Raw genomic sequence first — 57,322 nt, 5'->3', positions numbered from 1 at the left:
GGTCCGTACACCGAAGTTCTTGTGCCGGGACAGCTCGTGCAGGATGTCCGAGGCCGGGGTGATCGGGTACGAGCCCAGGTAGAGCGGCAGCTCCGCCTGGTGCGCGGCGGCGATCAGGCCGTAGGACAGGGCAAGGTTCCCGGAGATGTTGCGGTACGTGCCGGTCGGGAACGCGGTCGAGGCCGGGGCGACCTCGTAGCTGACCGCGAAGTCCTCGGTGGTCTCGCCGAAGTTCCAGCCCGCCCGGAAGGCGGCCACGTTCGCCTCGGCGATCTGCGGCTTCTTCGCGAACTTGGCCCGCAGGAATCTCTCGGTGCCCTCGGTCGGCCGGTGGTACATCCACGACAGCAGCCCGAGCGCGAACATGTTCTTCGAGCGCTCGGCCTCCTTGCGGGAGAGCCCGAAGTCCTTGAGCGCCTCGATCGTGAGGGTGGTCAGCGGCACCGGGTGGACCTGGTACCCGTCCAGGGACCCGTCCTCCAGCGGGGAGACCGCGTAGCCGACCTTGGCCATCGGGCGCTTGGTGAACTCGTCGGTGTTCACGATGACTTCGGCGCCGCGCGGGACGTCGCCGATGTTCGCCTTGAGGGCGGCCGGGTTCATCGCGACCAGCACGTTCGGGGCGTCGCCCGGGGTCAGGATGTCGTGGTCGGCGAAGTGCAGCTGGAAGGAGGAGACACCCGGGAGGGTCCCGGCGGGTGCCCGGATCTCGGCGGGGAAGTTCGGCAGCGTCGACAGGTCGTTCCCGAACGACGCCGTCTCCGACGTGAAGCGGTCACCCGTCAGCTGCATGCCGTCGCCCGAGTCACCCGCGAAGCGGATGATCACCCGGTCCAGGCGGCGGACTTCCTTCGTGCCGTCACCCTCGGGCGCGGGGAGCGCGGCTCCCTGTTCCCCCACGGTGCCTTCACTGACGTCGTCGGCCTCATCGGCACGCTCGGCTGGGCTACTGACCTGGCTGGTCACTGAACTGGACCTCCCTCGAGGCGGCGGCTCGCGACCACCGGCTGCCCGGCAGTCCCGGAGACCACCCTACGTCGGTAAGGGTCACCTACCCTGGACCGATCGTAGGACAGACGTGGTTTTCGGACCCGGCGATGTCAGCGTATGGACTATTTTGTCCGTACGATCACGGCGCGCGCGCCGTGTGCCGCTCTGGTCCTTTGGTTCTAGGTCCAATGTCCCAGGGGCAGTTGCCCCCGTGTCCCGCGGTCAGTTCCTGAGGTACGTGAGGACGGCCAGGACCCGCCGGTGATCCCCGTCACTCGGGGAGAGCCCGAGCTTCTGGAAGATGTTGCTCACGTGCTTCTCCACCGCGCCGTCGCTGACGACCAGCTGCTTGGCGACCGCGGAGTTCGTCCGCCCCTCGGCCATCAGACCGAGGACCTCGCGCTCCCGGGGGGTCAGCCCGGCCAGCACGTCCTGTTTCCGGCTGCGGCCGAGCAGCTGGGCCACCACCTCCGGGTCCAGGGCCGTACCGCCCCTGGCGACCCGTACCACCGCGTCCACGAACTCCCTGACCTCGGCGACCCGGTCCTTGAGCAGGTACCCCACGCCGCGTGAGCTGCCGGCCAGCAGTTCGGTGGCGTACTGCTCCTCCACGTACTGCGAGAGAACCAGCACCCCGATGCCGGGGTGGTCCTTGCGGAGCCGTACGGCCGCCCGTACGCCCTCGTCGGTGTGGGTCGGCGGCATCCGTACGTCCGCGACCACCACGTCGGGCAGGGCCCCCTGGGCCGCCAGGTCGCCCACGGTCTTGATCAGCGCCTCGCCGTCGCCGACCCCGGCGACCACGTCGTGCCCGCGGTCGGTGAGCAGCCGGGTCAGGCCCTCCCTGAGCAGTACCGAGTCCTCGGCGATGACGACCCGCACCCTGTCCTCCACCACGACGCTGTTGCTCCCCCTGTTGATGCCGATGTCTGCCCCCGCGACTCCAGCATCCCAGTATTCGAACGGCTCCGCGCGCACCCGGGCGAATCCGTCACGCACCCTGGGGGTCGGCCCCCATGTGCCCGTGGGGTCAGCCCCGCCAGGGCAGCTCCGCCGTCACCGTCGTCGGGCCGCCCGCCGGCGACTCCACGGCGAGGATCCCGTCCACCGCGTCCAGCCGCTCCGCCAGCCCCGCGAGACCGCTGCCGGCGGAGGCGTCCGCGCCGCCCCTGCCGTCGTCCGCGACCTGGAGCATCAGCCGGTCCCGCGAGCGCCACACGTCCACCGAGGCCGTACGGGCGGCGCTGTGCTTGCTGACGTTCTGGAGCAGCTCGGAGACCGTGAAGTACGCGATCCCCTCGATCGCCGCCGCGGGCCTGGCCGGCAGCTCCACCTCCACCCGTACGGGTACGGTGCAGCGCGACGCGACGGCCGAGAGCGCCGCGTCCAGACCGCGGTCCGTCAGCACCGCCGGGTGGATGCCGCGCGCCAGGTCACGCAGCTCCTGGAGGGCGGTCTTCACCTCGCCGTGCGCCTCGTCCACCATCCGCGCCGCCGCCTCCGGGTCCTCCGCCAGCTTCTCCTTCGCCAGCCCCAGGTCCATGGCCAGCGCCACCAGCCGGGCCTGCGCGCCGTCGTGGAGGTCCCGCTCGATACGGCGCAGGTCGGCCGCCGCCGTATCCACGACGACCCCCCGGTCCGACTCCAGCTCCGTCACGCGGGCGGCCATCCTGGACGGCCCCAGCAGGCCGGCGACCAGCAGCCGGTCCACGCTCGTCAGGCCCCGGATCAGCCAGGGGGTGGCCAGCACGAGCACCAGGCCCACCGCGCAGGTGGCGCCGATCTCGAAGGGGGTGTCGAGGTAGAAGTCCCGGCCGTCGATCTCACCCGTGAAGGAGATCCCGGGCTGGTCCAGGTAGCGGGGGAACACCCACTGCCACAGCGGGTACAGGAACAGCGACCACGCCGTCGACCAGAACGCCAGCGCCACCGTGAACGCGAACGCCGCCCACGGGAAGTGCACCAGCGCGTAGGCCAGGTGCCGCCAGGACACCCCGCTCTTGAGGACCGCGCCGACCCAGCCCATGAGCCCCGGCCTCGTACCCCGTACGGGCTCCGGGTCCCGGAGGTCCATGCCCAGCAGCGCCCGGGCCCGCGCCCGCTCCACGGCGCCGAGGGCGCGGCAGCCGGCCAGCCCGGCCGCCAGCACGGGCACGCCGAGGAAGGTGACGAGCAGGCCCACACCGGCGGCGAACATCGTCAGCGCGTAGGAGAAGAACACCACGCTGATCGGCAGGCTGAGCATCAGGTACCCGAACTCGCGCCAGGTCCGGGCCCCGACCGGGGCGCGCAGCACCTGGGGGACGAGGGGGCGCCGGGTGGGCGATCCGTAGTCGAGAGCCATGGCCGGATTCCGATCTGCGAGCGGGGCGGGGGCGGGGGCCGGTGCGGGCGGGGGTGCGGGTGCGGTCTGTACGGGCATGTCTCCATGCTCCGGGCCCGCCGCGCTCGTCACCATGAGGCCGGTAGCCCTCTTCACCCTGGGGTTTTCCCTACCTCGGGGCCCCGGGCCCCTTACACACGGACGGGCGGAGCGCCCCGCACGCCCCGCCCGTCGCCCGCGCGTTGCCCACGCGCCCGTGCCGTCCTCAGGCCGTCCCGCGCCGCCGCCACGGCAGCTCCGCCGTGACCGTCGTCGGGCCGCCCACCGGCGAGTCCAGGACGAAGAGGCCGTCGACCGCGCCCAGCCGCTCGGCGAGGCCGGACATGCCCGTACCTCCGTCGAGGCTCGCGCCGCCCCTGCCGTCGTCCGTGACCTGGATCAGCAGCCGCTCCTCCGACCGCCACACGTCCACCGAGGCCGTACGGGCCGCGCTGTGCTTGCTGACGTTCTGGAGCAGCTCGGAGGCCGTGAAGTACGCGATCCCCTCGATCGCCGCCGCCGGCCGCTCCGTCAGGTCCACGGTCACCTTCACCGGGACCGTGCACCGGGAGGCGATCGACGAGAGGGCCGCGTCCAGACCGCGGTCCGTGAGGATCGCCGGGTGGATGCCGCGCGCCAGGTCGCGCAGCTCCTGGAGCGCCAGCTTCACCTCGCCGTGCGCCTCGTCCACCATGACCGCCGCCGCGTCCGGGTCCTCCAGCAGCTTCTCCTTCGCCAGGCCGAGCCCCATCGCCAGGGCCACCAGCCGGGCCTGCGCGCCGTCGTGGAGGTCGCGCTCGATACGGCGCAGGTCCGCCGCCGCCGTGTCGACCACCACACCCCGGTCGGACTCCAGCTCGGCGATCCGCCGCTCCAGCTCGTCGGAGGGCGAGAGGAGCCCCCGTACCATCGCGCGGTCCACGTTGGTGAGCCCCCGCGCCACGTACGGCAGGACGGGCCAGAGCACGAACAGGCCCACCAGCGTGACGGAGAACGTCAGCACGCTCCAGGGCAGCCGGATGAACTCGTACAGCACCGTCCGCCAGGCCACCGGGTCGCTGATCCCCGTCCACAGCCGGGCGAAGAACCCTCCTCCGGACTGCCCCCGCCCCCGGCCGCGCGCGACCAGCCGGCTCGGCTCGTCGATCCGTACCCCCAGCAGCTTCCGCGCCCGCGCCCGCTCGCCCCGGCCCAGCAGCCGGGCCCCCGCCAGCCCGAGGGCCAGCCACGGCAGACCGATCACCGTCACCGACAGCCCGGCGCCGGTGGACACGGTGACCACCACATAGACGAACCCGACCAGCGACGACGGCAGATTCGCCAGGAGATGCGCGATCTCCTTCCAGGTCTGGCGGTCGAAGGCGGGGCGCACGGGGGGCGGCCGGTCGTTCTTGGCCTCGGGATCATCGAAACTCACGGTCATAAGGAACCAGACTGCCGGGCCGCGGACACCCGCGCCATGGGGTGGCTGGGTGCGCGGGAAGTAGGGATAACCCCACCTTCGTACGAAAGGTTCGTACGAGTTCCGGAAGGTTACGGTGGACGGGCTGCTTACCCTTTCTTTAGCAGGGCCTAGACTCCCGTCCGTACAGATCGTCGAAGAGGCCGCTACGGCTGCTACGGAGTCAGGGAGCGAGGGGCGGACGTGTCGGAACCGACCGTTCTCGCGGCGGACTACTTCCGGAGCTATTCGGTCGTCGGGCTGCTCGCGGTTGTCGGCGTGCTGTTCGTCGCCGTGGCCTTCGGGGCGGGCCGGCTGCTGCGGCCCGTGGTGCCGACGCCGGAGAAGCTGCTCACGTACGAATGCGGCGTGGACCCCGTCGGCGAGGGCTGGGCCCACACCCAGGTCCGCTACTACGTCTACGCGTTCCTCTACGTGATCTTCGCCGTCGACTCGATCTTCCTGTTCCCGTGGGCGACCGTGTTCGCCGCCCCCGGCTACGGCGCGACGACGCTCGTCGAGATGTTCATCTTCCTCGGCTTCCTGGCCGTAGGACTGCTCTACGCATGGAAGAAGGGCGTCCTCGAATGGACGTGACCCCCCAAGCGCCGCCGGCCCCGGTGCCGGTGGCGGCTCCCCAGCGCCTCGGTGTGCTCTCCCGGCTGGCGCCCGAGCCCATGAAGGTCGTCCTCAACTGGGGGCGCCGCTACAGCCTCTGGGTCTTCAACTTCGGACTCGCCTGCTGCGCCATCGAGTTCATCGCCGCGTCCATGGCCCGCCACGACTTCATCCGGCTCGGTGTGATCCCCTTCGCGCCGGGGCCGCGCCAGGCCGACCTGATGGTCGTCTCCGGCACGGTCACCGACAAGATGGCGCCGGCCGTGAAGCGGCTGTACGAGCAGATGCCCGAGCCCAAGTACGTGATCTCCTTCGGCGCCTGCTCCAACTGCGGCGGCCCGTACTGGGATTCGTACTCCGTGACGAAGGGCGTCGACCAGATCATCCCCGTCGACGTCTACGTACCGGGCTGCCCGCCGCGCCCAGAGGCGCTGCTCCAGGGCATCCTCAAGCTCCAGGAGAAGATCTCCCGCGAGTCGCTCGGCGACCGCTACGCCTCGGCGGGCCGGCCCTCGCCGGCCGCGCTGCGCAGCGGACTGGTGCCTCCGCCGCCGCCCCCGGGGGAGGGCGTTTCGTGAGCGCGTACGACCGGCTGCCGGACGCCGCCGCCGAGATCTTCGGCGAGGGGGCCACGGCGGAGCGGGCGTACGGCCTCCTGACGGTCGACGTGCCCGCCGCCTCCTGGCTGACCGCGCTCGAAACCGCCCGGACCACCCTCGGCTGCACCTACTTCGACTGGCTGAGCGCCGTCGACGAACCGGGCACCGGCTTCCGCGTCTGCGCCCACGTCGCCGCCCTCGGCGCCGGTACGGTCCGCGCGCTCCTCGTCCGTACGACCGTCCCGCATGAGGCACCCGCCCTGCCCACCGCCCTCGGGGTCTACGCGGGCGCGGGCTGGCACGAACGCGAGACCCACGAGATGTTCGGCATCTCCTTCACCGACCACCCGAACCTCGTCCCCCTCCTGCTCCCCGAGACGTTCGAGGGCCACCCGCTGCGCAAGGACTTCGTCCTCGCGGCCCGGGTCGCGAAGGCGTGGCCGGGGGCGAAGGAGCCGGGCGAGTCCGAGCACGGCGGCCCCAAGCGCCGCCAGATGCTGCCGCCGGGCGTGCCCGACCCGAACGAGTGGGGCCCGCTCAAGGGCCAACTGCCCGCCGCCCCGGCCCGCCCGGCCCGGGGGGCCCGCGCGGGAGGCGCCCCGGCCGACCGCCCGCCGCGCCGCACCCGCAGCGTCACGGAGGGCTCGACCACCCAGGCCCCCACACCCGCCGCACCCCCTACGCCTGACGCCCCTTGGCGCGCCCCGGAGCCGGAGCGTCCCGCGCCGGAACCCGAGCGCCCCGACAGGGAGCCGGACCGTCCCGCACCCGACAGCGAGCGACCCGCCCCGGACAGCGACCGACCCGCCCCGGACAGCGACCGACCCGCCCCGGGCAGCGACCGACCCGCCCCCGACACCGACCGGCCCGGAGGAGACGCGTGAACGACGTGCTCGACATCGCCCTCCGGCTGATCGTCGTCTTCGCTGTGTTCCTCGTCCTCCCGCTCGTCGTGGGGCAGGCCGAGCACAAGGTGATGGCCCACATGCAGGGCCGCCTCGGCCCCATGTACGCGGGCGGTTTCCACGGCTGGGCCCAACTCGTCGCGGACGGCGTGAAGTTCGCCCAGAAGGAAGACATCGTCCCGGCCGCCGCCGACCGCCGTGTCTTCCAACTGGCCCCCGCCGTCGCCCTCCTCCCGTACCTCCTCGTCCTGGTCGTGATCCCGGTCGGCCCGAGCGAGGGCGCCGTCGGCCAGGTCGTCGACGCGGGCATCTTCTTCGTGCTCGCCGTGATGGGGATCGGCGTGCTCGGCTCGCTCATGGCGGGCTGGGCGTCCGCCAACAAGTTCTCCCTCCTGGGCGGCCTGCGCACCGCCGCCCAACTGCTCGCGTACGAACTGCCGATGCTCCTCGCCGCCGCCTCCGTGGCCATGGCGGCCGGCACGGTCTCGCTGCCCGGCATCCTCCACGCGTTCGCGTGGTGGTGGGTGCCGTGGCAGATCGTCGGCGCCCTGGTCTTCTTCGTCGCGGGCCTCGCCGAACTCCAGCGCCCGCCCTTCGACATGCCCGTCGCCGACTCCGAGATCATCTTCGGCGCGTACACCGAGTACACCGGGCTGCGCTTCGCGCTCTTCCTGCTCGCGGAGTACGCGGGCATCGTCGTCCTGTGCGGTCTGACCACCGTCCTGTTCCTCGGCGGCTGGCACGGCCCCCTCGGGGGCGACGGGTTCGGCTGGGTCTGGACCCTCCTCAAGACCGCCGTGCTCGCCTTCGTCGTCATCTGGCTGCGGGTGAGCTATCCCCGCCTGCGCGAGGACCAGTTGCAGAAGCTCGCCTGGACCGTGCTCATCCCCCTCGCCCTCGCGCAGATCGCGCTCACCGGCATCGTGAAGGTGGCGATCAACTGATGTCCCCGATCCCCGGCTCCGGCCTGGCCAAGGGGCTGGCCGTCACCCTGCGGACGATGACGCGCAAGACCGTCACCGCCCAGTACCCGGACGCCCAGCCCGAACTGCCGCCCCGCTCCCGGGGGGTGATCGGCCTGTTCGAGGAGAACTGCACGGTCTGCATGCTGTGCGCCCGTGAGTGCCCCGACTGGTGCATCTACATCGACTCCCACAAGGAGACCGTCCCGGCCGCCGCCCCCGGGGGCCGGGAGCGCAGCCGCAACGTCCTCGACCGGTTCGCCATCGACTTCTCGCTCTGCATGTACTGCGGTATCTGCATCGAGGTCTGTCCTTTCGACGCGCTGTTCTGGTCACCGGAGTTCGAGTACGCGGAGACGGACATCCGCGACCTCACCCACGAGCGGGACAAGCTCCGCGACTGGATGTGGACGGTGCCGGCGCCGCCCGCCCTCGACCCCGGCGCCGAGGAGCCCAAGGAGCTCACCGCGGCCCACAAGACGGCCGACAAACTCGCGGCGGCATCGGCAGCGGCGTCAGCAGCACCGGCACCGGCGGCGGACGAGCCGGGGCAGCCCGGTCAGGAGGCCGGCGAGTGACCCTCGCAGCAACCGCCGCCGCCACGGCCGGCCACGGCTTCCTGTCCCCGAGCGGCGTGGAGATCGCGTTCGTCCTCGTCGGCCTGGTCACCTTCGGCGCGGCCCTCGTCACCGTCACGACCCGGCAGCTGGTGCACGCCGCCCTCTGGCTCGTCGTGACCCTCGGCGGCCTCGCCGTCGAATACCTGCTGCTGACGGCGGAGTTCATCGCCTGGGTGCAGGTCCTCATCTATGTCGGTTCCGTCGTGGTCCTCCTCCTCTTCGGACTGATGCTGACCAAGGCGCCCATCGGGCACTCGCCCGACGCCGACTCGGAGAACCGCAAGGTCGCTCTCGCCGTCGCCGTCGCGGCGGCCGCCGCGCTGGTCTGGGTGGTCGTGGACGCGTTCCGTACGACCTGGGTCGACCTGGAAGGACCGGCGCAGGGCTCCACGAAGGTGTCGGGACAGTTCCTCTTCCGCCACTGGGTACTGCCCTTCGAGGCCCTGTCCGTCCTGCTGCTGGCGGCACTGGTCGGCGCGATCGTCCTCTCCCGCAAGAGGACCGACACCCCGGCCGGCCCCGGCAGCACCGGCCCGGCCACCGATTCCCGCCCCGGCCCCGGCAAGGAGAAGCGCTGATGCACCTCGCCTATCCCGCCGTCCTCGCGGCCCTCCTGTTCTGCACCGGGATCTACGGCGTCCTCGCCCGCCGCAACGCGATCCTCGTCCTGATGTCCGTCGAGCTGATGCTCAACGCCGTCAACCTCAACCTGGTCGCCTTCGACGTATGGCTCCGGGACACCCTGCACTCCGGCCAGGCCCTGACCCTGTTCGTCATCGCCGTCGCCGCCGCCGAGATCGGCATCGGCCTGGCGATCGTCCTGATGGTGTACCGCAACCGCGGCACCTCGGACGTCGACCGGCTCCGCGACACCGCCGAGGCCCCCGACGGCACCAAGACTGAGGCCACCGCGTGACCACCACCACCCTCGCCGTTCTCGTCCCCCTCCTGCCGTTCCTCGGCGCCGCCGCCGGACTCCTGCTGGGCCGCACCGCCCCGGGATTCGTCCGCCCCCTGGCCGTCCTGCCCACCCTGACGGCCACCGCGCTCGCGATCACGGTCGCCGTACGCCAGGGCGGCGGCGCGGGCAACGGCACGACGCCGCTGGACGCGGCGACCCGCCTCACCCCCACCGGCTCGGTCCCCATCGACCTCGCCCTGCACATCGACGGCTTCGCCGCCCTGGTCGCGGTCCTCGTCGGCACCGTCGCCACCTGCGTTCAGATCTACTCGACGGCCTATCTGCGCGACGACGCCCGCTACCCGTCGTACGCCGCCCTCGTCTCCCTCTTCACCTCCGCGATGCTGCTCGTCGTCTACTCCGGCGACCTGATGGTGCTCCTGGTCGGCTGGGAGATCATGGGCATCTGCTCGTACTTCCTCGTCGGCCACTACTGGGAGACCCCCGAGGCGCGCGCCGCCTCCCTCAAGGCCTTCCTGATCACCAAGCTCGGCGATGTCCCCTTCCTGATCGGCCTGTTCGCCCTCGCCGCCGACACCGGCACGTTCCGGATCACCGGCATCCTGGACAAGGTCGCGGAGGGCGGCCTCGACCACCCCACCCTGATCGCCCTGCTGCTGCTCGCGGGCGTCGCGGGCAAGTCCGCGCAGTTCCCCCTCCACACGTGGCTCCCCGACGCGATGGCGGGCCCCACTCCCGTCTCCGCGCTGATCCACGCCGCGACGATGGTCGCCGCCGGCATCTACTTCGTGGCCCGCCTCCTTCCCGTGTTCACCGCCTCGAAGGCCGCGCTGGTCGTCCTCGCCGTGATGGCCGCGGTCACCATGGTCGGCTCGGCCCTCGCCGCCCTCGCCCAGGACGACATCAAACGGGTCCTCGCCTACTCGACCATCGGCCAACTCGGCTACATGTCGGGCGCCCTGGCCCTCGGCGACCGCAGCGCGGCCGTCTTCCACCTGATCTCCCACGGTGCGTTCAAGGCCCTCCTCTTCCTCGGCGCCGGCGTGATCATCCACGCCGCCGGCACCAACTCGCTCGCCGCCATGTCCCGCATGGGCGGCCTCGCCAAGCGCATCCCCGACGCCTTCTGGACGATGACGGTCGCCCTGCTCGCGCTCGCCGCGATCCCTCCCTTCGCCGGCTTCTTCTCCAAGGAGTCCGTCCTCGTCGTCGCCGAGCACACCGCCCTCGGCACCGCCCACACCGCGCCCGGCGCCGCCGGCTGGGTCGTGCTCGTCGCCGGCCTGGTGACCGCGCTCCTCACCGCCGCCTACGCCACCCGCCTGTGGCTCCTCGCCTTCCGGGGCCGCGGCGCCGAGGCCCCCGACCACGGCAAACAGCCCGTCGCCATGAACGCCGTCCTCTGGGTCCTCGCCGTCCCCTCCCTCGCACTCGGCCTGACCGTCGGCTACATCGCCGACTGGTTCGACGGCGACAGCCTGGCGCCGAACCTCACCACCTCCGTCCTGGGCACCGGCGTCGCGCTCGTCGGCGGCCTGACCCTCTACGGCGTCTGGCGCCACACCTCGGCCCTGACCAGCCGCACCCCCCTCGGCGCCGTCGCCGCGCACCCCGACGCGGAACCCGCCCAATCGGAGATCGAAGCCATCGAGACGCACCTCGCCGCCTACGGGGACATCGGCGCGGCCCACGACCCGGCCGACCCGGGCCGTCTGCTCCTGGGCCGCCTCCACCCCCACGCGGCGGCCGGATTCCACCTGGACACGCTCTACGACCGCCTGTTCGTCCGCCCCGTCCTCGCCGCCGCCCAGCTCGTCCGCTTCCTCGACCGCGAGGTCGTCGACACGTACGTACGCGGCGCGGGCACCGGCACCCGCTGGCTCGGCGCCGCCGTCCGCCGCGCCCAGACGGGCAACGTGCAGACCTACCTGAGCGCCCTGCTGGCCGGCTCCGTCGTCCTGGCGATCGCCGCCGTACTCGTCGCCGCCGGAGCGTGAGCCGTGATCGATATCAGTGAATCCGTGATGCAGGCCCTTCTGGCGTTGATCGTCGCCGGACCGCTCGTCGGCGCCGCCGCCGTCTTCCTCCCCGCACCGCCCGGACTCAAGGGCCGCGGCCCCGACCAGGCCGTGCTCCGCCACGGCGTCACCGTCACCGGCGCGATCCTCGCCGCCGCGATCGTCCTGGCCCTCGGCTTCGACCGCGACCACGCGTCGAGGATGCAGGCCACCACGGACATCAGCTGGATCGCGGCGCTGGACGTCCGCATCCACCTCGGCATCGACGGCATTTCGCTCCCCCTTCTGGTCCTGACCGCGCTGCTGACCTTCCTCTGCGCGCTCTACAGCTACTTCAAGATGCCCTCGGGCCCCTCGCCCAAGGCGTTCGTCGCCCTGCTGCTCCTCCTCGAATCCGGCACCCTCGCCACCTTCGCCGTCCTCGACCTGCTGCTCTTCTTCCTGGCCTTCGAGATGGTGCTCATCCCGATGTACTTCCTCATCGCCCGCTGGGGCGGCTCGGAAGGCGTCCCGGGCGGCCGGCAGGCGGCGGCCTGGAAATTCATCCTCTACACCCTGCTCGGGTCCGTGGTCATGCTGCTCGGCCTGCTCCTCATCGGGCTGAGGGCGGGCACATTCGACATGGTGGCACTCGCCACTGACAACGGCCGTGGGCTCAGCACCTCCACGCAGGTCATCGCCGTTCTGGCGATCGGCGTCGGCCTCGCCGTGAAGACCCCGATGTGGCCGCTGCACAGCTGGCTGCCGGACGCCCACACCGCCGCCCCGACCGTCGGGTCCGTCCTGCTCGCCGGGGTCCTGCTCAAGATGGGTACGTACGGGTTCGTCCGGATCGTCCTGCCCATCGCCCCCGACGGGATGCGGACCTTCGCGCCCTACCTCGCGGCCCTCGCCGTCGTCGGCATCATCTACGGATCCCTCGCCTGCCTCGCCCTCGCCCGGCAGGGCGCGGGCGGCGACCTCAAGCGGCTGATCGCGTACTCGTCCGTCGGCCACATGGGCTTCGTGCTGCTCGGCATCGCCACGATGACCCCCACCGGCGTGAACGGCGCGCTCTTCGCCAACATCGCCCACGGCCTCATCACCGGCCTGCTGTTCTTCCTGGTCGGCGCGCTCAAGGACCGCTACGGCACCGCCGACCTGGACACCCTCGCCGGTGCCACGGGCGCCGCGCTCTACGGCCGCGCGCCCCGCCTCGGCGGCCTGCTCGCCTTCGCGGCCGTCGCCTCCCTCGGACTGCCCGGCCTCGCCGGGTTCTGGGGCGAGATGCTCACGATGTTCGGCGCCTTCGACCCCGCCGACGGCCTGAGCCGGCCCGCCTTCCTCACCTTCATGGCCGTCGCGGGCCTCGGCACGCTTCTCACCGCCGCATATCTTCTGATCGTCGTACGCAGGGTGTGCATGGGCGTGCAGGCCCCGCACGAGACCGGCGCGGCAGGCGCCCCGGGCATCCCGGCGACCCGGGCCATCACGGACACCCCCGCCGCCCCGGACACCGGCGCCCGGGGAACCCCGGCCGCCCCGGGCTTCGCCGACGTACGGACGTACGAACTCGTCGCCTGGACCCCGCTCGTCGCCCTCACCGTCCTCGCCGGCCTCTGGCCCGCGGTCCTCCTCGGCCTCACCGACCCGGCCGTGCAGAAGCTCCTCGCAGGAGGCATGTCGTGACCGTGGCCGCCGACGGCGCCGCCAGCCTCGTCCAGTCCGTCGACTGGCTCGCGATCGCGCCCCCCACCCTCACCGCCGTGGTCGCCCTCGTCATCCTGGTGGCCGACCTCTTCGTCCCCGAGCAGCGCAAGCAGCTCCTCGGCGGCCTCGCGATCGCCGGCCTCGCCGCCGCGATGGCCTTTCTGCTGCCGCTGTGGAACGACGACCGTTCGACGTTCTGCCTCTCCGGCGAGAACGGCGGGACCGGCGCGTGCAGCTACACCGCCGACCACTTCACGCTCGTCATCCAGCTGCTCGTCCTCGGCGGGGCCCTGCTCACCGCCCTGCTCTCCCTGACCGGGACCAAGGACCTCCCGGCGGGGGAGTTCTGGTTCCTGCTGCTCTCCTCGGCGGCCGGCGCCGCCCTGCTGCCCGCCTCCCGCGACCTCGCCACCCTCGTCGTCGCCCTCGAAGTGGCCTCGCTGCCCGCCTTCGCCCTGGTCGGGCTCAAGCGCGGCGACCGGCGCTCCTCCGAGGCCGCGCTGAAGTTCTTCCTCTCGTCGGTCACCGCGACGGCCGTGATGCTGCTGGGCGTCAGCTTCGTGTACGCCACCACCGGCACCCTGCACCTCACGGAGATCGCCGGCGCGCTGGACGACGTCCCGGGACAGCTGGCCACCCTCGCCCGGGCCGGGGTCGCCCTCACCCTCGTCGGCTTCGCCTTCAAGACCGCCGCCGCGCCCTTCCACTTCTGGGTCCCCGACACCTACGTGGGCGCCCCGCTGCCCATCGCCGCCTACCTCTCCGTCGTCGGCAAGGCCGTCGGCTTCACCGGGCTGATCCTGGTCACGGTCGTCGCGTTCCCGTCGTACGCGGACGTGTGGGGCCCCGTCCTCGCCTTCCTCGCCGCGCTGACGATGACCGTCGGGAACGCCGCCGCCCTCCGGCAGTCCGCCACGCGCGCGTGGAGCGCCGTACGCCTCCTGGCCTGGTCCTCGGTGGCCCAGGCCGGCTACCTGCTGGTGCCGATCGCGTCCTCCGCGTACGCCGACGGGGACCGGATCGGTTCCACTGTCGCGTACGCCCTCATGTACGCCGTCGTGAACCTCGGCGCCTTCGCCGTCGTCGCCCTGGTCGCTCGTACGGAACCGGAGAACCGGATCGCCGACTACCGCGGCCTGTACGCGCGCCGCCCGGCCGCCGCCGTCGCCCTGGCGTTCTTCCTGCTCTGCCTGGCGGGGCTGCCGCCCGGCATCATCGGCCTGTTCGCCAAGGTCACGGTCTTCTCCGCGGCCGTCGACGCGGGCCTCGGCTGGCTGGCCGTCTTCATGGCCGTGAACGTCGTGATCGCCCTCTACTACTACCTTCGGTGGACGGCGCTCCTCTTCCGCGCCCCGGAGGGCGAGGAGGCACCGTCCGGCGCGGCCGTGCGGACCGCCGGGAACGGGGAACTGTCCGCGCCCGCCACCCCCGTCCCCCTCACCGTGGCGATCGCCCTGACCGCCGCCCTCGGCGTCGCCCTGTCGGGAGCCCCCCAGCTCGTCCTGCGCTTCGCCGACGTCAACCTGTTCTGACCTGTACGGCGTCCCCCAAGGCACCCGGCTGACCGGAGGGTGCCCCCTCAGAGGTCCTGGCGCCCCCTGGGGCCCGTAGGCCCGCCTCCGCCGGGCGGGGCCCGCCACCCGGACGGCGTACGCCCCGGGCCGGGGCGTCAGGGAACCCGAACCCTCCGCCTGGCGTTGACCAGTACGGAAGCGTCCACTGAAGAGTGGAGCAGCACTCCGCAGAGGGTTCCCCTGCCGCACGATCTGGAGGGCGTACCGTGCACCGCCGGCACAACGGGTTGAGAACCGCCGTACTCCTCGGGGGCCTCTCCGCGCTCATCATCGTCATCGGCAGCTTCTTCGGCCGTACGGGGTTGATCGTCGCGCTGGTCGTGGCCGTCGGGACGAACGCGTACGCGTACTGGAACAGCGACAAGCTGGCCCTGCGCGCGATGCGGGCCCGGCCCGTCAGCGAATTCGAGGCCCCCCAGCTCTACCGCATCGTCCGCGAGCTCTCGACCGCCTCCCGCCAGCCCATGCCCCGGCTGTACATCTCCCCGACCCAGGCGCCCAACGCCTTCGCCACCGGCCGCAATCCCCGCAACGCCGCCGTCTGCTGCACGGAGGGGATCCTCCAGATCCTCGACGAACGCGAGCTGCGCGGAGTCCTGGGCCACGAGCTGAGCCACGTCTACAACCGCGACATCCTGATCTCGTCGGTCGCCGGCGCGCTCGCCTCGGTCGTGATGTTCCTGGTGAACTTCGCCTGGCTGATCCCCGTCGGCCGCTCGGACGACGACGACGGCCCCGGCATCGTCGGCTTCCTGCTGGTCCTGGTCCTGGGACCGCTCGCCGCCTCGGTGATCCAGCTGGCCGTCAGCCGTTCCCGCGAGTACGAGGCGGACGCCTCGGGCGCCCAGATCACCGGCGACCCGCTGGCCCTCGCCAGCGCGCTGCGTAAGCTGGATGCGGGGACGAAACAGTTGCCCCTGCCGTCCGAGCCGCGGATCGAGACCGCGAGCCACATGATGATCGCGAACCCCTTCCGCCCTGGCCAGGGGGTGTCCAAGCTGTTCTCCACGCATCCGCCGATGGCGGAACGTATCGCCCGACTAGAGCGAATGGCAGGTCGACGATCATGAGAACTCTCCTGAATGTGGTCTGGCTCGTGTTGTGCGGCTTCTGGATGTTCCTGGCCTATGTCGTGGCTGGGCTGGTGCTCTGCGTCACGATCATCGGGATTCCCTTCGGCCTCGCGGCCTTCCGCATCGGCCTCTACGCCCTGTGGCCGTTCGGCTACACGGCGATCGACCGCCCCGACGCGGGCGCGCCCTCGTTCGTCGCCAACATCCTGTGGTTGGTCCTGGCCGGCTGGTGGCTGGCCCTCGGCCATATCTTCACGGGCATCGCGCTGTGCGTGACGATCATCGGCATCCCGCTGGGCCTCGCGAACTTCAAGCTGATCCCGATCTCGTTGATGCCGCTGGGCAAGGAGGTCGTCCCGACCGACCAGCCCTTCGTGGTGCGCTGAGGCGGGTTCCGCCCGCACGGGCCACAGGACCGGCACGCGGCGGGCCAACAAGCCGATCTGCGGAGAGAAACCGCAGGTCGGAGCGGTTCCAGGGTCCATTGTCAGTGGCATGGTCCACCATGAGCACATGACCGAAACCGAGCAGTCGCCGGAGACCGCGGCCCCGGCCGAGTCCGCCCTGTTCCCCGCCCTCGCCGCGTGGCAGCGTGCCTGGGTCGACGGCACGTCCTGGTCGGAGGACGAGGAGAGCGACGCGGAGGCCCGGCCGTGGCCGGACTTCCGCACCTACATACCCGCGGCCTGAGTCCCCCGCCCCGGCCGGGACCGCCGCGCGGCGTGGATGAGCGCCCCGAGCGCCAGCACCCCCGCACCGGAGACCACCGAGGCGAGCGGCAGGGCACAGGCCAGCGCCACACACCCCACCAGCCCACCCGCCGCCACCACCCGGGTGCCGACCGCCCGGTCACCGGGCGCCCCGCCCGTGCCCAGCGTCCAGGCCGACGCGTTGGCGATCGCGTAGTAGGCCAGCACACCGAACGACGAGAAGCCGATCGCCCCGCGCAGGTCCGTGGTGGCCGCCACGACCGCCACCACGGCGCCCACCGCCAGCTCCGCCCGGTGCGGCACGTGAAAACGCGTGTGAACGGCGGAGAGCCCGCCCGGCAGATGCCCGTCCCGCGCCATCGCCAGTGTCGTCCGGGACACCCCCAGGATCAGCGCCAGCAGGGAGCCGAGCGCCGCCACCGCCGCCCCGGCCCGCACCACCGGTACGAGCCACGACGCGCCCGCGGCCCGTACGGCCTCGGTGAGCGGCGCCGACGCCCGCCCCAACTCCCCGGCCCCCAGCACGGAAAGGACCGCCACGGCCACCGCCGCGTAGACCACGAGCGCGATCCCCAGCGCGAGGGGCACGGCACGCGGGATCGTACGGACCGGATCACGCACCTCCTCGCCCAGCGTGGCGATCCGCGCGTACCCCGCGAACGCGAAGAACAGCAGGCCCGCCGCCTGGAGCACCCCGCCGGCGGAGGCGTCGGCGACCGGCGCGGGCCGCCCCGCCCCGGCCGCGTCCGAGCCGAGGCACACCACCACGACCACGGAGAGGATCACGAGCACGACCGCCACCACGACCCGTGACAGCCACGCCGACTTCTGAACGCCCCGGTAGTTCACGGCGGTCAGCGCCACGACCGCCGCCACCGCCACGGCGTGCTCCCGCCCCGGCCACACGTACGCGCCGACCGTCAGGGCCATGGCCGCGCACGACGCCGTCTTCCCCACGACAAAGGCCCAGCCCGCCAGGTACCCCCAGAACGCGCCGAGCCGTTCCCGCCCATAGATGTATGTCCCACCGGATGCGGGGTAGAGGACGGCCAGCCGGGCCGACGACATGGCGTTGCAGTACGCGACCGCCGCCGCCAGCCCCAGGCCCAGCGGCAGACCCGACCCCGCGGCCCTCGCCGCGGGCCCCAGAGCGACGAAGATCCCCGCCCCGACCATCGCCCCCAGTCCGACCACCACCGCGTCGAACACGCCCAGCGTGCGCCGCAACTCCTGTGTCATAAGGCGCAGGCTACGGATCTCCGCAACCGCGCCCGGTCCGCTGGGCGTCTTCCGGGACAACACCGCACGAAAGGCAGGTTCAGGACATGGGCATCCTCGGCTGGATCATTCTCGGACTCCTCGCCGGAGCCGTCGCCAAGATTCTGCTCCCGGGACGCGACCCGGGCGGGTTGATCGGCACGACACTCATCGGCATCGCGGGGGCCTTCGTCGGCGGCTGGATATCGGCGCGCTGGCTCGACCATCCCATCAACAAGGACTTCTACGACGGGCCGACCTGGCTCGCGGCCATCGGCGGCGCGTTCGTCCTGCTGGTCATCTACCGGCTCCTCTTCGGCAACTCCCGCTCCAGGACCCGCTGACGGGGCTCTGCCGACAGGACCCGCCGGCCGGCGCTCACCCACCGAGCCCGGTCTCCCGCAGGGTGATGTTCAGCCGCCCGCCGGCCATCCCCGTCGCCGGATCGCCCGTCCCCGGGCGGACCTTGGGCACCCCGTGGTACGCCAGGCGCGACGTCCCTCCGAAGACGAAGAGGTCCCCGGAGGCCAGCTCCACGTCCCGGTAGGGCCGCCCCCGGTTCTCCGTGTTGCCCAGGCGGAAGACGCAGCTGTCCCCGATGCTCAGGGACACCACCGGAGCCAGGGACCTCTCGTCCTTGTCCTGGTGCATGCCCATCGTCGCGTCGCCGTCGTAGAAGTTGATCAGCGCGGTGTCGGGGGTGTACGCGGCCGCGCCCGCCGGATCGCCGTACGCCTCGGCCACCGCCGCCCTGCCCCACTCCACCAGCCACGGCGGAAACGCCGCCACCCGGACGCCGTTCACATCCCCGGCCGTGCGCGTGTAGCGGTAGGGCTGCCAGTGCCAGCCGAGACAGACGGTCCGCACGGACATCACGCCCCCGTTCGGCAGCACCGTGTGCCGGATCGGCACGGGACCCCGGGCCCACTCCCGGCAGGCCCGTACCAGTTCACGCTGCCGCTCCCCGGACAGCCACGCCGGTACGTGCACCGCCCCGGGCGCGACCTCCTCCCGCGGCCTCGGGAACAGCTCGCCGCTCATGAGACGCGGAGGCCCGGCGCGGAGAGGCCCGGCGTGCGGAGGAAGGGGGCGGAGGCGAGAGCGGATCGTCCGCCCCGCCCCCGTACCACCGTCGTCACCGGTAGTTCACGAACTGGAGGGCGAAGTCGAAGTCACGCCCCTTGAGCAGGGAGATCACGGTCTGGAGGTCGTCCCGGCTCTTCGAGCTGACCCGCAGCTCATCGCCCTGGACCTGCGCCTTGATGCCCTTGGGGCCCTCGTCCCGGATGATCTTCGCGACCTTCTTGGCGTTGTCCTGGGAGATGCCCTCCTCGATCGTGGCGAAGATCTTGTACTCCTTGCCGGAGAGCTGCGGCTCACCCGCGTCCAGCGACTTCAGCGAGATCCCGCGCTTGATCAGCTTGGACTGGAAGACGTCGAGGATCGCCTTGACCCGCTCCTCCGAGTTCGCCTGCATCAGGATCTTCTCGCCGGACCAGTCGATCGACGCTCCGACGTTCTTGAAGTCGTACCGCTGCGCGATTTCCTTCGAGGTCTGGTTGAGGGCGTTGTCGACCTCCTGCCGCTCGACCTTCGAGACGATGTCGAAACTGGAGTCGGCCATGTTCTGTGGCTCCTTCGATCGGGTGCGATGAGGTACGGGCCGGGTGCGCGTCCGCCGCGAACCGGGCGCCGGTCAGGCGCCCGACGCACGACCGGCGGCGCCCGACCGCTGCCGTAAAGCCTAGTCACCCGCACCCGCCCCCAGCGCTGATCAATCGGGTGGCGGAGCACCCCCGGGCATCGGGTATCGTTTACGTCGTCGCCAAGGGACACCGGCACCAACGGTCCTCCCGAGGCGACAGCACCATCCCATGGCGGTGTGCCCGAGTGGCCAATGGGAGCGGACTGTAAATCCGCCGGCTTAGCCTTCCCAGGTTCGAATCCTGGCGCCGCCACATCGAACGGCCCCTGTTCCGCGGAGACGCGGGGCGGGGGCCGTTGTCGTACCCGGCCGAACAGCGGCCGATCGACGGCTGATCGACGGCCGGCCGGCGGTCGGCGGGCACGGCGCGCGTGAAATCTCACCGTCATCGTTTCGGGCTACGATCCGCTCACACATGATCGGACATGGTCGGGCGGCCTTGCTTCACAGGGCCTCCGGCGGGCTTCGCCTGCGCGGTTTCGCCGCCGCCCCGGGCGGGTGCGCCCTGATGACGAAGGAGCTTCGCGATAGCGCTACGGATATGGCTCAGCAGCGCAGGGGTGGCCACGACCCAGGTGATGCGGATGCTGCGCGACAACCCGGACGCCGTTGACGTCCGTATCTACGGGACCAATGTCGACCGGGACGCGCCCGCGCTCTCGGCCTGCGACGTGGGCGAGGTCGAGCCCCGCCACGTCAGCGACGACACCTACGCCGACTTCGCCCTCGACTTCTGCCGGCGGCACGGGATAGACGTCCTCGTCCCGCCCCGGCGCCTGGCCGCGCTCGCCGGGCTGACCGACGTCTTCGCCCAGGGCGGCACGCGCCTCATGTGCTCGCCGCCCGCCGCGATCGACGCGCTGACCAGCAAGAGCCGGGCGTACGAGGAGGCCGGGGCGGCCGGCATCCCCGTACCGCCCTGGCGGGTCGCCTCCGACGCCGCGAGCTTCCGGGAAGCGGTGGGGGAACTCTCGGCCACCGGGGAGAGGGTCTGCGTCAAACCCGCCGGTGAGTACTCGGCGTTCGGGTTCCGCATCCTGGACGACCGGCCCCTGCGCCTCAAGGACCTGCTGGCCGCGCCCGCGCCGCTGGCCTCCGTGGACGCGGTGGCCGAGGCCCTGCGACGGGCGGCGGACGAGGGGGAGACCGTTCCCGAACTCCTCGTCATGCCCTTCCTCGACGGGCCCGAGGTGAGCGTCGACTGCCTGTCCACCCCCGGCGGCACCCTGCTCGCCGGCGTCGCGAGGTCCAAGCAGGGCCGCTACCGGTACCTGCTCGACGACCCCGCGCCGACCGCGATCGCCCGCCGCCTCGTCGGCCACTTCAAGCTCGCGTACCTCTCCAACGTGCAACTGCGCCGGCGGAACGGGGAACCGGTGCTGCTGGAGGCCAACCCCCGGGCGTCGGCGGGAATCTTCCAGACGGCGTTCGCCGGGGTGAACCTGCCCTGGGCGGCGGTACGACTCCTGCTCCACGGCGACGCGGGCCCGCTCCCCGCCCCGCGGCTGGGCGGCCGGCTCGCGATCACCGAGACCGCCACGGAGGTCCACGGTGCCCCGTCCCACGGCCTTGCCGCGAAGGGCCTTCCCGCGCGCGGGATTCCCGGACTTCCCGCGCACGGCGTTCCGGCGCCGCGCACCAGCCCGGAAGCCGAGCTGCCGCTCGGCGAGGCGACAGCCGCAGCGACAGCCACAGCCCCAACCGCAGTCGCGGTCGGCGTCGCGGTCACAGCCGCAGTGGCAGGCGCAGCCGCAGCGAAGGTCACGACCTCAGCCGTCGTGGCGGCCGGCTGAGCACGGCCCCACGGATGTACAGGACGGCCCCCGTCCGGCGGAGACCGCCGACCGGGGGCCGCTTGTAGGCGGGCCCGCCGGGCCGAGACCTACCCCTTCGCCGCCGCCACCGCCGCGACCGCTTCCTTCACCGGGGTCGTACCACCGATCAGTTCCAGGGTCAGGCCCGCCGTCCCCGGCGTCTCCAGCAGCTCCGCCAGGACCGCCGCCACGTCGTCGCGCTGGACCGGGCCGCGCCCCGTCCTCTCCGCCAGGCTGACCAGACCTGTCCCGCCCTCGTTCTTCATCGCGCCCGAGCGCACGATCGTCCAGTCGAGCCCGGTCCTGGACCGCACGTAGTCGTCGGCCTGTCCCTTGGCGCGCAGGTAGTGGTCGAAGACCTCGTCGCCCTCGTGGGTGGCGTCCGCGCCCAGGTACGAGACGACGACGTAGCGCCGCACACCGGCCCGTTCGGCCGCGTCCGCGAAGAGGATCGCGCCGCCCTTGTCGACGGTCTCCTTGCGCTGCCGGTTGCCGTCGCCGCCGCCGCCCGCCGCGAAGACGACCGCGTCGGCGCCCTTCAGCACCTCGGTGACCTCCTCGACCGTGGTCGACTCCAGGTCCAGGATCACGGGTTCGGCGCCCGCCGCCCGCAGATCACCGGCCTGCTCCGGTGTGCGGATGACGCCCGCGACGTCATGTGATCGCGCGGTGAGCAGCCGCTCCAGCCGGAGGGCGATCTGGCCGTGTCCTCCGGCGATGACGATTCGCATGCTCCCGACCGTACGTCGGCCGTGCCCGTCCCGCTCAGGGACGCAGCCGGCCGGAGCACCGCCGGCGGGGAGCCGCTGGGTCGCGGACGCGCTCACGAACGCGCTCACGGGCGCGCGTCCGGCCCTCCCTGGCGCGGCAGTTCGAGCGCGACGGCCGCCTCGGAGTCGCAGTACTCCCGTACCGCACTCGTACGGGCCACCATCCGCCCCCGGTGCACGACGATCCTGCTGTACGCGAGGGACAGCACGCCCGCGATCCCCTCGCCCCGTACGGCCAGCAGCTCCGCCGGGAACCCGGCCTCCACCCGCACCTCGGGCAGCCCCATCGCCGCCCGCGCCACCGTGCTCACCGCGTCGTACGCGTCCTCCGCCGCCAGCCCGCCCCGGGAGGCGAGCAGGTACGCCGCCTCCAGCGGATCGCCGCGCCCGACCGGATTGGACACGTCACGCAGGGCGCCGCTGCCGGCCGCCACCCGCACCCCGGCGGCCCGCAGCAGCCGGACGGGCGCGACACCACGCGGATCCGTCCCGCCACACCCGCCACTCCCGTACGGCGTACCACCGGATCCGCCACTCCCGTACGGCGTCCCGCCCGACCCGCCACTCCCGTACGGCGCACCGCCCCCGCCGCCCCCGAACGGCGTCCCCGCCCGTGTACCCGTCCTCCCCCCGCACTCCATCTCCCCCTGCCCCACGCCCCCGCACGCCCCCTGCGGCAGGCAGACCACCGTCACCCCGGCCGCCGCCAGCTGGTCGGCCGCCCGTCCCGCCACCTCCACCGGCAGCAGGCCCAGCCCCGCGCACGGCCCGAGCGTCACCCCCGGCCGCAGCCCGCCCGCCATCGCCGCGAGCCGGGCCAGCCGCGCCGGATCGGCGCCGTCCGTGTGCAGGTCCACCGGGCAGCCGTGCTCGGCGGCGACCTCCAGCACCGCCTCCACGTACCCCGCCGGGTCCGGATCGAGGTCGGGGCAGCCGCCCACCACCCCGGCGCCCATCTTCACCGCGTCCCGCAGCATCGCCAGCCCGTCGGCGCCCGCCACCCCCGTGAGCAGCCGGGGTACGGCGACGGCGGTCACCTCGACCAGGCCGCGCAGCGAACGCCGCGCCTGGAGCAGCGCCTCCAGACGGCCGAGACCCTGCGCGTCCCCGATCCGTACATGCGAACGGAGGGCCGTCGCGCCGTGCCCGAGCTGGAGGAGAGCGGCCTCGGTGGCCCGCCGCCGCACGTCCTCGGGGGAGTACGAGGGAGCAGAAGCACCGGCAAGGGAGGTCGCGGCGGGGGAGTCCACGGCGCTCGCCCCGTCCGCCGTCAGCGCCGTGTCGCTGTGCGCGTGCGGCTCCGCAGGGGCGGGCAGCAGCAGGTGGCCCGTCAGGTCCAGGCGCGCGCCGTGCGTGGCGAGGCTGCCCGCCGTACCCACGGCCTCGATCAGGCCGCCGCCCAGCCGCACGTCGACGATCCGGCCGTCGGGGAGCCGGGCGCCGGAAAGGAGGAGCCCGCCCCCGGCCCGGTCGGACGGCTGCGACGGGGGCTGCGGCTGCGGGTGACTGTCGGGCATCGCGCTCCTGGAGGGATCACCACGGGCGGCGGAAGGGGCAGAGCGAAAGGGGGGCGGAGAGGGGTCGGGATCTGTGATTGATGTCTCCGCCGAGGTCAGGATCACGCAGAGTGGACCGAGCCTAGGTGCGCCCCGGCCAGGCTTCGCGGAGGAGCGCAATAGTCGTACCGGCGAGGCCACCAGTGGCCTACGGGGCACAGGGGACCAGGGCCTCGGAAGGGGCCGCGAAACGGATTTGGGCGATCGGCGAGGGACCGTGTAATGTCTTCATCGCTCGCCCCAATAGCTCAGTCGGTAGAGCGTCTCCATGGTAAGGAGAAGGTCTACGGTTCGATTCCGTATTGGGGCTCAGGTGTTCGGTGATCCTCGCCCTCGGGCGAGGGGATCCGGCATCGAAGCGGTGTAGCTCAGACGGTAGAGCAAGCGGCTCATAATCGCTGTGTCACCGGTTCAAGTCCGGTCACCGCTACACAAAGTAGCCGATTGTGGGGTCGGTCCTTCGATCGGCTACTCTTTTCTGCGTTCATCTTTTCATCCGTAAACCGTCCGTCCAAGGAGCACTCACGTGGCTGCCACCGACGTCCGCCCGAAGATCACGCTGGCCTGCGTGGAGTGCAAGGAGCGGAACTACATCACCAAGAAGAACCGGCGTAACAACCCGGACCGTCTTGAGATGAAGAAGCATTGCCCGCGCTGCAACTCGCACACCGCGCACCGCGAAACGCGCTGAAACAGGCTCGTATGCGAGGCCGTCCCCTCTGGGGGCGGCCTCGTGTCGTTTGTAGTGGTCACATTCATCAGGAGGGAGCGAGTCCATGGCGCTCGATCAGTCCTTCGTGGGGCGGAGCTATCCGCCCACCGAGCCTTACGAGGTCGGCCGCGAGAAGATCCGTGAGTTCGCCGAGGCGGTGGGGGACACCAACCCGGCGTACACCGATCCCGAGGCGGCCAAGGAGCTCGGGCACACCGACGTGATCGCCCCGCCGACCTTTGTGTTCGCCATCACGTTCAAGGCGGCCGGCGAGGTCATCGCCGATCCGCAGCTGGGGCTGGACTACAGCCGCGTCGTGCACGGGGACCAGAAGTTCGCGTACTCCCGGCCCGTCCGGGCGGGTGACCGGCTGTCCGTCACGTCGACCATCGAGGCCATCAAGTCCCTCGCGGGCAACGACATCATTGATGTCCGCGGTGAGGTGCGCGACGAGGCCGGCGAACACGTCGTGACCGCGTGGACCAAGCTGGTGGCGCGCGCCGCCGAAGGGGCGTGAGGCGGATGGCCGCGAAGATCGGTTACGACGACGTCGAGGTCGGTACGGAGCTGCCGGCCGGGAGCTTCCCCCTCACGCGGGCGACGCTGGTGCGGTACGCGGGTGCCTCCGGGGACTTCAACCCGATCCACTGGAACGAGAAGTTCGCCAAGGAGGTCGGGCTGCCGGACGTCATCGCGCACGGCATGTTCACCATGGCCGAGGCGGTCCGTGTGGTCACCGACTGGGTGGGCGATCCGGGAGCCGTCGTCGAGTACGGCGTGCGCTTCACGAAGCCCGTGGTGGTGCCCAACGACGACCAGGGCGCGCTGGTCGAGGTGAGCGCCAAGGTCGGCGCCAAGCTGGACGAAAACCGCGTCCGGGTCGACCTGACGGCCACGAGCGCCGGTCAGAAGGTGCTGGGGATGTCCCGCGCCGTCGTGCGCCTGGCCTGAACGCCCGTACGACAGGACAGGGAGGGGTGCTCGCACGCGCGAGCACCCCTCCCCTCTTGCCGGAAGGCCTCCGGGCCGACCGGGGCTTGACAAGGTTAGTTATTCATCAATAACTTAGTCGCATGGTCAGGATGAGCGCAGAGGAGCGGCGGGAGAGCGTGATCCGCGCCGCGGTCACCGAGTTCTCCCGCAGCGGCTACCACGGCACGTCCACCGAGACGATCGCCCGCCGCGTCGGCGTCTCGCAGCCGTACCTCTTCCGTCTCTTCCCGAACAAGCAGGCCATCTTCCTCGCGGCGGCCGAGCGCTGCCTGGCCGACACCACGCGGCTCTTCGGGCAGGCGTCCGAGGGGCTGACCGGCGAGGACGCCCTGCACGCCATGGGGGCCGCGTACGTGGAACTCATCGCCGAGGACCCGGAAATGCTGCTCATGCAGATGCAGATGTACGTGACGGTCGCGGCCGCCGAGGCCGCGGGCGACCACTCCTTCGGCGAGCCGCTCCGGGCCGGCTGGACGAGGCTGTACGACTCGATCCACGGGACGCTCGGCGGCGACGAGGCCGGCACGAAGGACTTCCTGGCGCACGGCATGCTCATCAACACGCTCGTCTCGCTGGGCTTCCCGCCGGAGCACCGGCTCTGGGTGGGCGTCAAGGACGATCCGCCGGCCCTTCCCAGGGAGTGAACCGTCCGCGAAGGATTCCGTAGAAGGGTCCCGCACGGGATCAAGGGGCCTTCCCCTGTCCGTCAAAGTTAGTGATCAATTACTAATCAGTCCACAGCCCACCAGTCACCACCCCATCAGCCACCACCCCACCAGCCCATACCCAATCCGCCACGCCCAATCAGCAGGGGGAAAGAAATGACCCAGCCAACCGCCAACCCGCCCCAGGCACTCGGCCCCGGGGCCGTCTGGGCCCTGATCATCACCGGCGTCGCCGGCTTCATGGCGGCCCTGGACAACCTCGTCGTCACCACCGCCCTCCCGTCCATCCGCGAAGACCTCGGCGGCGCGCTGGAGGATCTGGAGTGGACGGTGAACGCGTACACGCTCACCTTCGCCGTCCTCCTGATGTTCGGCGCGGCCCTCGGCGACCGCTTCGGCCGCCGGAAGCTTTTCCTCATCGGCCTCACGGTCTTCACCGGCGCCTCCGCCGCCGCGGCCCTCGCCCCCGGCATCGACGCGCTGATCGCCGCCCGTGCCGTCCAGGGCGTCGGCGCGGCGATCATGATGCCGCTCACCCTCACCCTGCTCACCGCCGCCGTCCCGGCCGAACGGCGCGGCGCCGCCCTCGGCATCTTCGGCGCCCTCACCGGCCTCGCCGTCGCCAGCGGTCCCCTCATCGGCGGCACCCTCACCGAGCACCTCTCCTGGCAGTGGATCTTCTGGCTGAACGTCCCGATCGGCCTCGCCCTGCTGCCGCTCGCCCGGCTGCGCCTCCAGGAGTCCACCGCCCCCGACGCCCGCCTCGACATCCCCGGCACCCTCCTCATCAGCGGCGGACTCTTCGGACTCGTCTACGCCCTGGTCAACGCCAACGCCGACGGCTGGACCAGCCCCACCGTCCTCATCGGCCTGATCGCGGGCTGCGCGCTGCTGGCCGCCTTCGTCCGCCACGGCATCCGCCGGCCGGACGCGATGCTCCCGATGCGGCTGTTCAAGGACCGCGCCTTCTCCGGCATCAACGCCGCGAGCCTCCTGATGTTCCTCGGTATGTTCGGCTCGATCTTCCTGCTCAGCCAGTTCCTCCAGAGCGTCGCCGGCTACTCGCCCACCGAGGCCGGCCTGCGCATGCTCCCGTGGACCGGGATGCCCCTGCTGGTCGCACCGCTCGCCGGGATACTCTCCGACCGAGTCGGCGGCCGTCCCGTCGTCGTCGCCGGACTCGCCCTCCAGGCCGTGGGCCTGGGCTGGTTCGCGACGGTCATCGCCCCCGACGTGTCGTACGGGGCCCAGCTGCCCGCTCTCATCCTCAGCGGCATCGGCATGGGCCTGTACTTCGCCCCCGCCGCCAGCCTGGTGATGTCCAGCGTCCGCCCGGCGGAACAGGGCATCGCCTCCGGCGCCAACAACGCCCTGCGCGAGGTGGGCGGGGCGCTCGGCATCGCGATACTCGGCGCGGTCTTCGCCGCTCAGGGGGGTTACGAGAGCCCGCGGACCTTCGCCGACGGCACGGTGCCCGCCCTGTGGATGGGCGCGGGTGTGGTGGCCCTGGGAGCGCTGTGCGCGTTCCTCATCCCGTCCCGCCACGCCCAGCGGGCCACCGGCCCGCAGGACACGAAGGACGAGCGCGAGCCGGCGACGGTCTGAACCCGTCCGGACGGTCCGCGCCACACCCCGCCGTACAACACCCCACCGCACCACGCCCCGCCGTACGGTCCGTCGGCAGCCGGTCTCCGGCCGCCGGCGGACCGTACTCTTGTCCCGTGCAGGAACTCCACGACGCGCCCCTCGCCCCCCTGACCACCTTCCGCCTCGGCGGCCCCGCCCGCCGCCTCCTCACGGCCACCACTGACGCCGACGTCGTCGACGCCGTACGGGCGGCGGACGAGGAGGGCACGCCCCTCCTGGTCATCGGCGGCGGCAGCAACCTGGTCATCGGCGACAAGGGCTTCGACGGCACCGCCCTGCGCATCGCCACCACCGGCTTCCACCTCGACGGCACCACCCTCGAACTGGCCGCCGGCGAGGTCTGGACCGACGCCGTCGCCCGTACCGTCGAAGCGGGCCTCGCCGGGATCGAATGCCTCGCCGGGATCCCCGGATCGGCCGGCGCCACCCCGATCCAGAACGTCGGCGCGTACGGCCAGGAGGTCTCCAGCACCCTCACGGACGTGGTCGCCTACGACCGCGCCGCCCGCGAGACCGTCACCCTCACCAAGGACGAGTGCGCCTTCTCGTACCGCCACAGCCGCTTCAAGGAGGACCCGGCGCGCTATGTCGTCCTGCGCGTCCGCTTCGTCCTGGAGGACGCGGGCGGACTCTCCGCCCCGCTCAAGTACGCCGAGACGGCCCGCGCCCTCGGCGTCGAGCCGGGCGAGCGCGTGCCCGCCGCCCTCGCGCGCGACACCGTCCTCAAGCTCCGGGCCGGCAAGGGCATGGTGCTGGACCCCGAGGACCACGACACCTGGTCGGCGGGCTCCTTCTTCACCAACCCGATCCTGACCGAGCAGGCGTACGAGGACTTCCTCACCCGCGCCCGGGCCCGCCTCGGTGACGACGTGACCCCGCCCGCCTTCCCGGCGGGGGAGGGCCTCAGGAAGACCTCGGCGGCCTGGCTGATCGACAAGGCCGGCTTCACCAAGGGGTACGGGACGGGCCCGGCCCGCATCTCCGGCAAGCACACCCTCGCCCTCACCAACCGCGGCGGGGCGACCACGGAGGATCTGCTCGCCCTCGCGCGCGAGGTGGTGGCGGGGGTACGGGACGCCTTCGGCATCACGCTCGTCAACGAACCGGTGACGGTGGGCGTCAGCCTGTAGCCCGGCCGGACGCCTTCAGCTCGCCAGCCAACTGTCGATCCCCGCCAGCAGCTTGTCCTGCGTCGGCGCGTCCGCCGCCGACCCCCGGACCGACTGGCGGGCCAGCTCGGCCAGTTCGGTGTCGTCAAAACCGTTGTGCTCGCGCGCCAGTTCGTACTGCGCCGCCAGCCGCGACCCGAACAGCAGCGGGTCGTCCGCCCCCAGCGCCATCGGCACCCCCGCGTCGAACAGGGTCCGCAGCGGTACGTCCTCCGGCTTCTCGTACACGCCCAGCGCCACGTTCGACGCCGGGCACACCTCGCAGGTCACCCCCCGGTCCGCGAGCCTGCGCAGCAGCCGGGGATCCTCCGCCGCCCGTACGCCGTGCCCGATCCTGGCCGCCCGCAGGTCGTCCAGACAGTCCCGTACGGACGCCGGGCCCGTCAGCTCGCCGCCGTGCGGCGCCGCCAGCAGCCCGCCCTCCCTGGCGATCGCGAAGGCGCGGTCGAAGTCCCTGGCCAGCCCGCGCCGCTCGTCGTTGGACAGCCCGAAGCCGACCACGCCCCGGTCCGCGTACCGCACCGCGAGCCGCGCCAGCGTCCTGGCCTCCAGGGGGTGTTTCATCCGGTTCGCCGCCACCAGCACCCGCATGCCGAGCCCCGTGTCCCGGGAGGCGGTGTCCACGGCGTCCAGGATGATCTCCATGGCCGGGATCAGCCCGCCGAGCAGGGGGGCGTACGAGGTGGGGTCGACCTGGATCTCCAGCCAGCCCGAGCCGTCCCGCACGTCCTCCTCGGCCGCCTCGCGCACCAGCCGCTGGATGTCCTCCGCCGTACGGAGGCAGGAGCGGGCGATGTCGTACAGCCGCTGGAAGCGGAACCAACCGCGCTCGTCGGTGGCCCGCAGCTTCGGCGGTTCACCACCGGTCAGCGCGTCGGGGAGGTGGACGCCGTACTTGTCGGCGAGATCGAGCAGGGTCGTGGGCCGCATCGACCCGGTGAAGTGCAGGTGCAGATGGGCCTTGGGCAGCAGCGTCAGGTCGCGCGGTCGGGTGGTGCTCTCCATTCGAAGATCCTGCTGCATCGAGGCACCCCCGGACAGCCCTTTTCCCCCTACGAGTTCTTGCCCGAATGCCTGCGCGAATCAAACCGGCGGGGGAGGTTGCCGGAAAAGGACCGAAAAACGGCCCCCGGCCGGGGCCGGGGGCCGATCTCGCCGCGCGCGCACCGCGCGGGCTGTGACGCAAAACTCAGTCCCCGGGGGTCACCGGGCTCAGTCCCTGGCCTCCGCCAGCAGCTTCTGGATCCGGGCCACGCCCTCCGCCAGGTCCTGGTCGCCGAGCGCGTACGACAGCCGCAGGTAGCCCGGCGTACCGAACGCCTCACCCGGTACGACGGCGACCTCGGCCTCGTCGAGGATCAGCGCGGCCAGCTCGACGGAGGACGCCGGGCGGACGCCGCGGATCTCCTTGCCCAGCAGGCCCTTCACCGACGGGTACACGTAGAACGCGCCCTCGGGCTCCGGGCAGATGACCCCCTCGATCTCGTTGAGCAGCCGCACGATCGTCCGGCGCCGCCGGTCGAAGGCGGCCCGCATCTCGGCGACCGCCGTCAGATCGCCGGTGAGGGCGGCGATCGCCGCGACCTGCGCCACGTTCGACACGTTGGACGTGGCGTGCGACTGGAGGTTCGTCGCCGCCTTCACGACGTCCTTGGGGCCCACGAGCCACCCCACCCGCCAGCCGGTCATCGCGTACGTCTTGGCGACCCCGTTGACGACCAGGCACTTGTCCCGCAGCTCCGGCACGACGGCCGGGAGCGAGGTGAACGAGGTGTCTCCGTAGACGAGGTGCTCGTAGATCTCGTCGGTCAGCACCCACAGCCCGTGCTCCAGGGCCCAGCGGCCGACGGCCTCGGTGTCCTCGCGGCTGTAGACGGCACCGGTCGGGTTGGACGGCGAGACGAAGAGCACCACCTTCGTACGTTCCGTACGGGCGGCCTCCAGCTGCTCGACCGTGACGCGGTAGCCCGTCGTCTCGTCGGCGACGACGTCCACCGGGACCCCGCCGGCGAGGCGGATCGACTCGGGGTACGTCGTCCAGTACGGGGCCGGGACGATGACCTCGTCGCCCGGGTCCAGGATCGCCGCGAACGCTTCGTAGATCGCCTGCTTGCCGCCGTTGGTGACGAGGATCTGCGCCGGGTCCACCTCGTAACCGGAGTCGCGGAGCGTCTTCGCGGCGATGGCGGCCTTGAGCTCGGGAAGCCCCCCGGCCGGCGTGTAGCGGTGGTACTTGGGGTTGCGGCACGCCTCCACCGCGGCCTCGACGATGTAGTCGGGCGTCGGGAAGTCGGGCTCGCCGGCACCGAAGCCGATCACCGGGCGGCCGGCGGCCTTGAGGGCCTTGGCCTTGGCGTCGACGGCGAGGGTCGCGGACTCGGAGATCGCGCCGATGCGGGCGGAGACCCGGCGCTCGGTCGGCATCGTCGGGGGGATAGCTGCGCTCATGCCTCCCATGGTCCCAGACACGAAACCTCCTGGGCACACAGGTTTCGTAGGGTGGACATACAAGGAGATGAGCAGCGGACATGCGGCGGGGACCGCGGGCGGCCGGAGGAAGCCGGGCTTAGCTGTTCGACGTCGGGCCCCCGACCACGTACACTCACTGGTCGTTGGCCCTCATCAGCCACGTCCGGACGGCACACTCAACGCGTCCGGCCGGATGCGGTAGGTTGGGGCAAGCGCAAAGGGTCGTAGCTCAATTGGTAGAGCACTGGTCTCCAAAACCAGCGGTTGGGGGTTCAAGTCCCTCCGGCCCTGCTACACGCACACTGTCTTCGTGTTCAATGGTGTGCGTTTCAGGTAAGTACACTTCGATCTATGCATCGCCGTGCGGCTCCTCCGGGCGCGGCACGGCCACGACCCGGAATCAGGTGAGTGAGCGTGACGGACGCCGTGGGCTCCATCGACAAGCCTGATGCCGACGATGAAGAGACCGCAGAGTCGAAGAAGCCCCGTAAGGGCGGTAAGCGCGGCAAGAAGGGCCCTCTGGGCCGTCTCGCGCTCTTCTACCGCCAGATCGTCGCCGAGCTGCGCAAGGTCGTCTGGCCGACTCGCAACCAGCTGACGACGTACACCACAGTGGTGATTGTCTTCGTTGTCATCATGATCGGTCTGGTGACCGTGATTGACTACGGCTTCAACCAAGCAATCAAGTACGTCTTCGGCTGATCCCGCGAGGGCGCCCGACGCGGCGCCCCTTTCGCGTGTTTCACCCATTGAGCCAGGAAGAAGCAGCCACAGTGTCTGACCCGAACCTGAACGACGCCCGGGAGTCGGTGGAGTCCGTGGAGGACGAGACCGGCATCGTCGAGGCGGCGGACGCTGTCGAGCCAGACCAGGCCGAAGCCGCTGACGAGGCGGCCGGAGAGCCGGCCGAAGAGGCCGCGCTGACTGTCGAGGACGAGGACGCCGAGGACTCGGAAGACTCCGAGACCGAGGACCTGGAAGCTTCCGAGGACGCCGACGACAAGGACGCCGACACCGACGAGGACGCGCCCACCGAGGCCGTCGCCGCGGTCGACCCCGTCGAGGCCCTCCGCGAGGAACTGCGCGGCCTGCCCGGCGAGTGGTACGTGATCCACACCTACGCGGGCTACGAGAAGCGCGTGAAGGCGAACCTGGAACAGCGCGCCGTCTCGCTGAACGTCGAGGAGTTCATCTACCAGGCCGAGGTCCCCGAGGAAGAGATCGTCCAGATCAAGAACGGCGAGCGGAAGAACGTTCGCCAGAACAAGCTCCCCGGGTACGTCCTGGTGCGCATGGATCTGACGAACGAGTCCTGGGGCGTCGTTCGGAACACGCCTGGTGTGACCGGCTTCGTGGGCAACGCCTACGACCCGTACCCCCTGACGCTGGACGAGATCGTGAAGATGCTCGCGCCGGAGGCCGAGGAGAAGGCGGCCCGTGAGGCGGCCGAGGCCGAGGGCAAGCCGGCGCCGTCCCGCAAGGTCGAGGTCCAGGTGCTGGACTTCGAGGTCGGCGACTCCGTCACCGTCACGGACGGCCCCTTCGCGACCCTCCAGGCCACGATCAACGAGATCAACGCCGACTCGAAGAAGGTCAAGGGCCTGGTCGAGATCTTCGGCCGCGAGACCCCCGTCGAGCTGAGCTTCGACCAGATCCAGAAGAACTGAGCCCACCCGCTCACCGAGCGCACCCGCTCGCTTCTGGCACAGCCGCTTCCGACAGGTCAGACAGGCTCCGACAGCTGTCTGACCTGTCGGTTTTGGCCGCGCAGCTATACCCGTTATCGTTGTGCGGTATGCCTCCGTCCGGATGACTGGGCGGATGGCCGATAACTCTCACTAGGACCCGGAGAGAGCAATGCCTCCCAAGAAGAAGAAGATCACGGGGCTCATCAAGCTCCAGATCAACGCCGGCGCGGCCAACCCGGCTCCGCCGGTCGGCCCCGCGCTGGGTCAGCACGGCGTCAACATCATGGAGTTCTGCAAGGCCTACAACGCCGCGACCGAGTCGCAGCGTGGCATGGTCGTGCCGGTGGAGATCACGGTCTACGACGACCGTTCCTTCACCTTCATCACCAAGACTCCGCCGGCCGCCAAGCTGATCCTCAAGGCCGCGGGCGTGGACAAGGGCTCCGGCGAGCCGCACGTCAAGAAGGTCGCGAAGCTGACGCGCGACCAGGTGCGCGACATCGCCACCACGAAGATGCCCGACCTGAACGCCAACGACCTCGAAGCCGCCGAGAAGATCATCGCCGGCACCGCCCGTTCCATGGGCATCACGGTCGAGCGCTGACCCAGCCGGGCAGCCCCAGTGGCAGGACCCTGCGCGGTCCGGACCACGAACTCCACACCTGAAGAAACACAGGAGCAGAAGTGAAGCGCAGCAAGGCACTCCGCGGCGCGGACGCGAAGATCGACCGGGAGCGCAACTACGCCCCGCTCGAGGCCGTCCGTCTCGCCAAGGACACCACCACCACCAAGTTCGACGGCACCGTCGAGGTGGCCATGCGGCTGGGCGTCGACCCCCGCAAGGCCGACCAGATGGTCCGTGGCACCGTGAACCTCCCGCACGGCACCGGCAAGACCGCCCGGGTCCTGGTCTTCGCGACCGGTGACCGTGCAGAGCAGGCGCGCGCCGCGGGCGCCGACATCGTCGGCTCCGACGAGCTCATCGACGAGGTCGCCAAGGGCCGCCTCGACTTCGACGCCGTCGTCGCCACCCCGGACCTCATGGGCAAGGTCGGCCGCCTCGGCCGCGTCCTCGGCCCGCGTGGTCTGATGCCCAACCCCAAGACCGGAACGGTCACCCCTGATGTCACGAAGGCCGTGAACGACATCAAGGGCGGCAAGATCGAGTTCCGCGTCGACAAGCACTCGAACCTGCACTTCATCATCGGCAAGACGTCGTTCGACGAGACGCAGCTGGTCGAGAACTACGCCGCGGCGCTGGACGAGATCCTCCGTCTGAAGCCGTCCGCCGCGAAGGGCCGCTACATCAAGAAGGCGACCCTCGCGACGACGATGGGCCCCGGCATCCCGCTGGACGCGAACCGCACCCGCAACCTCCTCGTCGAGGAGGACCCGGCGGCCGTCTGACATCGACGGAAGCCAGGTCGCGCGCGTGACGCGTGACGGTGTGCATGCTGTACAGGATGTTTGTATGCATGCCCTACATAAGAGCCGGTGCCCGTACCTCCCCGGAGGTGCGGGGACCGGCTCTTTCCGGCGGGGGTGGCCCGTACACGTGGGCGGATTTGCCTGCTGTGGCCGCGCTCGCGTACTCTTCTGAAGAAGCCAAAGACCGCTGGTCGTTGTCGTGTGCTCGTAAGAGTGTGCGGCGGCCGAAGGATCCGCTAGCTGCGGACGACCTGCGCAGGTGACTGTGGACAGTTCCCGGATCCCATTCGGTTGAGCTACGCCCTGGCGCCTGCGCCGGGGCGTTTCGTTTTGCGAAGCCCCTTCTGAGCGGTCCTCATCACCCGGAAGGAGGCCGACGCTCATGGCAAGGCCCGACAAGGCTGCCGCGGTGGCCGAGCTGACGGACAAGTTCCGCAGCTCGAACGCCGCCGTGCTGACCGAGTACCGGGGTCTCACCGTGGCGCAGCTCAAGGAGCTGCGCCGTTCCCTCGGTGCGAACGCCCAGTACGCCGTGGTGAAGAACACGCTGACCAAGATCGCGGCCAACGAGGCCGGGATCAACACGCTGGACGACCTGTTCGCGGGTCCGACGGCGGTTGCCTTCGTCACCGGTGACCCGGTGGAGTCGGCGAAGGGTCTTCGTGACTTCGCCAAGGACAACCCGAATCTCGTCATCAAGGGCGGTGTCCTTGACGGCAAGGCGCTGTCCGCGGACGAGTTCAAGAAGCTTGCGGACCTCGAGTCCCGCGAGGTTCTGCTCTCCAAGCTGGCGGGTGCCATGAAGGGCAAGCAGTCGCAGGCTGCCTCCCTCTTCCAGGCGCTTCCCTCGAAGTTCGTCCGCACCGCGGAAGCGCTTCGCGTCAAGAAGGAAGAGCAGGACGGTGCCGGCACGCCGGCCCCCGTCGAGGCCGACTCCGAGTAATCACGCTCGGTCGGTCACAGCGGGCCGGTTCGCCCGCGGAACTTGTACACACGGCACCAGCCGAATTAGTGGAAGGACGCCATCATGGCGAAGCTGTCCCAGGCAGAGCTGCTTGAGCAGTTCGAGAACCTGACCCTCATCGAGCTCTCCGAGTTCGTCAAGGCCTTCGAAGAGAAGTTCGACGTCACCGCCGCCGCGGCCGTCGCCGTCGCCGGCCCCGCGGGCCCGGGCGCCGTCGCCGAGGTCGAGGACGAGCAGGACGAGTTCGACGTCATCCTCACGGGTGCCGGCGAGAAGAAGATCCAGGTCATCAAGGTCGTGCGTGAGCTGACCTCGCTGGGTCTGAAGGAAGCCAAGGACCTCGTGGACGGCGCCCCGAAGCCCGTCCTGGAGAAGGTTTCCAAGGAGCAGGCCGACAAGGCCGCCGAGTCCCTCAAGGGCGCCGGCGCGGGCGTCGAGGTCAAGTAACTCCTCGCGGGTCCTCCACCGGGCGCCTGTGGGCGTACGGAGGCGGTCCCGGCGCCGCGAGGCGCGGCGTTGACGCGAAGGGCGATCACCCATCCGGGTGGTCGCCCTTCCGCGTTGACGGGGGGATGCTGTGCGGTCCGGCCCGCGGCGAGTATCGTGATCATCGCCGTGCCCTCCGTACGACGGTGACGCTCCGCGGGGAGCGGGGGGCCTTGACGAACCGCACGCAGCGCGCAATTCTCAGGACGCGTCGTCACAATCGATCCGGATCCGAGGCATGGATCGACGGCGAAGAGGGCAGTATCGATGTGCGCCTACGGCGCGAAGCTTGCCGCAGCAGAGACAAGGTGTTGAGAACAACGAGGGTCTCCAAAAACCCGCTCTGGACATCAGTGTGCCAAGTGGCTACACTGACCCTTTGCGCTGCCTGTTAGCTGCTCCCTGCCCGTCACCAGGGGCACCCCCTCGCACGGACATCGTGACCGACGGCCCGGAACTGGGCTTTCTGTCCTGATGTCCCGCTTGGGACCGGTACGCGCGTAGTGAGTCCGAGCCCTCGGAAGGACCCCCTCTTGGCCGCCTCGCGCAACGCCTCGACCACGAATATGAACAACGGCGCCAGCACCGCCCCGCTGCGCATCTCCTTTGCAAAGATCAAGGAGCCTCTCGAGGTTCCGAACCTCCTCGCGCTGCAGACCGAGAGCTTTGACTGGCTCCTCGGCAACGCCGCCTGGAAGGCTCGTGTCGAGACGGCTCTCGAGAACGGACAGGACGTCCCCAGGAAGTCAGGTCTGGAGGAGATCTTCGAGGAGATCTCCCCGATCGAGGACTTCTCCGGGTCGATGTCGCTGACCTTCCGCGACCACCGCTTCGAGCCGCCCAAGAACTCGATCGACGAGTGCAAGGAGCGCGACTTCACGTTCGCGGCCCCGCTCTTCGTCACGGCCGAGTTCACCAACAACGAGACCGGCGAGATCAAGTCCCAGACGGTCTTCATGGGCGACTTCCCGCTCATGACCAACAAGGGCACCTTCGTCATCAACGGCACCGAGCGTGTCGTGGTGTCCCAGCTGGTGCGCTCGCCGGGTGTCTACTTCGACTCCAACATCGACAAGACGTCCGACAAGGACATCTTCTCCTCCAAGATCATCCCGTCCCGGGGTGCCTGGCTGGAGATGGAGATCGACAAGCGCGACATGGTCGGTGTCCGCATCGACCGCAAGCGCAAGCAGTCCGTGACCGTCCTGCTCAAGGCTCTCGGCTGGACGACCGAGCAGATCCTGGAGGAGTTCGGCGAGTACGAGTCGATGCGCGCCACCCTGGAGAAGGACCACACCCAGGGCCAGGACGACGCGCTGCTCGACATCTACCGCAAGCTGCGTCCCGGCGAGCCCCCCACCCGTGAGGCCGCCCAGACGCTGCTGGAGAACCTCTACTTCAACCCGAAGCGCTACGACCTCGCGAAGGTCGGCCGCTACAAGGTGAACAAGAAGCTCGGCGCGGAAGAGCCGCTGGACGCGGGCGTCCTCACCACCGACGACATCATCGCCACCATCAAGTACCTGGTGAAGCTCCACGCGGGCGAGACCGAGACGGTCGGCGAGAGCGGCACCACGATCGTCGTCGAGACCGACGACATCGACCACTTCGGCAACCGCCGTCTGCGCAACGTGGGCGAGCTCATCCAGAACCAGGTCCGTACGGGTCTGGCGAGGATGGAGCGCGTCGTGCGCGAGCGCATGACGACCCAGGACGTCGAGGCGATCACGCCGCAGACCCTGATCAACATCCGGCCGGTCGTCGCCTCCATCAAGGAGTTCTTCGGCACCAGCCAGCTGTCCCAGTTCATGGACCAGAACAACCCGCTGTCGGGTCTGACCCACAAGCGCCGCCTGTCGGCGCTGGGCCCCGGCGGTCTGTCCCGTGAGCGGGCCGGCTTCGAGGTCCGTGACGTGCACCCCTCGCACTACGGGCGCATGTGTCCGATCGAGACCCCGGAAGGCCCGAACATCGGCCTGATCGGCTCGCTCGCCTCGTACGGCCGGGTCAACGCGTTCGGGTTCGTCGAGACCCCGTACCGCAAGGTCGTCGACGGTGTCGTCACCGACGACGTCGACTACCTGACCGCCGACGAGGAGGACCGCTTCGTCATCGCCCAGGCCAACGCGACGCTGTCCGAGGAGATGCGGTTCACCGAGCCGCGCGTCCTCGTCCGCCGTCGTGGCGGCGAGGTCGACTACATCCCCGGCGACGACGTCGACTACATGGACGTCTCGCCGCGCCAGATGGTGTCGGTCGCGACCGCGATGATCCCGTTCCTGGAGCACGACGACGCCAACCGCGCCCTCATGGGCGCGAACATGATGCGCCAGGCCGTGCCCCTGATCACGTCGGAGGCGCCGCTCGTCGGCACCGGCATGGAGTACCGCTGCGCGGTGGACGCCGGCGACGTCGTCAAGGCGGAGAAGGAGGGTGTGGTCCAGGAGGTATCCGCGGACTACATCACCGTCGCCAACGACGACGGCACGTACACCACGTACCGCATCGCCAAGTTCTCCCGCTCGAACCAGGGCACCTCGGTCAACCAGAAGGTTGTCGTCAACGAGGGTGACCGGGTCGTCGCGGAGCAGGTCCTGGCGGACGGGCCCGCCACCCAGATGGGTGAGATGGCGCTCGGCAAGAACCTCCTCGTGGCGTTCATGCCGTGGGAGGGCCACAACTACGAAGACGCGATCATCCTCAGCCAGCGGCTGGTCCAGGACGACGTCCTCTCCTCGATCCACATCGAGGAGCACGAGGTCGACGCCCGGGACACCAAGCTCGGCCCCGAGGAGATCACCCGGGACATCCCGAACGTCTCCGAAGAGGTCCTCGCGGACCTCGACGAGCGCGGCATCATCCGTATCGGTGCCGAGGTCGTCGCCGGGGACATCCTGGTCGGCAAGGTCACGCCCAAGGGCGAGACCGAGCTCACCCCGGAAGAGCGTCTGCTCCGCGCGATCTTCGGTGAGAAGGCGCGTGAGGTGCGCGACACCTCGCTGAAGGTGCCGCACGGCGAGGTCGGCAAGATCATCGGCGTGCGCGTCTTCGACCGCGAGGAGGGCGACGAACTGCCGCCCGGCGTGAACCAGCTGGTTCGTGTGTACGTCGCGCAGAAGCGCAAGATCACCGATGGTGACAAGCTCGCCGGCCGTCACGGCAACAAGGGCGTCATCTCGAAGATCCTGCCGATCGAGGACATGCCGTTCCTGGAGGACGGCACCCCGGTCGACATCATCCTCAACCCGCTGGGTGTCCCGTCCCGCATGAACCCGGGACAGGTCCTCGAGATCCACCTCGGCTGGCTCGCCAGCCAGGGATGGAAGGTCGAGGGCAGCGAGGAGTGGATGGAGCGGCTCAAGGTCATCGGCGCCGACGACGTCGCCGCCGGCACCAACGTCGCCACCCCGGTCTTCGACGGTGCCCGTGAGGACGAGATCTCCGGTCTCTTCGAGGCCACGATCCCGAACCGCGACGGCAACCGGATGGTGCAGCCGTCCGGCAAGGCGAACATGTTCGACGGCCGCTCCGGCGAGCCGTTCCCTGAGCCGATCTCGGTCGGCTACATGTACATCCTCAAGCTCCACCACCTGGTCGACGACAAGCTGCACGCCCGGTCGACCGGACCGTACTCGATGATCACCCAGCAGCCGCTGGGTGGTAAGGCCCAGTTCGGTGGTCAGCGCTTCGGTGAGATGGAGGTGTGGGCGCTGGAGGCTTACGGCGCCGCCTACGCCCTCCAGGAGCTGCTGACGATCAAGTCCGACGACGTGACCGGCCGCGTGAAGGTCTACGAGGCCATCGTCAAGGGCGAGAACATCCCTGAGCCCGGCATCCCCGAGTCCTTCAAGGTGCTCATCAAGGAGATGCAGTCGCTCTGCCTCAACGTGGAGGTGCTGTCCTCGGACGGCATGTCCATCGAGATGCGCGACACGGACGAGGACGTCTTCCGCGCGGCGGAGGAGCTCGGTATCGACCTGTCCCGGCGAGAGCCGAGCAGCGTCGAAGAGGTCTGACGGGTTGTCCGGCCGCCCCCGTCTCGGGGCGGCCGGCTCCTCCCGGACCCGTACAGACCATGATTTGAGACTCGACCCCGAAAGAGGGATTGACGACAAGTGCTCGACGTCAACTTCTTCGACGAGCTGCGGATTGGCCTCGCCACCGCGGACGACATCCGGACCTGGTCCCACGGCGAAGTGAAGAAGCCGGAGACCATCAACTACCGCACGCTCAAGCCCGAGAAGGACGGACTCTTCTGCGAGAAGATCTTCGGTCCTACCCGGGACTGGGAGTGCTACTGCGGCAAGTACAAGCGTGTCCGCTTCAAGGGCATCATCTGTGAGCGTTGTGGCGTAGAGGTCACGCGCGCCAAGGTGCGCCGTGAGCGGATGGGCCACATCGAGCTTGCCGCTCCCGTCACCCACATCTGGTACTTCAAGGGTGTCCCGTCCCGTCTGGGATACCTGCTGGACCTCGCGCCGAAGGACCTCGAGAAGGTCATCTACTTCGCCGCGTACATGATCACGTTCGTGGACGAGGAGCGCCGTACGCGCGATCTGCCGTCGCTGGAGGCCCACGTCTCCGTAGAGCGCCAGCAGACTGAGAACCGGCGTGACTCCGACCTCGAGGCCCGCGCCAAGAAGCTCGAGACCGACCTGGCCGAGCTGGAGGCCGAGGGCGCCAAGGCCGACGTGCGCCGCAAGGTGCGCGAAGGCGCCGAGCGGGAGATGAAGCAGCTGCGCGACCGCGCGCAGCGCGAGATCGACCGTCTCGACGAGGTGTGGAACCGCTTCAAGAACCTCAAGGTCCAGGACCTGGAGGGCGACGAGCTGCTCTACCGCGAGCTGCGCGACCGCTTCGGTACGTACTTCGACGGATCGATGGGTGCCGCGGCGCTTCAGAAGCGCCTGGAGTCCTTCGACCTGGAGGAGGAGGCCGAGCGCCTCCGCGAGATCATCCGTACCGGCAAGGGCCAGAAGAAGACCCGCGCGCTCAAGCGCCTCAAGGTCGTCTCGGCATTCCTCCAGACCAGCAACAGCCCCAAGGGCATGGTGCTGGACTGCGTGCCGGTGATCCCGCCGGACCTGCGTCCGATGGTGCAGCTGGACGGTGGCCGCTTCGCGACCTCCGACCTGAACGACCTGTACCGCCGTGTGATCAACCGGAACAACCGCCTCAAGCGCCTTCTCGACCTCGGTGCCCCCGAGATCATCGTGAACAACGAGAAGCGGATGCTCCAGGAGGCCGTCGACGCGCTGTTCGACAACGGCCGCCGCGGTCGCCCGGTCACCGGTCCCGGCAACCGCCCGCTGAAGTCCCTGAGCGACATGCTCAAGGGCAAGCAGGGTCGTTTCCGTCAGAACCTGCTCGGCAAGCGGGTCGACTACTCGGCCCGTTCCGTGATCGTCGTCGGCCCGCAGCTCAAGCTGCACCAGTGCGGGCTGCCGAAGGCCATGGCGCTGGAGCTCTTCAAGCCGTTCGTGATGAAGCGCCTGGTGGACCTGAACCACGCGCAGAACATCAAGTCGGCGAAGCGCATGGTCGAGCGCGGCCGTACGGTCGTGTACGACGTGCTCGAAGAGGTCATCGCCGAGCACCCGGTGCTGCTGAACCGCGCGCCGACCCTGCACCGCCTCGGCATCCAGGCCTTCGAGCCGCAGCTGGTCGAGGGCAAGGCCATCCAGATCCACCCGCTCGTCTGCACCGCGTTCAACGCGGACTTCGACGGTGACCAGATGGCCGTACACCTGCCGCTCTCCGCGGAGGCGCAGGCCGAGGCCCGCATCCTGATGCTGTCCTCGAACAACATCCTCAAGCCGGCCGACGGCCGTCCCGTCACCATGCCCACCCAGGACATGGTGCTCGGCCTCTTCTTCCTCACCACGGACGAGGAGGAGCGCAAGGTCATCGGCGCGGACCGGTCCTTCGGTTCGACCGCCGAGGCGACCATGGCGTTCGACAACCGTGAGCTGTCGCTCCAGGCGAAGGTCGACATCCGCTTCCCGGTGGGCACCATCCCGCCGCGCGGCTGGACCCCGCCGGTGGGCGAGGACGGCCAGGCGGACGCCGAGTGGCAGCAGGGCGACCCGTTCCGGCTGCGTACGACCCTGGGCCGCGCGCTCTTCAACGAGCTGCTGCCCGAGGACTACCCGTTCGTCGACTACTCGGTGGGCAAGAAGCAGCTCTCCGAGATCGTCAACGACCTGGCCGAGCGCTACCCCAAGGTCATCGTGGCGGCGACGCTCGACAACCTGAAGGCGGCCGGCTTCTTCTGGGCGACCCGCTCCGGCGTGACCGTGGCGATCTCCGACATCGTCGTCCCCGACGCGAAGAAGGCGATCGTCCAGGGGTACGAGGCGCAGGACGAGAAGGTCCAGAAGCAGTACGAGCGCGGTCTGATCACCAAGGAAGAGCGCACGCAGGAGCTCATCGCGATCTGGACCAAGGCGACCAACGAGGTCGCCGAGGCGATGAACGCGAACTTCCCGAAGACCAACCCCGTCTCGATGATGGTCAACTCGGGTGCCCGCGGAAACATGATGCAGATGCGTCAGATCGCCGGTATGCGTGGTCTGGTGTCCAACGCCAAGAACGAGACGATCCCCCGTCCCATCAAGGCGTCCTTCCGTGAAGGTCTGTCGGTGCTGGAGTACTTCATCTCCACGCACGGTGCCCGTAAGGGTCTCGCCGACACCGCCCTGCGTACCGCCGACTCGGGTTACCTCACCCGTCGTCTGGTGGACGTCTCGCAGGACGTGATCATCCGCGAGGAGGACTGCGGCACCGACCGCGGCCTCAAGCTGAAGATCGCCAAGAAGGGCGAGGACGGCCGGCTCCACAAGACGGAGGACGTCGAGACGTCCGTGTACGCGCGGATGCTCGCCGAGGACGTCGTCGTGGACGGCAAGGTCATCGCGCCGGCCAACGTCGACCTGGGCGATGTCCTGATCGACGCCCTGGTCGCCAACGGCGTCGAGGAGGTCAAGACCCGCTCGGTCCTGACCTGCGAGTCGGCGGTCGGCACGTGTGCCTTCTGCTACGGGCGTTCGCTGGCCACCGGCAAGCTGGTCGACATCGGTGAGGCGGTCGGCATCATCGCCGCCCAGTCCATCGGTGAGCCCGGTACCCAGCTGACGATGCGTACCTTCCACACCGGTGGTGTGGCCGGTGACGACATCACCCAGGGTCTGCCCCGAGTCGTCGAGCTCTTCGAAGCCCGTACGCCGAAGGGTGTCGCCCCGATCTCCGAGGCCGCGGGCACCGTCCGCATCGAGGAGACCGAGAAGACGAAGAAGCTCGTCGTCACCCCGGACGACGGCAGCGAGGAGACGCCCTTCCCGATCTCCAAGCGTGCCCGTCTGCTCGTGGGCGAGGGCGACCGCGTCGAGGTGGGCCAGAAGCTCACCGTGGGTGCCACCAACCCGCACGACGTGCTGCGCATCCTCGGACAGCGCGCGGTCCAGGTCCACCTGGTCGGCGAGGTCCAGCGGGTGTACAACTCGCAGGGTGTGTCGATCCACGACAAGCACATCGAGATCATCATCCGGCAGATGCTCCGCCGCGTGACGATCATCGAGTCCGGCGACGCGGAACTGCTGCCGGGCGAGCTCGTCGAGCGCTCGAAGTTCGAGACCGAGAACCGTCGTGTGGTCACGGAAGGCGGCCACCCGGCCTCCGGCCGTCCGCAGCTGATGGGTATCACCAAGGCCTCGCTGGCCACGGAGTCGTGGCTGTCGGCGGCGTCCTTCCAGGAGACGACCAGGGTCCTGACCGACGCGGCGATCAACGCCAAGTCGGACTCCCTGATCGGCCTCAAGGAGAACGTCATCATCGGTAAGCTCATCCCGGCCGGTACGGGCCTGTCCCGCTACCGCAACATCCGGGTCGAGCCGACCGAAGAGGCCAAGGCCGCGATGTACTCGGCCGTCGGCTACGACGACATCGACTACTCCCCGTTCGGCACCGGCTCCGGCCAGGCCGTCCCGCTGGAGGACTACGACTACGGTCCGTACAACCAGTAAGCGGTGAGACGAAGGGCGGCCACCCCGTTACGACGGGGGGGCCGCCCTTCGGCGTGCTACGGGCGCTTGGCGCCGTATTGCTCAAGGGCGTGCAGGCGTACACGGTGGTCGGGCTGTGAGGCCAGGAGCCGGGCGAGTACCGCCGGGAGCCTCGGGCGCTTTTCGCCGCTGTCGATCGTGCGGTGCAGGAGCGCTGTCAGCTCGGGCGCCAGCCCGAGATCGCCGGCGTACCGGTCGGCCCGGAGTTCGGCGCCGCGGGCCGCCGCCGCCATCAGGAAGGGGGCGGTGAGGACCGGCAGGAGCAGGCCGTACGAGAGGATCACGGCGACCGTCGCGACGAGGACCAGAGCCAGGACCACCAGCGCCGCTGTCCGTGGGGACCGCCGGTGGGCCCGCAGGACGGACCCGCGGAGGAGGCGCCAGGCGTGCAGGCCGGGCAGCGAGTACCAGTGGGTGATCAGTCGCGCCCAGGCATGTGCGCCCGCGCGGTGACCCAGCTCGCGGGCGAGCACCGCGGCGAGCTCTCCATCGGGCAGGTGCTCCACGGCGTGACTGGTGACCCGGACGAGCCGGCCGCCGGCCGCCTTCGCCACGACAGCATTGCTCTCCTCGACCCAGAGGGTGTGCGCCGACGCGTCCACGCCTGCCCGCGCGGTCACCTCACGCCATAGAGGTCCCAGGCGGGCGAGCTCTTGTGCCGTGGGGCGGTGCAGCCCGTACAGCAGACGGAGGAGCGGACTGCCGACCGGGCGCCAGAGAGCGAGGACACCGCTCAGCAGCCACACCACTGCCCATCCGTACACCGGCACGACTGTCAGCAGAGCCAGAACGAAGGACGCCGGGACGACCACCAGCAGACTGAGCAGCGCGTTCGGTATGTGCAGAGCGAGGTGACGCAGAGTGGTGGCGTCGGGCCACCTCCGCTGGGCTCTGATGTGCACGCGGCCTTCCGAGCGCCTGAGGCCGTCGGCGTGAGCCGGGTCTGACGACTGCCACATGAGTGTTTCCTTTCCGTGCGGGGCCGACGGCTCATCCGATGAGCAGGGCGAGGGGAAGCAGCAAGGTCGCTGCCGCGAACGAGAGCAGTCCTCTTCGGATCCATACGTGTTTGCGGTAGGCGATACGGCTGGTCGAGGCGAGTGCGCCGAGCAGCGCCGGTGCCGGATCGTGTCCGGGGCGCGGCAGGGCCTCGGCCAGGGTGCCGAGATCACAGGCACGCTGGATGTCCGCGAAGTGGGTGAGCGGCATGCCCGGCTGCCAGCCGGGGGTGCCGTACCGGGGGAGTACGGCGAGGAGCAGCGCGTAGAGGGAGCTGGTGAGGGAGGCGGCTCCCAGCCAGCACAGGACCTGTGCGGTTGTGGTGAGCTGCCAGAGAGACCAGCCGCGTCCTGCGAGGAGCCCGCTGTAGCTGCTCGCGGTCAGCCCGACGGCTGTCATCAGGACGGCGGCTTTGCTGTCCGCCCGGCCGATCTCCGTGCGCAGATTGTCGAGCAGCAGTTGCGCGGCACGTTCGTCGGCCGCGCCGGCTCCGCCGGGCGGAGGAGCCGGGGACGTCATGGCCGTGCCTCGGTTCCGGCGTCCGTGCCCGGCGGAGGGAGGAGGGACTTCACCGGGGCTTCCGAGGGCCGGGTTTCCGAGGGAGGAGCGGGGGACGACTGGCTCAAGACCCTGTTCAGGGTCTCGACCACGTAGTCCTTCGGCTTCTCCAGCTGGTAGCCCTCCAGCCCGGCCTTGTCGAGGATCTTGTCCACCAGGTCGAGCTGGGTGGCCAGCAGGGCCTTGTGGTCGTCGCGGATGTTGTCCAGGACCACGCGGGTGTCCTCGGGATGGGCGGCGAGATGGAGCACCAGGGGGGCGATCCCGCCGCTCGACAGCTGGTCCCGGTAGAACTCGATCTTCTCGGTGAGGATCTTCTGGGCGTATTCCTGCTCTTCCAGGGTCCGGCGCGATTTAGCCATCAGGACCGCGTGCTCGGGAGGCGAGGCGACCGCCTCGTGCCGGGCCTGGCGGAGGCGTTCGCTCTGGTTCCGTTCACCCGCATCTGTATGCAGTCGTACGGTGCACCCCACGCGCAGTCCTTCGGCCTCGGCGAGCGGGGGAGCGGAGTCGAAGGCGCGCTGGACGGCTTTTTCGGCATCCGGGACGGCATCGATTCGGTGCCCGCGGCCGGCCTCCCGGAGAATCCTCGCCAGGCGGGGCGCGAGCAGCGCCGGCACGTCCCGGACGCCGCTGGCGATCGCCCGCTCGGGGTCGTCGACCTGCCAGGTCAGGTCCGCGGTCGTTTCGAAGTGGAAGGCGTCGACGGCGCTGGGAAGCGAGAGCTCCAGGCAGACCGGGTGCAGGCCCATGTCCACCTCGTACTGGGCGATGTACCGCTTCCGGATGATGTCGCCGCGCGTGGGCCGCATCGGTGGTCCGAAGACTTCGTACGCGCCCTTTGCGGTGACGAACACCAGGGCGTGGTCGATCCGGGCGGCCGGCCGGCGGAGCCGGTACTGGAAACGGGTGAGCTGCCGTACGGTCAGCACGGGATCCTTCAGCCCGTCAGGACGGTCCGGCGAACGGGATTGGTCCGGTGACGGTGCTGCCTCTGTCATCAGTTTCTCCTGGGGGTTCACTCGGGCACCACCGCAAGCAGGCGGTCGGCGACGGGCAGGCGGGACGCGCCATCCGGCACCGACAGGGTGCGCAGGAGGTGTCCCACGCGACGGCGCTCCGCGGGTTCCTGGGCGAGGTCTCGAAAGAGTCGGGACAGGGCTTCCTCCGCCTCGGGCACGCTCTCCGCACCATGGACCCAGTCACGGAGAATCTGAACGGCTCGGGCCGTCCTCAAGGGGTCGTTGAGTGCCGCCCGCCACAGTGCGGACAGTTGCCGTGCCTCGACAGGCGCCTGGCTCACGGCGTGCCCGTACCACTCCAGAACCAGAAACCGGTCGTCCAGTTCGCTGCTGGGCTGCTCACAGGCGATCAGGAAAGCGGCACGTGCGAGCGCGCGTACCGTACGGTCCGCCCGTTCGTCCTCGACCAGTTGTGCCAGGGCCGCGAGGACGGGGCCTCGAGCGGAGAGCAGCAACAACTGGACTGCTTCGACCAGTTCCCGCGCCTCCTCCTCCTTCTCGTCCTCTTCGAGGTCTACCTTTTGACGATGGGTGCGGGCGGCTGTGAGCAGTGCGTTGAGCGCTTCGTCGGGCAGGACCGCGCCGAGTAAGCCGTACGCGCGGATGGCTGTCCACCTGCGGCTCGCGTCATCTCCGGTGCACCAGGCGTGCAGGATCTGTGGGACGGCAGCCGTTCCCATGAGATGGGCCAGGGTCAGGGTGTTTGCCGCAGCGAGACGGGCTCTGTGACTGCCGTCGTCCGCCCACGGCTCGACGAGATGGGCCAAGCCCGACGAGAGGTCGGAGCGGGTGAGGAGGGCAGCGGCCGCCGATGCCCGGGTCCGTACCAAGGTACGTCCGTCGACGGCGAGTTCGCTCAGCCAGGAGACCAGGGCCGGGCGCGTCGACGGATACCGCATCCAGACGGTGTCGAGCAGTTGAAGCGCAAGGCTGGGTTCCCTGAAGGCGGCCTTGTACTGGGGTACCCGACCCCAGACAGTGTTCTCGGACTCTTCGTAGCCGCGTGCTCTGGCCGCGTTCAGCCGTACGCTCCGGGGTGCTCCGAAGAGGGGAATATCCTCCCACTTGCGTGGATTTTTGCTTGTTTCGAGCAGGCGGAACAGATCATCTGCAAGCTCGCCGGCGAGAGCGTACGGCGCTTCGTTGAACACGGCCAGGGAGATCAGGAACGCCCTGTCGTGCAGGGTCAGATGGTCGTCGCCGGTGAGCCAGGATTCGATCTGTGTCTGTACCGTCTGCTCACCGAAGGCGGCGAGGCTTTCCTCGGTGGCGGTACCCGCGGCGACCGGAATGAGGCGCAGGGCGAAGGAGGCCGTCTCCTTGGGCGTAGGGCTTCCGTCGAGGAAGGTGCGCACGGCCGCCAGGTTCCGCACGTGGTTCCAGCCCTCTTCTCCTTGGGCGCGGCTGACGTGGGACTCCAGCACCAGCTCCGGAGGAGGGGGCTCCCAAGCGAACGACTTCAGGCCACGGGGAGCCGAGGACTCGGCGAGAGTGATCACCAGGTGGCTGTCGCCGCCGGCGAGTCGCTCGCGTAGGGCGTGCAGGTCTACCTGCCGAATGGGCCTGTCCCGGTCGACGATCACGTCGGCCAGCAGATATCCGGCGGTGCCGTCGAGCTGACCGCGGACGTCGGTGGGCGGGATGTCGGAGGGGAGGGACCGGATCCGGTGGAGCCCGAGCCGGTGGAGAAGCATCAGACCGGCCGCCTTCCGGCCGGTGCCGTGGCTGCCGGTGAGAACGAGGACTCGCTCCTCGCGTAATCGGGACAGCGCCTTTCCGAAGCGCGGGCTCTCGGTGAAGACGAGAGACAGGTCGGCCAGGTCGTCCGCCGGGATCTCGCCGGAGAGCGAGGGCGGATCCGTCGCCGCGTACGCCCCGAACTGGTAGAGGTTGAAGTCGCCGCGTACCTCACCGCCCGCCATGCCGTACTGGTCGCCCTTGACCAGTCCGCCTGCCAGTCCGCCCGGACTGTGCTCGATGAGGTCCTGCCGGGCGAGCCACGCCGGCGGGCGAGGTTCCTCGGCGCTCTCGTCGCCTTCCTTCTTGGCGTCCTTGGCCGATTTGTCGTCCTCGGTCGCCTGGTCCTCGGGTGTCTTCTCGGCCGTTTCCTCGCTCATCCTCGATCAGCTCCGGGCCGCGGGCCGATGGTGAAGCTGGCGTCACCCTGGACCGTGCCGCCGGCCATTCCGTACTGATCCCCCGCGATGTGGACGGCCGGCGGGGAAGCGGGGCGATCGGAGCGGTCCGGGGCCGGTCCGATGCCCTGCCGTTCGCTCCCCTTGCGCTTGTCCTTCGTCCCGCGCTGCCCCGGCGGCACCGGACCGTGCAGCCAGGCGGACAGTGGCCCGTTCTTGCTGTCCGGAGTGATGGGGTGGAACTCCTCAGGACGAAGGCCGAGGTGACCATGCCTGACGACGCCCTGGTAGATGGAGTCCGAGACGCAGAGGGCGAAGTCGCCGGTACGGGCGCCCAGCGCGGCCCGGAGTTCGTCGGCGTCGAGCAGTCGGCACGCGTGGTTCAGGTCGGAGCCGACCCAGCCGCCGAGGGAGTCGACCGCGACGTACCCGCTCGCGAGGACGACGCGCAACCGGATCTGGGCGCTGCTGGAAGCCAGCCGGTTGGTGTTGCGCAGTTGGTCCGGCAGCTCGGTGAGCACCGCGCGCAGCAGCGTGCTCACGGGGACATCGGGAGCGATGAGTTCCATCACGGAATCGCCGCGGTCCGCACGTGACCGCTGGGTCTCGTCGACGCGCGCGGCGTCCAGGGTGCGGTCCGCGATGTCGTAGAGCATCCGCCGCAGGATTCCCTGCTCGACGTCGTCGCGGTCGCTGTAGCGCTCGATGTCGAGCAGCAGGATGGTGCGGCTCAGGGGCGTGTTCACTGACGGGTGCCTCTCGGTCGGTCTGCCGTATGACGTGCCGTACAGAGGCAGACTGGCCGGGGCGGGCCCTCACCGGTGAGGGCGGATGACGCTGACGAAGTGTGACCGTGTGCACAGACGGAGCCCGGCCCGCGTCAGGAGCCGGAGCCCCCACCGACGCGGCGCAATACGTCGGGGCGCAGGATGATCAGCGTGCGGCGTCCCGTCACGACTGTCTTCCGCTCCCGCAGTTCCTTGAGGAGCCGCTGGACCATTTCCCGTGAGGCACCGATGGTGCCCGCGAGTTCGATCTTGCTGAGCGGCACGGCCAGTTCGATGCCCTCAGGAACAGCCCGCCCGTGGGTCCTGGCGAGTTCCAGCAGCAGCGCCGCGAGACGTTCCCGCACGGTGAGCGACGCGGACTCCAGGCGTCGCCGGTCGGCTGCCCGGGTGCGGTCGCTGGCCAGGCCGAAGAGTTGGATCATCGCCTCGGGGAATTCGGACAGGTACGACCGGAAGCTGTCGTAGTTGACGACGGAGGCGAGTACGGGTTCCAAGGCGGTGACAGTGGCTGATCGCGGACGCCCGGTGAGTGCGGCTGATTCACCGATGATGTCTCCGGGCCCTCGCAGCGCGAGCAGGCCCACGTAACCGTTGGGCGTCGTGGCGGTCACCTTGGTCCACCCCGCCAGGACGAGCAGCACGTGCGTGGACGGCTCGTACTCCCGTAACAGTTCCGCCCGCGCGGCGAACCGCATCTCGCGACCGAGAGTGAGAAGTACGTCACGTTCTCTGCTCTCGAGCCGGGCCAGAAAAGGCACCCGGTCGTCGAGCCCGTCGTCGCCCGGCGTCGGCACTCGTACCATGACCGTCTCCCGATCTTCGTCCGTGGCCCGCAGGGACAAGCTACTGAAGAGCGATGTTCTGCGGGCGGGAACAAGAAGAGGGCGTGACGGGGGAGGGTTCCGTACGGAGAAACTCCTGCCCGCCGGGGGCTCCGCGCATTTGTTTTGACCGGAGTCAATGCGGTAGGTACGCTCCTACCTTGTGCCTGGGGTGTGCCTGGGCTCCTGTGCGTGTCATCAACCGCATGACGAGCTCGCGTACTGGCCACCGCAATCTGTGCTTTTTCGCCTCGGCGGGAGTTCGCAGCATTCGACACACCCGACCGCGTGGGTCGGTGACGTTCCAGGTTAGTTTGACGAACGGCACACAGAAACCGGAGAAGTAGTGCCTACGATCCAGCAGCTGGTCCGGAAGGGCCGGCAAGACAAGGTCGAGAAGAACAACACACCCGCGCTTGACGGCTCCCCCCAGCGTCGCGGCGTGTGCACGCGTGTGTTCACGACCACCCCGAAGAAGCCGAACTCGGCCCTGCGGAAGGTCGCACGTGTGCGCCTGACCTCGGGTATCGAGGTCACGGCCTACATTCCGGGTGAGGGACACAACCTGCAGGAGCACTCGATCGTGCTCGTGCGTGGTGGCCGTGTGAAGGACCTGCCGGGTGTTCGTTACAAGATCATTCGCGGTTCCCTCGACACCCAGGGTGTCAAGAACCGCAAGCAGGCCCGCAGCCGCTACGGCGCCAAGAAGGAGAAGTAAACAATGCCTCGTAAGGGCCCTGCCCCGAAGCGCCCGGTCATCATCGACCCGGTCTACGGTTCTCCTCTTGTCACCTCGCTGATCAACAAGATCCTGCTCAACGGCAAGCGTTCCACCGCCGAGCGGATCGTGTACGGCGCGATGGAAGGCCTCCGTGACAAGACCGGTAACGACCCGGTCATCACGCTGAAGCGCGCGCTTGAGAACGTCAAGCCCACGCTCGAGGTCAAGTCCCGCCGTGTCGGTGGCGCCACCTACCAGGTGCCGATCGAGGTCAAGCCCGGTCGCGCCGCCACCCTCGCACTTCGCTGGGTCGTGGGTTACTCCCGCGCCCGTCGCGAGAAGACCATGACCGAACGCCTCATGAACGAACTGCTCGACGCCTCGAACGGCCTCGGCGCAGCCGTCAAGAAGCGTGAGGACACGCACAAGATGGCTGAATCCAACAAGGCCTTCGCGCACTACCGCTGGTAGTCGCACCCACCTCGAGACCGAGAGAAGACTGAGCCACAATGGCCACCACTTCGCTTGACCTGGCCAAGGTCCGCAACATCGGGATCATGGCCCACATCGACGCGGGGAAGACGACCACCACCGAGCGCATCCTTTTTTACACCGGTGTGAGCTACAAGATCGGTGAAGTCCACGACGGCGCTGCCACGATGGACTGGATGGAGCAGGAGCAGGAACGCGGCATCACGATCACGTCCGCCGCGACCACCTGTCACTGGCCGCTCGAGGACGTCGACCACACCATCAACATCATCGACACCCCGGGACACGTGGACTTCACCGTCGAGGTGGAGCGTTCGCTCCGCGTCCTCGACGGCGCCGTCACCGTCTTCGACGGTGTCGCCGGTGTGGAGCCGCAGTCCGAGACGGTATGGCGTCAGGCCGACCGTTACGGCGTTCCGCGTATCTGCTTCATCAACAAGCTCGACCGGACCGGCGCCGAGTTCCACCGCTGCGTCGACATGATCGTCGACCGCCTCGGTGCGGTGCCCCTGGTCATGCAGCTGCCGATCGGTGCCGAGGGTGACTTCAAGGGCGTCGTCGACCTCGTGACGATGAAGGCCCTCGTGTGGTCCGAAGAGGCCACCAAGGGCGAGATGTACGACACCGTCGACATCCCGGCCACCCACACCGAGGCGGCCGACGAGTGGCGCGGCAAGCTCATCGAAGCCGTCGCTGAGCACGACGACGAGGTCATGGAGCTGTACCTGGAGGGCCAGGAGCCTTCCCAGGAGCTGCTCTACGCCGCGATCCGTCGTATCACCTTGGCTTCCAAGGGCGCCGCGGACTCGGTCACCGTCACCCCCGTCTTCTGCGGTACGGCGTTCAAGAACAAGGGCGTCCAGCCCCTGCTCGACGCGGTCGTGCGCTACCTGCCTTCCCCCCTCGACGTCGACGCCATCGAAGGCCACGACGTCAAGGACCCGGAGAAGGTCATCAAGCGCCGCCCGTCGGACGACGAGCCGTTTGCCGGTCTCGCGTTCAAGATCGCGAGCGACCCGCACCTGGGCAAGCTCACCTTCGTCCGGATTTATTCGGGCCGCCTGGAGGCCGGCACCGCGGTGCTGAACTCCGTGAAGGGCAAGAAGGAGCGCATCGGCAAGATCTACCGTATGCACGCGAACAAGCGTGAGGAGATCGAGTCGGTGGGCGCCGGCGACATCGTCGCCGTCATGGGCCTCAAGCAGACCACCACCGGTGAGACGCTGAGCGACGACAAGCACCCGGTGATCCTGGAGTCCATGGACTTCCCGGCGCCGGTGATCCAGGTCGCGATCGAGCCCAAGTCCAAGGGTGACCAGGAGCGTCTGGGTGTCGCCATCCAGCGCCTCGCGGAGGAGGACCCCTCCTTCCAGGTTCACTCGGACGAGGAGACCGGCCAGACCATCATCGGTGGGATGGGCGAGCTTCACCTCGAGGTCCTCGTCGACCGCATGAAGCGCGAGTTCCGCGTGGAGGCGAACGTCGGTAAGCCGCAGGTCGCTTACCGTGAGACGATCCGTAAGACCGTCGATCGTGTGGACTACACCCACAAGAAGCAGACCGGTGGTACGGGTCAGTTCGCCAAGGTGCAGATCTCGATCGAGCCCCTCGTCGACTCCGACGTGCCGTACGAGTTCGTCAACAAGGTCACCGGTGGCCGCATCCCCCGTGAGTACATCCCCTCGGTGGACGCGGGTGCCCAGGAAGCCATGCAGTTCGGCATCCTGGCCGGCTACGAGATGGTGGGCGTCCGCGTCACCCTTCTCGACGGTGGTTACCACGAGGTCGACTCCTCGGAGCTCGCCTTCAAGATCGCCGGTTCGCAGGCGTTCAAGGAGGGTGCTCGCAAGGCGTCCCCCGTACTCCTGGAGCCGATGATGGCCGTCGAGGTCACCACGCCCGAGGACTACATGGGCGATGTGATCGGCGACCTGAACTCCCGCCGTGGCCAGATCCAGGCCATGGAGGAGCGCAGCGGCGCCCGCGTCGTGAAGGGCCTCGTGCCCCTCTCGGAGATGTTCGGCTACGTCGGAGACCTCCGCAGCAAGACCTCGGGTCGCGCAAGCTACTCGATGCAGTTCGACTCCTACGCCGAGGTTCCCAGGAACGTCGCCGAGGAGATCATCGCGAAGGCCAAGGGCGAGTAACTCTCCCGAGTTCACGCTTTAGCCTTGTCTCCGGCAAGCCCTGGAGCACTCCGGCCGTCACCACACGGTCCGGGTGCTCCGGGCCCCGGCATTCCAGCAAAGATCACCTGGCGCCGATGAGTAAGGCGTACAGAACCACTCCAGGAGGACCCCAGTGGCGAAGGCGAAGTTCGAGCGGACCAAGCCGCACGTCAACATCGGCACCATCGGTCACATCGACCACGGTAAGACGACCCTCACGGCCGCCATTACCAAGGTGCTGCACGACGCGTTTCCGGACCTGAACGAGGCCTCGGCCTTCGACCAGATCGACAAGGCTCCCGAGGAGCGCCAGCGCGGTATCACGATTTCGATCGCGCACGTCGAGTACCAGACGGAGTCGCGTCACTACGCGCACGTCGACTGCCCCGGTCACGCGGACTACATCAAGAACATGATCACGGGTGCGGCGCAGATGGACGGCGCCATCCTCGTGGTCGCGGCCACCGACGGCCCGATGCCGCAGACCAAGGAGCACGTGCTCCTGGCCCGCCAGGTCGGCGTGCCGTACATCGTCGTCGCGCTGAACAAGGCCGACATGGTGGACGACGAAGAGATCATGGAGCTCGTCGAGCTCGAGGTCCGTGAGCTCCTCTCCGAGTACGACTTCCCGGGCGACGACCTCCCGGTCGTGCGCGTCTCGGCGCTGAAGGCTCTTGAGGGCGACAAGGAGTGGGGCCAGTCGGTCCTGAACCTGATGGCCGCCGTCGACGAGTCGATCCCGCAGCCCGAGCGTGACGTCGAGAAGCCGTTCCTCATGCCGATCGAGGACGTCTTCACGATCACCGGTCGTGGCACGGTCGTCACCGGCCGTATCGAGCGTGGTGTCCTCAAGGTCAACGAGACCGTCGACATCGTCGGTATCAAGACCGAGAAGACCACCACCACGGTCACCGGCATCGAGATGTTCCGCAAGCTGCTCGACGAGGGCCAGGCGGGCGAGAACGTCGGTCTGCTCCTCCGTGGCATCAAGCGCGAGGACGTCGAGCGCGGCCAGGTCATCATCAAGCCCGGTTCGGTCACGCCGCACACCGAGTTCGAGGCCCAGGCCTACATCCTGTCGAAGGACGAGGGTGGCCGTCACACCCCCTTCTTCAACAACTACCGCCCGCAGTTCTACTTCCGTACGACGGACGTGACCGGTGTGGTGACCCTTCCCGAGGGCACCGAGATGATCATGCCGGGTGACAACACCCTCATGACCGTCAACCTGATCCAGCCCGTCGCGATGGAAGAGGGCCTGAAGTTCGCCATCCGCGAGGGTGGCCGGACCGTGGGCGCCGGCCAGGTCACCAAGATCAACGTCTAGTCTTCACGACTGGTTGTTGGATCTGACCTGGTTGTCCTTCACAGGGCAGACAGAGCAGTGAGCAGGGGCCCCGCGCCGATCCGAAGGGATGGGTACGGGGCCCCTGTGCTGTGTCCGGAGTACGGTACGGCCGGTCAGCCCGCCGGGATCGTGTCGAGGAGCCGGCCCCACTCGGGGTACGTGGCGACCTTCTTGAGGTGCATCGCCGCGACCTTCTCGCCCATCTCGGGGTCCGGGTCGTCCGACAGCCGGACCGCCGAGAGCTTCGCGAGGTGAGGGATGATCACCGAGTCGCCGGCGAGGTGGACCGGGTCGTACATGTAGCGCTCCAGCGCCGCCAGGTCCTCGACCCCCGCGCAGTAGGTGTGCGTGAAGCCCTCGTCCGGCAGGCCAAGATCCTGGCCGACGGCCGAGAACGCGACCGACTCGACCGTGGACGTACGGCGCATGGCGGCCAGGACCTCGGCCTTCGCCTCGTCGGTCGTGCCGTCCTTGAAGCTGAACCGCAGGATGTTGACGATCACGGAAGGTGCCTCCTCGGGTGGGATGCGGACTGCGCGAATTGAACTCGCTGGTTCAATTTAGTGATCTGATGAGTTCACACGCAAGAGGCGCCGGTAGGGTGCGCGGGTGACCGGAACAGCGTCCCCGGCGGGGCGGGCCGCCCCGCGCGGGCGTATCGACAAGCGGCAGGCGATCCTCGACGCGGCCTTCACCGTCTTCGCCCGCAGGGGGTACGCGGAGGCCTGCGTCCAGGAGATCGCCGAGGTGGCCGGCGTCGCCAAGCCGACGGTCTACAACCACCTCAGCGACAAGGAGAACCTGTTCCGGCACGCGATGGCGGCGGCCGCGGACATCGTGATGGCGGAGAACCTTGCCGTGGCGGAGCGGCTGCGCGACCCGGGCGGCGATCTGGACGCGGTGCTGGGGGATGTCGCGTACGGGCTGGTCCAGGTGTGCTGCGGGGAGCGGTCGCGGGCGCTGCGGTGGCTGACGTACGCGCAGGTCGCGCGCTTTCCGGACCTCATCGAGGTGGTCCAGGGGCGGACGTCGGTCCGGCTGGCGGAGGCGCTGGCGGACCGGCTGGCCCGGCTGTCCCTGGCGGGGCGGCTGCGCCCGTGTGATCCGGCGCTGGCGGCGGAACAGTTCCTGGCACTCCTCACCGGCCCGATGGAGGCCCGCTCCGGGCTGGGCACGCACGACATCCCGGCCGAGGAGGCGCGGGGGGTGGCGAGGGCGGCGGTGGATACGTTTTTGCGGGCTTACGGGGTGGGTGGGGCGGGGGTGTAGGGCCTGGGGCGTCGGTGGTCGGGGGTCGGCGGTCGGCGGGCGTCGGTGGTCGGCGGGCGGGCGTTGTCGTCGGGCGTCGGTGGTCGGGGGTCGGTGGTCGGCGGGCGTCGTCGGCCGTCATCGGCGGTCGTCGGCCGCGACTGGTCGTGATCATGGGAGGGTGGGCGCGGACGGACGAGGCGTGGGGCCATGGGTGGTTCCGGTGGGGAGGTGGTCGCGGGTGTCGACCGATGGCGACGGGCGTTCGGCCGTGGGGACGGGTGCTGGTAGGGGTCCGGGTACGGGTGCGGCGGGGGTGGGAGCCGGGGGTACGGGGGCGGCGGGGGCGTCTCCGGGCGCCGGCGGTCGCCCCGTCTCCGAGGCGCTCCACCTCATCCGGCGCCGGCTCGACGCGCTGCCTCCGGGCCGGGGGAACGGCTACTGGCTGCCTGCCCGCACCGACCGCCCCCGCCGCGCCTACATCGCCGCCAACTCCCCCCTCCTGCGCGCCGCGGCCGAGCACGCCGGGCTGCCGCCCGCGTTGCTGGCCGGGATCGCCTGGCAGGAGGTCCAGGGACTACCACGCGCCGTGGACGACATCGCGTACGCCGTCCGCCGCGTCCTCCGGTACGTCGCGCCCGGCCCCCTCGCCCGGCGTGTCCGCGACGCCGACAAGACCTCGATGGGACCGCTCGCCGTCCAGGTGCGCCGAGCGGCGGAGGTGCTGGGGTACGACCCCGGCGCGCTGGGCGGCCGGCAGCGGCGGGTGGTCGTGCGGGCGGTGAGGGAGCCGCGGCAGAACGTCTTCATCGCGGCGGCCTACCTGGCCATGCTGAGGACGGAGTGCGACTTCGCCGCCGTACCGGCTGAGCGGTTGACCCCCGACCAGCTCCAGGAACTCGCCGCACGCTACAACGGCGGCCCGCACTACCGGGTCCCGGCCGCGCAACGGTACGGGAGGGCGTTCGCGCGGGATTTGGCTGCGGCGCGTGCGGCGCTGGGGTGAGGGGGGGTAGTGGTGCGGAGGGTTGGTTGGGTGCGGGTTCGGGCCGAGGGGTAGCCGGGGGCACCCGGTCTTGTATTGGTCGGCGTGGGGCCGCCCCTTGGTGTTGATTGTCGCGGGTCCGGTCCGGGCGTCAAGGGCGCTCCTGCGTCG

The 57,322-nt window shown here is 69.9% G+C and carries 53 protein-coding genes and 4 tRNA genes (1 of these 57 cut by a window edge); 39 read left to right on the top strand and 18 right to left on the bottom strand.

The window, feature by feature from the left end; translation table 11 throughout:
• From ACIODU_RS21855 to ACIODU_RS21840, 4 genes are all read right to left on the bottom strand, one after another.
• Window positions 1–966, bottom strand: partial view of a 2-oxoacid:acceptor oxidoreductase subunit alpha gene (locus ACIODU_RS21855; RefSeq protein WP_401769550.1) — the 5' portion only. The gene continues 999 nt to the left of window position 1, outside the view; only the first 966 of its 1,965 coding nucleotides appear in the window; its start codon is at window positions 964–966; its stop codon lies off the left edge, out of view.
• A gap of 246 nt (window positions 967–1,212) precedes the next feature.
• Window positions 1,213–1,872 (bottom strand): LuxR C-terminal-related transcriptional regulator, encoded by a 660-nt coding sequence (locus ACIODU_RS21850; RefSeq protein ID WP_161307788.1) that lies wholly within the window; start codon window positions 1,870–1,872, stop codon window positions 1,213–1,215.
• A gap of 148 nt (window positions 1,873–2,020) precedes the next feature.
• Window positions 2,021–3,334 (bottom strand): sensor histidine kinase, encoded by a 1,314-nt coding sequence (locus tag ACIODU_RS21845; protein WP_401769642.1) that lies wholly within the window; start codon window positions 3,332–3,334, stop codon window positions 2,021–2,023.
• Window positions 3,335–3,578: 244 nt separating this feature from the next.
• Window positions 3,579–4,775 (bottom strand): sensor histidine kinase, encoded by a 1,197-nt coding sequence (locus tag ACIODU_RS21840; RefSeq protein ID WP_401769549.1) that lies wholly within the window; start codon window positions 4,773–4,775, stop codon window positions 3,579–3,581.
• 222 nt (window positions 4,776–4,997) lie between these two features.
• Here ACIODU_RS21840 and ACIODU_RS21835 point away from each other — a divergent pair, with 222 nt between their 5' ends.
• The 13 genes from ACIODU_RS21835 (at window position 4,998) to ACIODU_RS21775 (ending at window position 16,463) form a co-directional block, all read left to right on the top strand.
• Window positions 4,998–5,390 (top strand): NADH-quinone oxidoreductase subunit A, encoded by a 393-nt coding sequence (locus tag ACIODU_RS21835; protein WP_161308872.1) that lies wholly within the window; start codon window positions 4,998–5,000, stop codon window positions 5,388–5,390.
• Complete coding sequence (locus ACIODU_RS21830) at window positions 5,381–5,989, top strand: NADH-quinone oxidoreductase subunit B (protein ID WP_161308871.1); 609 nt, start codon at window positions 5,381–5,383, stop codon at window positions 5,987–5,989. The genes ACIODU_RS21835 and ACIODU_RS21830 overlap by 10 nt, the downstream gene beginning before the upstream one ends.
• Complete coding sequence (locus tag ACIODU_RS21825; protein WP_401769548.1) at window positions 5,986–6,894, top strand: NADH-quinone oxidoreductase subunit C; 909 nt, start codon at window positions 5,986–5,988, stop codon at window positions 6,892–6,894. The genes ACIODU_RS21830 and ACIODU_RS21825 overlap by 4 nt, the downstream gene beginning before the upstream one ends.
• Window positions 6,891–7,859, top strand: a complete 969-nt coding sequence (locus ACIODU_RS21820) for an NADH-quinone oxidoreductase subunit H (protein WP_401769547.1) — start codon at window positions 6,891–6,893, stop codon at window positions 7,857–7,859. Before ACIODU_RS21825 ends, ACIODU_RS21820 begins: the two co-directional genes overlap by 4 nt.
• Complete coding sequence (locus tag ACIODU_RS21815; RefSeq protein WP_401769546.1) at window positions 7,859–8,455, top strand: NuoI/complex I 23 kDa subunit family protein; 597 nt, start codon at window positions 7,859–7,861, stop codon at window positions 8,453–8,455. Before ACIODU_RS21820 ends, ACIODU_RS21815 begins: the two co-directional genes overlap by 1 nt.
• On the top strand, window positions 8,452–9,075 hold the full coding sequence (locus ACIODU_RS21810) for an NADH-quinone oxidoreductase subunit J (protein ID WP_401769545.1): 624 nt from the start codon (window positions 8,452–8,454) through the stop codon (window positions 9,073–9,075). Before ACIODU_RS21815 ends, ACIODU_RS21810 begins: the two co-directional genes overlap by 4 nt.
• On the top strand, window positions 9,075–9,413 hold the full coding sequence (gene nuoK, locus ACIODU_RS21805) for an NADH-quinone oxidoreductase subunit NuoK (protein WP_167028703.1): 339 nt from the start codon (window positions 9,075–9,077) through the stop codon (window positions 9,411–9,413). Before ACIODU_RS21810 ends, nuoK begins: the two co-directional genes overlap by 1 nt.
• Window positions 9,410–11,416, top strand: coding sequence for an NADH-quinone oxidoreductase subunit L (locus ACIODU_RS21800; protein WP_401769544.1), 2,007 nt, complete (start codon window positions 9,410–9,412; stop codon window positions 11,414–11,416). The genes nuoK and ACIODU_RS21800 overlap by 4 nt, the downstream gene beginning before the upstream one ends.
• 27 nt (window positions 11,417–11,443) lie before the next feature.
• Entirely contained in the window at window positions 11,444–13,105 is a 1,662-nt protein-coding gene (locus ACIODU_RS21795) for an NADH-quinone oxidoreductase subunit M (RefSeq protein WP_401769641.1), read from the top strand.
• Window positions 13,102–14,658, top strand: a complete 1,557-nt coding sequence (locus ACIODU_RS21790; protein WP_401769543.1) for an NADH-quinone oxidoreductase subunit N — start codon at window positions 13,102–13,104, stop codon at window positions 14,656–14,658. Before ACIODU_RS21795 ends, ACIODU_RS21790 begins: the two co-directional genes overlap by 4 nt.
• A 248-nt stretch (window positions 14,659–14,906) precedes the next feature.
• Complete coding sequence (htpX, locus tag ACIODU_RS21785; RefSeq protein ID WP_161310831.1) at window positions 14,907–15,770, top strand: zinc metalloprotease HtpX; 864 nt, start codon at window positions 14,907–14,909, stop codon at window positions 15,768–15,770.
• Complete coding sequence (locus tag ACIODU_RS21780) at window positions 15,767–16,159, top strand: YccF domain-containing protein (RefSeq protein ID WP_356425931.1); 393 nt, start codon at window positions 15,767–15,769, stop codon at window positions 16,157–16,159. The genes htpX and ACIODU_RS21780 overlap by 4 nt, the downstream gene beginning before the upstream one ends.
• A 127-nt stretch (window positions 16,160–16,286) precedes the next feature.
• Complete coding sequence (locus ACIODU_RS21775; protein ID WP_356425934.1) at window positions 16,287–16,463, top strand: hypothetical protein; 177 nt, start codon at window positions 16,287–16,289, stop codon at window positions 16,461–16,463.
• On the opposite strand, the gene ACIODU_RS21770 is transcribed toward ACIODU_RS21775, so the two are convergent.
• Window positions 16,445–17,722 (bottom strand): APC family permease, encoded by a 1,278-nt coding sequence (locus ACIODU_RS21770; protein WP_401769542.1) that lies wholly within the window; start codon window positions 17,720–17,722, stop codon window positions 16,445–16,447. The genes ACIODU_RS21775 and ACIODU_RS21770 overlap by 19 nt on opposite strands.
• Before the next feature lie 86 nt (window positions 17,723–17,808).
• Between ACIODU_RS21770 and ACIODU_RS21765 the strand changes: the two genes are divergently transcribed.
• Entirely contained in the window at window positions 17,809–18,084 is a 276-nt protein-coding gene (locus ACIODU_RS21765; protein WP_327235003.1) for a GlsB/YeaQ/YmgE family stress response membrane protein, read from the top strand.
• Window positions 18,085–18,118: 34 nt separating this feature from the next.
• Here ACIODU_RS21765 and ACIODU_RS21760 read toward each other — a convergent pair whose 3' ends face one another.
• Together ACIODU_RS21760 and ACIODU_RS21755 are read right to left on the bottom strand one after the other, a co-directional pair.
• Window positions 18,119–18,781, bottom strand: coding sequence for an alpha-ketoglutarate-dependent dioxygenase AlkB family protein (locus ACIODU_RS21760; protein WP_401769541.1), 663 nt, complete (start codon window positions 18,779–18,781; stop codon window positions 18,119–18,121).
• Between the two features lie 94 nt (window positions 18,782–18,875).
• The gene (locus ACIODU_RS21755; RefSeq protein ID WP_161310837.1) at window positions 18,876–19,364 is read right to left on the bottom strand and encodes a YajQ family cyclic di-GMP-binding protein; all 489 of its coding nucleotides are present in this window, start codon (window positions 19,362–19,364) and stop codon (window positions 18,876–18,878) included.
• A 252-nt stretch (window positions 19,365–19,616) separates the two neighbouring features.
• On the opposite strand from ACIODU_RS21755, the gene ACIODU_RS21750 reads away from it, so the two are divergent.
• Window positions 19,617–19,698 (top strand) — tRNA-Tyr (locus ACIODU_RS21750).
• 307 nt (window positions 19,699–20,005) lie between these two features.
• Complete coding sequence (locus ACIODU_RS21745; protein WP_401769540.1) at window positions 20,006–21,238, top strand: ATP-grasp domain-containing protein; 1,233 nt, start codon at window positions 20,006–20,008, stop codon at window positions 21,236–21,238.
• Window positions 21,239–21,327: 89 nt separating this feature from the next.
• Here ACIODU_RS21745 and ACIODU_RS21740 read toward each other — a convergent pair whose 3' ends face one another.
• Together ACIODU_RS21740 and ACIODU_RS21735 are read right to left on the bottom strand one after the other, a co-directional pair.
• A complete protein-coding gene (locus ACIODU_RS21740) occupies window positions 21,328–21,990 on the bottom strand; it encodes an SDR family oxidoreductase (RefSeq protein WP_401769539.1) in 663 nt (220 codons plus the stop codon).
• A gap of 104 nt (window positions 21,991–22,094) precedes the next feature.
• Complete coding sequence (locus ACIODU_RS21735) at window positions 22,095–23,546, bottom strand: hydrolase (protein ID WP_401769538.1); 1,452 nt, start codon at window positions 23,544–23,546, stop codon at window positions 22,095–22,097.
• 276 nt (window positions 23,547–23,822) lie between these two features.
• Between ACIODU_RS21735 and ACIODU_RS21730 the strand changes: the two genes are divergently transcribed.
• The 8 genes from ACIODU_RS21730 to ACIODU_RS21695 all read left to right on the top strand — a co-directional run bounded on the left by ACIODU_RS21730 (window position 23,823) and on the right by ACIODU_RS21695 (window position 28,732).
• Window positions 23,823–23,895, top strand: a tRNA-Thr gene (locus ACIODU_RS21730).
• 47 nt (window positions 23,896–23,942) lie between these two features.
• A tRNA-Met gene (locus ACIODU_RS21725) sits at window positions 23,943–24,015 on the top strand.
• 96 nt (window positions 24,016–24,111) lie between these two features.
• Entirely contained in the window at window positions 24,112–24,276 is a 165-nt protein-coding gene (gene rpmG, locus ACIODU_RS21720; RefSeq protein ID WP_003956487.1) for a 50S ribosomal protein L33, read from the top strand.
• Between the two features lie 85 nt (window positions 24,277–24,361).
• Window positions 24,362–24,814, top strand: coding sequence for a MaoC family dehydratase N-terminal domain-containing protein (locus ACIODU_RS21715; protein WP_356425950.1), 453 nt, complete (start codon window positions 24,362–24,364; stop codon window positions 24,812–24,814).
• A gap of 5 nt (window positions 24,815–24,819) precedes the next feature.
• Entirely contained in the window at window positions 24,820–25,248 is a 429-nt protein-coding gene (locus ACIODU_RS21710) for a MaoC family dehydratase (RefSeq protein WP_401769537.1), read from the top strand.
• 122 nt (window positions 25,249–25,370) lie between these two features.
• Window positions 25,371–25,934 (top strand): TetR/AcrR family transcriptional regulator, encoded by a 564-nt coding sequence (locus ACIODU_RS21705; protein WP_401769536.1) that lies wholly within the window; start codon window positions 25,371–25,373, stop codon window positions 25,932–25,934.
• 177 nt (window positions 25,935–26,111) lie between these two features.
• Entirely contained in the window at window positions 26,112–27,560 is a 1,449-nt protein-coding gene (locus ACIODU_RS21700) for an MFS transporter (protein ID WP_401769535.1), read from the top strand.
• 116 nt (window positions 27,561–27,676) lie between these two features.
• On the top strand, window positions 27,677–28,732 hold the full coding sequence (locus ACIODU_RS21695; protein WP_401769534.1) for a UDP-N-acetylmuramate dehydrogenase: 1,056 nt from the start codon (window positions 27,677–27,679) through the stop codon (window positions 28,730–28,732).
• 15 nt (window positions 28,733–28,747) lie between these two features.
• On the opposite strand, the gene ACIODU_RS21690 is transcribed toward ACIODU_RS21695, so the two are convergent.
• Window positions 28,748–29,794 (bottom strand): adenosine deaminase, encoded by a 1,047-nt coding sequence (locus ACIODU_RS21690; protein ID WP_356425965.1) that lies wholly within the window; start codon window positions 29,792–29,794, stop codon window positions 28,748–28,750.
• Window positions 29,795–29,983: 189 nt separating this feature from the next.
• Window positions 29,984–31,219 carry a pyridoxal phosphate-dependent aminotransferase gene (locus ACIODU_RS21685; protein ID WP_401769533.1) on the bottom strand — a complete coding sequence of 412 codons (1,236 nt, stop codon included), beginning with the start codon at window positions 31,217–31,219 and terminating at the stop codon, window positions 29,984–29,986.
• A 239-nt stretch (window positions 31,220–31,458) separates the two neighbouring features.
• Between ACIODU_RS21685 and ACIODU_RS21680 the strand changes: the two genes are divergently transcribed.
• From ACIODU_RS21680 to ACIODU_RS21640, 9 genes are all read left to right on the top strand, one after another.
• Window positions 31,459–31,531: transfer RNA gene (locus ACIODU_RS21680), tRNA-Trp, on the top strand.
• Window positions 31,532–31,654: 123 nt separating this feature from the next.
• Window positions 31,655–31,942, top strand: a complete 288-nt coding sequence (secE, locus tag ACIODU_RS21675) for a preprotein translocase subunit SecE (protein ID WP_356425971.1) — start codon at window positions 31,655–31,657, stop codon at window positions 31,940–31,942.
• Window positions 31,943–32,013: 71 nt separating this feature from the next.
• A complete protein-coding gene (nusG, locus tag ACIODU_RS21670) occupies window positions 32,014–32,907 on the top strand; it encodes a transcription termination/antitermination protein NusG (protein WP_356425974.1) in 894 nt (297 codons plus the stop codon).
• A 190-nt stretch (window positions 32,908–33,097) separates the two neighbouring features.
• On the top strand, window positions 33,098–33,532 hold the full coding sequence (gene rplK / locus ACIODU_RS21665) for a 50S ribosomal protein L11 (RefSeq protein ID WP_161309617.1): 435 nt from the start codon (window positions 33,098–33,100) through the stop codon (window positions 33,530–33,532).
• A gap of 80 nt (window positions 33,533–33,612) precedes the next feature.
• Window positions 33,613–34,335, top strand: a complete 723-nt coding sequence (gene rplA, locus ACIODU_RS21660; RefSeq protein ID WP_161309616.1) for a 50S ribosomal protein L1 — start codon at window positions 33,613–33,615, stop codon at window positions 34,333–34,335.
• Between the two features lie 403 nt (window positions 34,336–34,738).
• Window positions 34,739–35,299 carry a 50S ribosomal protein L10 gene (rplJ, locus tag ACIODU_RS21655; RefSeq protein ID WP_401769532.1) on the top strand — a complete coding sequence of 187 codons (561 nt, stop codon included), beginning with the start codon at window positions 34,739–34,741 and terminating at the stop codon, window positions 35,297–35,299.
• Window positions 35,300–35,383: 84 nt separating this feature from the next.
• Window positions 35,384–35,767, top strand: a complete 384-nt coding sequence (gene rplL, locus ACIODU_RS21650; protein WP_356432803.1) for a 50S ribosomal protein L7/L12 — start codon at window positions 35,384–35,386, stop codon at window positions 35,765–35,767.
• 572 nt (window positions 35,768–36,339) lie between these two features.
• A complete protein-coding gene (gene rpoB, locus ACIODU_RS21645) occupies window positions 36,340–39,822 on the top strand; it encodes a DNA-directed RNA polymerase subunit beta (RefSeq protein WP_161308207.1) in 3,483 nt (1,160 codons plus the stop codon).
• A gap of 99 nt (window positions 39,823–39,921) precedes the next feature.
• On the top strand, window positions 39,922–43,827 hold the full coding sequence (locus tag ACIODU_RS21640) for a DNA-directed RNA polymerase subunit beta' (RefSeq protein ID WP_161308206.1): 3,906 nt from the start codon (window positions 39,922–39,924) through the stop codon (window positions 43,825–43,827).
• Window positions 43,828–43,883: 56 nt separating this feature from the next.
• Here ACIODU_RS21640 and ACIODU_RS21635 read toward each other — a convergent pair whose 3' ends face one another.
• From ACIODU_RS21635 to ACIODU_RS21610, 6 genes are all read right to left on the bottom strand, one after another.
• Window positions 43,884–44,768, bottom strand: coding sequence for a M48 family metalloprotease (locus ACIODU_RS21635; RefSeq protein ID WP_401769531.1), 885 nt, complete (start codon window positions 44,766–44,768; stop codon window positions 43,884–43,886).
• Window positions 44,769–44,856: 88 nt separating this feature from the next.
• Window positions 44,857–45,384: a Pycsar system effector family protein gene (locus ACIODU_RS21630; protein WP_401769530.1), complete on the bottom strand. Its 528-nt coding sequence runs from the start codon at window positions 45,382–45,384 to the stop codon at window positions 44,857–44,859.
• Complete coding sequence (locus ACIODU_RS21625; protein WP_401769529.1) at window positions 45,381–46,424, bottom strand: hypothetical protein; 1,044 nt, start codon at window positions 46,422–46,424, stop codon at window positions 45,381–45,383. The genes ACIODU_RS21630 and ACIODU_RS21625 overlap by 4 nt, the downstream gene beginning before the upstream one ends.
• 17 nt (window positions 46,425–46,441) lie before the next feature.
• Window positions 46,442–48,562, bottom strand: coding sequence for a hypothetical protein (locus tag ACIODU_RS21620; RefSeq protein WP_401769528.1), 2,121 nt, complete (start codon window positions 48,560–48,562; stop codon window positions 46,442–46,444).
• Entirely contained in the window at window positions 48,559–49,326 is a 768-nt protein-coding gene (locus tag ACIODU_RS21615; RefSeq protein WP_356432794.1) for a hypothetical protein, read from the bottom strand. The genes ACIODU_RS21620 and ACIODU_RS21615 overlap by 4 nt, the downstream gene beginning before the upstream one ends.
• 134 nt (window positions 49,327–49,460) lie before the next feature.
• Entirely contained in the window at window positions 49,461–50,171 is a 711-nt protein-coding gene (locus tag ACIODU_RS21610; protein ID WP_401769527.1) for a Crp/Fnr family transcriptional regulator, read from the bottom strand.
• A 364-nt stretch (window positions 50,172–50,535) separates the two neighbouring features.
• Here ACIODU_RS21610 and rpsL point away from each other — a divergent pair, with 364 nt between their 5' ends.
• The 4 genes from rpsL to tuf all read left to right on the top strand — a co-directional run bounded on the left by rpsL (window position 50,536) and on the right by tuf (window position 54,897).
• On the top strand, window positions 50,536–50,907 hold the full coding sequence (gene rpsL, locus ACIODU_RS21605; protein WP_161308205.1) for a 30S ribosomal protein S12: 372 nt from the start codon (window positions 50,536–50,538) through the stop codon (window positions 50,905–50,907).
• Between the two features lie 3 nt (window positions 50,908–50,910).
• The gene (rpsG, locus tag ACIODU_RS21600; RefSeq protein ID WP_161308204.1) at window positions 50,911–51,381 is read left to right on the top strand and encodes a 30S ribosomal protein S7; all 471 of its coding nucleotides are present in this window, start codon (window positions 50,911–50,913) and stop codon (window positions 51,379–51,381) included.
• Window positions 51,382–51,419: 38 nt separating this feature from the next.
• On the top strand, window positions 51,420–53,549 hold the full coding sequence (gene fusA / locus ACIODU_RS21595) for an elongation factor G (RefSeq protein WP_161308203.1): 2,130 nt from the start codon (window positions 51,420–51,422) through the stop codon (window positions 53,547–53,549).
• 154 nt (window positions 53,550–53,703) lie between these two features.
• Entirely contained in the window at window positions 53,704–54,897 is a 1,194-nt protein-coding gene (tuf, locus tag ACIODU_RS21590) for an elongation factor Tu (protein WP_161308202.1), read from the top strand.
• A 134-nt stretch (window positions 54,898–55,031) separates the two neighbouring features.
• Here the strand turns inward: tuf and ACIODU_RS21585 are convergent, their stop codons facing one another.
• On the bottom strand, window positions 55,032–55,421 hold the full coding sequence (locus tag ACIODU_RS21585) for a Dabb family protein (protein ID WP_356432789.1): 390 nt from the start codon (window positions 55,419–55,421) through the stop codon (window positions 55,032–55,034).
• Between the two features lie 106 nt (window positions 55,422–55,527).
• On the opposite strand from ACIODU_RS21585, the gene ACIODU_RS21580 reads away from it, so the two are divergent.
• The gene (locus ACIODU_RS21580; RefSeq protein WP_401769526.1) at window positions 55,528–56,187 is read left to right on the top strand and encodes a TetR/AcrR family transcriptional regulator; all 660 of its coding nucleotides are present in this window, start codon (window positions 55,528–55,530) and stop codon (window positions 56,185–56,187) included.
• A 220-nt stretch (window positions 56,188–56,407) separates the two neighbouring features.
• Window positions 56,408–57,172, top strand: coding sequence for a hypothetical protein (locus ACIODU_RS21575; RefSeq protein WP_401769525.1), 765 nt, complete (start codon window positions 56,408–56,410; stop codon window positions 57,170–57,172).
• Window positions 57,173–57,322 lie beyond the last annotated feature (150 nt).

Origin of the sequence: Streptomyces sp. NPDC088261, assembly GCF_044740805.1 — a bacterium.
Classification (GTDB): domain Bacteria; phylum Actinomycetota; class Actinomycetes; order Streptomycetales; family Streptomycetaceae; genus Streptomyces.
Note: the sequence above shows the minus strand (reverse complement) of the source record. Positions and strands in the feature narration are given on the sequence as shown.

Bases quoted from the DNA above. Each gene is read 5' to 3' on its own strand.
- ACIODU_RS21845 (WP_401769642.1), bottom strand. From the start codon at position 3,334: ATGGCTCTCGACTACGGATCGCCCACCCGGCGCCCCCTCGTCCCCCAG.
- ACIODU_RS21840 (WP_401769549.1), bottom strand. From the start codon at position 4,775: ATGACCGTGAGTTTCGATGATCCCGAGGCCAAGAACGACCGGCCGCCC.
- ACIODU_RS21830 (WP_161308871.1), top strand. From the start codon at position 5,381: ATGGACGTGACCCCCCAAGCGCCGCCGGCCCCGGTGCCGGTGGCGGCT.
- ACIODU_RS21815 (WP_401769546.1), top strand. From the start codon at position 7,859: ATGTCCCCGATCCCCGGCTCCGGCCTGGCCAAGGGGCTGGCCGTCACC.
- nuoK (WP_167028703.1), top strand. From the start codon at position 9,075: ATGCACCTCGCCTATCCCGCCGTCCTCGCGGCCCTCCTGTTCTGCACC.
- ACIODU_RS21795 (WP_401769641.1), top strand. From the start codon at position 11,444: ATGCAGGCCCTTCTGGCGTTGATCGTCGCCGGACCGCTCGTCGGCGCC.
- ACIODU_RS21780 (WP_356425931.1), top strand. From the start codon at position 15,767: ATGAGAACTCTCCTGAATGTGGTCTGGCTCGTGTTGTGCGGCTTCTGG.
- ACIODU_RS21775 (WP_356425934.1), top strand. From the start codon at position 16,287: ATGACCGAAACCGAGCAGTCGCCGGAGACCGCGGCCCCGGCCGAGTCC.
- ACIODU_RS21770 (WP_401769542.1), bottom strand. From the start codon at position 17,722: ATGACACAGGAGTTGCGGCGCACGCTGGGCGTGTTCGACGCGGTGGTG.
- ACIODU_RS21765 (WP_327235003.1), top strand. From the start codon at position 17,809: ATGGGCATCCTCGGCTGGATCATTCTCGGACTCCTCGCCGGAGCCGTC.
- ACIODU_RS21760 (WP_401769541.1), bottom strand. From the start codon at position 18,781: ATGAGCGGCGAGCTGTTCCCGAGGCCGCGGGAGGAGGTCGCGCCCGGG.
- ACIODU_RS21755 (WP_161310837.1), bottom strand. From the start codon at position 19,364: ATGGCCGACTCCAGTTTCGACATCGTCTCGAAGGTCGAGCGGCAGGAG.
- ACIODU_RS21740 (WP_401769539.1), bottom strand. From the start codon at position 21,990: ATGCGAATCGTCATCGCCGGAGGACACGGCCAGATCGCCCTCCGGCTG.
- ACIODU_RS21735 (WP_401769538.1), bottom strand. From the start codon at position 23,546: ATGCCCGACAGTCACCCGCAGCCGCAGCCCCCGTCGCAGCCGTCCGAC.
- ACIODU_RS21715 (WP_356425950.1), top strand. From the start codon at position 24,362: ATGGCGCTCGATCAGTCCTTCGTGGGGCGGAGCTATCCGCCCACCGAG.
- ACIODU_RS21710 (WP_401769537.1), top strand. From the start codon at position 24,820: ATGGCCGCGAAGATCGGTTACGACGACGTCGAGGTCGGTACGGAGCTG.
- ACIODU_RS21705 (WP_401769536.1), top strand. From the start codon at position 25,371: ATGGTCAGGATGAGCGCAGAGGAGCGGCGGGAGAGCGTGATCCGCGCC.
- ACIODU_RS21700 (WP_401769535.1), top strand. From the start codon at position 26,112: ATGACCCAGCCAACCGCCAACCCGCCCCAGGCACTCGGCCCCGGGGCC.
- ACIODU_RS21690 (WP_356425965.1), bottom strand. From the start codon at position 29,794: ATGCAGCAGGATCTTCGAATGGAGAGCACCACCCGACCGCGCGACCTG.
- ACIODU_RS21685 (WP_401769533.1), bottom strand. From the start codon at position 31,219: ATGAGCGCAGCTATCCCCCCGACGATGCCGACCGAGCGCCGGGTCTCC.
- rplK (WP_161309617.1), top strand. From the start codon at position 33,098: ATGCCTCCCAAGAAGAAGAAGATCACGGGGCTCATCAAGCTCCAGATC.
- rplJ (WP_401769532.1), top strand. From the start codon at position 34,739: ATGGCAAGGCCCGACAAGGCTGCCGCGGTGGCCGAGCTGACGGACAAG.
- rplL (WP_356432803.1), top strand. From the start codon at position 35,384: ATGGCGAAGCTGTCCCAGGCAGAGCTGCTTGAGCAGTTCGAGAACCTG.
- ACIODU_RS21630 (WP_401769530.1), bottom strand. From the start codon at position 45,384: ATGACGTCCCCGGCTCCTCCGCCCGGCGGAGCCGGCGCGGCCGACGAA.
- ACIODU_RS21625 (WP_401769529.1), bottom strand. From the start codon at position 46,424: ATGACAGAGGCAGCACCGTCACCGGACCAATCCCGTTCGCCGGACCGT.
- ACIODU_RS21620 (WP_401769528.1), bottom strand. From the start codon at position 48,562: ATGAGCGAGGAAACGGCCGAGAAGACACCCGAGGACCAGGCGACCGAG.
- ACIODU_RS21610 (WP_401769527.1), bottom strand. From the start codon at position 50,171: ATGGTACGAGTGCCGACGCCGGGCGACGACGGGCTCGACGACCGGGTG.
- rpsG (WP_161308204.1), top strand. From the start codon at position 50,911: ATGCCTCGTAAGGGCCCTGCCCCGAAGCGCCCGGTCATCATCGACCCG.
- fusA (WP_161308203.1), top strand. From the start codon at position 51,420: ATGGCCACCACTTCGCTTGACCTGGCCAAGGTCCGCAACATCGGGATC.